46 protein-coding genes are annotated in these 57,671 nt (G+C 59.8%); 31 read left to right on the forward strand and 15 right to left on the reverse strand.

The genetic code is table 11. The annotated features are described in order from the left end of the window. Positions 1-183: 183 nt before the first annotated feature. Positions 184-1,044, reverse strand: a complete 861-nt coding sequence (locus EV561_RS16400; protein WP_132523346.1) for a MurR/RpiR family transcriptional regulator — start codon at positions 1,042-1,044, stop codon at positions 184-186. 199 nt (positions 1,045-1,243) lie between these two features. On the opposite strand from EV561_RS16400, the gene murA reads away from it, so the two are divergent. The 10 genes from murA (at position 1,244) to EV561_RS16450 (ending at position 13,630) form a co-directional block, all read left to right on the forward strand. Continuing rightward, positions 1,244-2,500: a UDP-N-acetylglucosamine 1-carboxyvinyltransferase gene (murA, locus tag EV561_RS16405; protein ID WP_132523348.1), complete on the forward strand. Its 1,257-nt coding sequence runs from the start codon at positions 1,244-1,246 to the stop codon at positions 2,498-2,500. After that, on the forward strand, positions 2,497-3,387 hold the full coding sequence (locus EV561_RS16410) for an N-acetylglucosamine kinase (RefSeq protein ID WP_132523350.1): 891 nt from the start codon (positions 2,497-2,499) through the stop codon (positions 3,385-3,387). Before murA ends, EV561_RS16410 begins: the two co-directional genes overlap by 4 nt. A gap of 278 nt (positions 3,388-3,665) precedes the next feature. Then, positions 3,666-4,589, forward strand: a complete 924-nt coding sequence (gene murQ, locus EV561_RS16415) for an N-acetylmuramic acid 6-phosphate etherase (protein ID WP_132523352.1) — start codon at positions 3,666-3,668, stop codon at positions 4,587-4,589. A gap of 78 nt (positions 4,590-4,667) precedes the next feature. Continuing rightward, on the forward strand, positions 4,668-6,191 hold the full coding sequence (locus EV561_RS16420) for an ABC transporter substrate-binding protein (RefSeq protein ID WP_132523354.1): 1,524 nt from the start codon (positions 4,668-4,670) through the stop codon (positions 6,189-6,191). A 45-nt stretch (positions 6,192-6,236) separates the two neighbouring features. Continuing rightward, positions 6,237-7,196 carry an ABC transporter permease gene (locus EV561_RS16425; RefSeq protein WP_132523356.1) on the forward strand — a complete coding sequence of 320 codons (960 nt, stop codon included), beginning with the start codon at positions 6,237-6,239 and terminating at the stop codon, positions 7,194-7,196. After that, a complete protein-coding gene (locus tag EV561_RS16430) occupies positions 7,196-8,035 on the forward strand; it encodes an ABC transporter permease (RefSeq protein WP_132523358.1) in 840 nt (279 codons plus the stop codon). The genes EV561_RS16425 and EV561_RS16430 overlap by 1 nt, the downstream gene beginning before the upstream one ends. Continuing rightward, positions 8,032-9,777: an ABC transporter ATP-binding protein gene (locus EV561_RS16435; protein WP_132523360.1), complete on the forward strand. Its 1,746-nt coding sequence runs from the start codon at positions 8,032-8,034 to the stop codon at positions 9,775-9,777. The genes EV561_RS16430 and EV561_RS16435 overlap by 4 nt, the downstream gene beginning before the upstream one ends. A 32-nt stretch (positions 9,778-9,809) precedes the next feature. Then, positions 9,810-10,847, forward strand: coding sequence for a serine hydrolase (locus EV561_RS16440; RefSeq protein WP_132523362.1), 1,038 nt, complete (start codon positions 9,810-9,812; stop codon positions 10,845-10,847). Between the two features lie 10 nt (positions 10,848-10,857). After that, positions 10,858-11,973 carry an anhydro-N-acetylmuramic acid kinase gene (locus EV561_RS16445; RefSeq protein ID WP_132523364.1) on the forward strand — a complete coding sequence of 372 codons (1,116 nt, stop codon included), beginning with the start codon at positions 10,858-10,860 and terminating at the stop codon, positions 11,971-11,973. 223 nt (positions 11,974-12,196) lie between these two features. Next, positions 12,197-13,630, forward strand: coding sequence for a family 16 glycosylhydrolase (locus EV561_RS16450; RefSeq protein ID WP_132523366.1), 1,434 nt, complete (start codon positions 12,197-12,199; stop codon positions 13,628-13,630). A 48-nt stretch (positions 13,631-13,678) separates the two neighbouring features. Here EV561_RS16450 and EV561_RS16455 read toward each other — a convergent pair whose 3' ends face one another. From EV561_RS16455 to EV561_RS16475, 5 genes are all read right to left on the reverse strand, one after another. Beyond that, a complete protein-coding gene (locus tag EV561_RS16455; RefSeq protein ID WP_132523368.1) occupies positions 13,679-14,989 on the reverse strand; it encodes an HlyD family type I secretion periplasmic adaptor subunit in 1,311 nt (436 codons plus the stop codon). Continuing rightward, a complete protein-coding gene (locus tag EV561_RS16460) occupies positions 14,986-16,734 on the reverse strand; it encodes a type I secretion system permease/ATPase (RefSeq protein WP_132523370.1) in 1,749 nt (582 codons plus the stop codon). Before EV561_RS16460 ends, EV561_RS16455 begins: the two co-directional genes overlap by 4 nt. A gap of 403 nt (positions 16,735-17,137) precedes the next feature. After that, entirely contained in the window at positions 17,138-17,947 is an 810-nt protein-coding gene (locus tag EV561_RS16465; RefSeq protein WP_132523372.1) for a PhnD/SsuA/transferrin family substrate-binding protein, read from the reverse strand. A 156-nt stretch (positions 17,948-18,103) separates the two neighbouring features. Next, positions 18,104-19,351, reverse strand: coding sequence for a DUF763 domain-containing protein (locus EV561_RS16470; protein ID WP_132523374.1), 1,248 nt, complete (start codon positions 19,349-19,351; stop codon positions 18,104-18,106). A gap of 89 nt (positions 19,352-19,440) precedes the next feature. Next, positions 19,441-20,784 (reverse strand): sorbosone dehydrogenase family protein, encoded by a 1,344-nt coding sequence (locus tag EV561_RS16475; protein WP_132523376.1) that lies wholly within the window; start codon positions 20,782-20,784, stop codon positions 19,441-19,443. Positions 20,785-20,955: 171 nt separating this feature from the next. Here EV561_RS16475 and EV561_RS16480 point away from each other — a divergent pair, with 171 nt between their 5' ends. From EV561_RS16480 to EV561_RS16490, 3 genes are all read left to right on the forward strand, one after another. Beyond that, on the forward strand, positions 20,956-21,912 hold the full coding sequence (locus tag EV561_RS16480) for an ABC transporter substrate-binding protein (protein WP_132523378.1): 957 nt from the start codon (positions 20,956-20,958) through the stop codon (positions 21,910-21,912). A gap of 116 nt (positions 21,913-22,028) precedes the next feature. Continuing rightward, on the forward strand, positions 22,029-22,910 hold the full coding sequence (locus EV561_RS16485) for an ABC transporter permease (RefSeq protein WP_132523380.1): 882 nt from the start codon (positions 22,029-22,031) through the stop codon (positions 22,908-22,910). Beyond that, complete coding sequence (locus EV561_RS16490) at positions 22,907-23,701, forward strand: ABC transporter ATP-binding protein (protein ID WP_132523382.1); 795 nt, start codon at positions 22,907-22,909, stop codon at positions 23,699-23,701. The genes EV561_RS16485 and EV561_RS16490 overlap by 4 nt, the downstream gene beginning before the upstream one ends. Before the next feature lie 43 nt (positions 23,702-23,744). Here EV561_RS16490 and EV561_RS16495 read toward each other — a convergent pair whose 3' ends face one another. Beyond that, positions 23,745-24,557 (reverse strand): aldolase/citrate lyase family protein, encoded by an 813-nt coding sequence (locus tag EV561_RS16495; RefSeq protein WP_165927843.1) that lies wholly within the window; start codon positions 24,555-24,557, stop codon positions 23,745-23,747. A gap of 258 nt (positions 24,558-24,815) precedes the next feature. On the opposite strand from EV561_RS16495, the gene EV561_RS16500 reads away from it, so the two are divergent. Genes EV561_RS16500 through EV561_RS16510 form a run of 3 tightly spaced genes read left to right on the forward strand, consistent with a single transcriptional unit; the run spans position 24,816 to position 29,561 of the window. Then, the gene (locus EV561_RS16500) at positions 24,816-28,082 is read left to right on the forward strand and encodes a cellobiose phosphorylase (protein ID WP_132523386.1); all 3,267 of its coding nucleotides are present in this window, start codon (positions 24,816-24,818) and stop codon (positions 28,080-28,082) included. A 34-nt stretch (positions 28,083-28,116) separates the two neighbouring features. Beyond that, positions 28,117-29,013 (forward strand): aminoglycoside phosphotransferase family protein, encoded by an 897-nt coding sequence (locus EV561_RS16505; protein ID WP_132523388.1) that lies wholly within the window; start codon positions 28,117-28,119, stop codon positions 29,011-29,013. A gap of 59 nt (positions 29,014-29,072) precedes the next feature. Next, positions 29,073-29,561: a cupin domain-containing protein gene (locus tag EV561_RS16510; protein ID WP_132523390.1), complete on the forward strand. Its 489-nt coding sequence runs from the start codon at positions 29,073-29,075 to the stop codon at positions 29,559-29,561. Positions 29,562-29,642: 81 nt separating this feature from the next. Here the strand turns inward: EV561_RS16510 and EV561_RS16515 are convergent, their stop codons facing one another. From EV561_RS16515 to EV561_RS16530, 4 genes are all read right to left on the reverse strand, one after another. After that, on the reverse strand, positions 29,643-30,836 hold the full coding sequence (locus EV561_RS16515) for a glycosyltransferase (RefSeq protein WP_132523392.1): 1,194 nt from the start codon (positions 30,834-30,836) through the stop codon (positions 29,643-29,645). 103 nt (positions 30,837-30,939) lie between these two features. Next, positions 30,940-32,310 (reverse strand): polysaccharide pyruvyl transferase family protein, encoded by a 1,371-nt coding sequence (locus tag EV561_RS16520; RefSeq protein ID WP_165927824.1) that lies wholly within the window; start codon positions 32,308-32,310, stop codon positions 30,940-30,942. Next, on the reverse strand, positions 32,307-33,692 hold the full coding sequence (locus EV561_RS16525) for a glycosyltransferase family 4 protein (RefSeq protein ID WP_132523396.1): 1,386 nt from the start codon (positions 33,690-33,692) through the stop codon (positions 32,307-32,309). Before EV561_RS16525 ends, EV561_RS16520 begins: the two co-directional genes overlap by 4 nt. Positions 33,693-33,861: 169 nt before the next feature. Continuing rightward, on the reverse strand, positions 33,862-34,587 hold the full coding sequence (locus EV561_RS16530) for a Crp/Fnr family transcriptional regulator (RefSeq protein ID WP_132523398.1): 726 nt from the start codon (positions 34,585-34,587) through the stop codon (positions 33,862-33,864). A gap of 292 nt (positions 34,588-34,879) precedes the next feature. Between EV561_RS16530 and EV561_RS16535 the strand changes: the two genes are divergently transcribed. The 7 genes from EV561_RS16535 (at position 34,880) to EV561_RS16565 (ending at position 42,418) form a co-directional block, all read left to right on the forward strand. Then, entirely contained in the window at positions 34,880-35,512 is a 633-nt protein-coding gene (locus tag EV561_RS16535; RefSeq protein ID WP_132523399.1) for a sugar transferase, read from the forward strand. Between the two features lie 66 nt (positions 35,513-35,578). Then, entirely contained in the window at positions 35,579-37,099 is a 1,521-nt protein-coding gene (locus EV561_RS16540; protein WP_132523400.1) for a hypothetical protein, read from the forward strand. Continuing rightward, complete coding sequence (locus tag EV561_RS16545) at positions 37,092-38,849, forward strand: Wzz/FepE/Etk N-terminal domain-containing protein (protein WP_132523401.1); 1,758 nt, start codon at positions 37,092-37,094, stop codon at positions 38,847-38,849. Before EV561_RS16540 ends, EV561_RS16545 begins: the two co-directional genes overlap by 8 nt. Position 38,850: 1 nt before the next feature. After that, positions 38,851-39,471, forward strand: a complete 621-nt coding sequence (locus EV561_RS16550) for a methyltransferase domain-containing protein (RefSeq protein ID WP_132523402.1) — start codon at positions 38,851-38,853, stop codon at positions 39,469-39,471. 21 nt (positions 39,472-39,492) lie between these two features. After that, complete coding sequence (locus tag EV561_RS16555; protein WP_132523403.1) at positions 39,493-40,416, forward strand: glycosyltransferase; 924 nt, start codon at positions 39,493-39,495, stop codon at positions 40,414-40,416. Positions 40,417-40,488: 72 nt separating this feature from the next. Further along, entirely contained in the window at positions 40,489-41,343 is an 855-nt protein-coding gene (locus EV561_RS16560; RefSeq protein WP_132523404.1) for a hypothetical protein, read from the forward strand. Positions 41,344-41,356: 13 nt separating this feature from the next. Beyond that, complete coding sequence (locus tag EV561_RS16565) at positions 41,357-42,418, forward strand: glycosyltransferase (RefSeq protein WP_165927825.1); 1,062 nt, start codon at positions 41,357-41,359, stop codon at positions 42,416-42,418. A gap of 56 nt (positions 42,419-42,474) precedes the next feature. Here the strand turns inward: EV561_RS16565 and EV561_RS16570 are convergent, their stop codons facing one another. Next, complete coding sequence (locus EV561_RS16570; RefSeq protein ID WP_245512694.1) at positions 42,475-43,263, reverse strand: glycoside hydrolase family 16 protein; 789 nt, start codon at positions 43,261-43,263, stop codon at positions 42,475-42,477. Positions 43,264-43,442: 179 nt separating this feature from the next. On the opposite strand from EV561_RS16570, the gene EV561_RS16575 reads away from it, so the two are divergent. Both EV561_RS16575 and EV561_RS16580 read left to right on the forward strand, forming a co-directional pair. Next, complete coding sequence (locus tag EV561_RS16575) at positions 43,443-44,984, forward strand: polysaccharide biosynthesis C-terminal domain-containing protein (RefSeq protein ID WP_165927826.1); 1,542 nt, start codon at positions 43,443-43,445, stop codon at positions 44,982-44,984. A gap of 8 nt (positions 44,985-44,992) precedes the next feature. Further along, positions 44,993-46,309, forward strand: coding sequence for a polysaccharide biosynthesis/export family protein (locus EV561_RS16580; protein WP_132523408.1), 1,317 nt, complete (start codon positions 44,993-44,995; stop codon positions 46,307-46,309). A 50-nt stretch (positions 46,310-46,359) separates the two neighbouring features. On the opposite strand, the gene EV561_RS16585 is transcribed toward EV561_RS16580, so the two are convergent. The 3 genes from EV561_RS16585 to EV561_RS16595 all read right to left on the reverse strand — a co-directional run bounded on the left by EV561_RS16585 (position 46,360) and on the right by EV561_RS16595 (position 49,221). Then, positions 46,360-47,052: a thermonuclease family protein gene (locus EV561_RS16585; protein ID WP_132523409.1), complete on the reverse strand. Its 693-nt coding sequence runs from the start codon at positions 47,050-47,052 to the stop codon at positions 46,360-46,362. Positions 47,053-47,163: 111 nt separating this feature from the next. Continuing rightward, positions 47,164-47,733, reverse strand: coding sequence for a hypothetical protein (locus EV561_RS16590; protein WP_132523410.1), 570 nt, complete (start codon positions 47,731-47,733; stop codon positions 47,164-47,166). A 153-nt stretch (positions 47,734-47,886) separates the two neighbouring features. Then, positions 47,887-49,221 (reverse strand): dicarboxylate/amino acid:cation symporter, encoded by a 1,335-nt coding sequence (locus tag EV561_RS16595; protein WP_132523411.1) that lies wholly within the window; start codon positions 49,219-49,221, stop codon positions 47,887-47,889. 215 nt (positions 49,222-49,436) lie between these two features. Between EV561_RS16595 and EV561_RS16600 the strand changes: the two genes are divergently transcribed. The 6 genes from EV561_RS16600 to kdpC all read left to right on the forward strand — a co-directional run bounded on the left by EV561_RS16600 (position 49,437) and on the right by kdpC (position 57,666). After that, positions 49,437-51,305, forward strand: coding sequence for a sensor histidine kinase (locus EV561_RS16600; protein WP_132523673.1), 1,869 nt, complete (start codon positions 49,437-49,439; stop codon positions 51,303-51,305). Next, complete coding sequence (locus EV561_RS16605) at positions 51,302-52,663, forward strand: sigma-54 dependent transcriptional regulator (RefSeq protein WP_132523412.1); 1,362 nt, start codon at positions 51,302-51,304, stop codon at positions 52,661-52,663. Before EV561_RS16600 ends, EV561_RS16605 begins: the two co-directional genes overlap by 4 nt. A 305-nt stretch (positions 52,664-52,968) precedes the next feature. Beyond that, positions 52,969-53,058: a K(+)-transporting ATPase subunit F gene (gene kdpF / locus EV561_RS16615; protein WP_132523413.1), complete on the forward strand. Its 90-nt coding sequence runs from the start codon at positions 52,969-52,971 to the stop codon at positions 53,056-53,058. 36 nt (positions 53,059-53,094) lie between these two features. Continuing rightward, the gene (gene kdpA / locus EV561_RS16620) at positions 53,095-54,798 is read left to right on the forward strand and encodes a potassium-transporting ATPase subunit KdpA (RefSeq protein ID WP_132523414.1); all 1,704 of its coding nucleotides are present in this window, start codon (positions 53,095-53,097) and stop codon (positions 54,796-54,798) included. A 222-nt stretch (positions 54,799-55,020) separates the two neighbouring features. Next, complete coding sequence (kdpB, locus tag EV561_RS16625) at positions 55,021-57,081, forward strand: potassium-transporting ATPase subunit KdpB (protein ID WP_132523415.1); 2,061 nt, start codon at positions 55,021-55,023, stop codon at positions 57,079-57,081. A 12-nt stretch (positions 57,082-57,093) separates the two neighbouring features. Then, entirely contained in the window at positions 57,094-57,666 is a 573-nt protein-coding gene (gene kdpC, locus EV561_RS16630) for a potassium-transporting ATPase subunit KdpC (RefSeq protein WP_132523416.1), read from the forward strand. Positions 57,667-57,671: the final 5 nt, after the last annotated feature.

Genomic DNA, 57,671 nt, shown 5'->3' on the forward strand with positions numbered 1-57,671 from the left:
AGCGCGCCCAGATCGTCCGCCCGCACAGCCGCAAGCGAGCCGCCGAAGCGGCCGATGGGGGTTCGGATGTAGTCGCAAATGAAGGCTTCAGTCATTGCGCGGCCTCCCTGTCATGTTGATCTGTCGTCCTGACGGCCCTTTTCGTACGCGCATCGATATCGCGCAAGGGCCGGTCATGAAATATCAGGACAGTTGCTTGGCCTTGAGGACGGAGACGGCCATTTCGCTATTGTGAACATATTCATTGGCATCCGACTGTCTCTGCACCAGCAGGATGAACAGCAAATCCGTCAGCATGAGCTGGGCGTCGCGCGCGGTAATCGCCGAAGAGCGGACACGCTCCTCGTCACCGACAGTATAAAGACGAATGTCGGCGGCCCGCGCCAGCGGATTGTCGGAAAGACCCGTTACCGAAATCACCGTGGCGTTCCTCTGGCTTGCCAGCTCGGCAATGCGCAAGGTCTCGATGCTCGCGCCCGAATAGGAAAGTGCAAACAGAACGTCGCCCGATCCAAGCGTCGAGGCATTGGCCATCTGCACATGGCTATCGCTGTCATGGAGGACATTTCGGCCGAGCTTCATCAGCTTGTAGGAGAAGTCGCGGGCCACCAGCGAGGAGGCGCCGACGCCCGCGAGATGAATGCGACGCGCCTCGTTGAGCGTCGTGAGTGCTGCGTCGATGTCCTGCTCGTTGTTGACGGCGATCGTCTGCTGCATCGATTGCAGCTTGCTGCCGATCAGCTTCTGCAGGATCGTGAGATATCCGTCGCCCGCTTCGATCGTTCCGTGGATCATGCCGGCCGGCGCCTGCCATTCCTGCGCCTTGGCCTCGCTGACGGCGAGTTTCAGTTCCTGATAGCCCGCGTAACCAAGCTTCTGGCTGAACTTCACCACGCTCGACTGACTGCGGCCTGTTTCGGCCGCCAGAGCAGCGGACGAAAGCCGCAGCATCTGATCGGGGTTCTCGACAATGAACTGGCCGATCTGGCGATCCGCCGGCGCCATCACGTCGAGATTAGCACTGATCTTCTTCAGGATAGACATTCGCCCCTTCGCGATGCCGCTGCCGGTTTTGGCTTGATGATCGCGCAGTCACCATAACATCGGAACCGAAGCCGGCAAACCATGATCTGGAATAAAAAATTCCTCTCCTATTGACAGAAAGGAATGACCCAATAATCATTCCCTTCCGAGGAATCCCATCGGTGTTCCCTCTACCTTCCTCCTGGTGGAACTCATATTCATGGAAAGATTGCGGATCATCGGCGGAAAAAGCCTACAGGGTGCAGTGACGATTTCCGGCGCAAAGAATGCTGCCTTGCCGCAGATTGCGGCCGCCCTTCTCAGCCCCTACCCGGTGGAGCTGACCAATCTTCCGGCTGTCACCGATGTCGAAAACATGCTGGGTGTGGTGCGGCTTCACGGCGCCGACGTGACCGGATCCGCGCACAGCACGACGATCGATGCAAGCGCGATCGTATCGAAGGAAACGTCCTACGACACGGTGCGCAAGATGCGGGCCACCGTTCTGGTCCTGGCGCCGCTGCTTGCGCGCTTCGGCGAGGCGCGCGTCTCCTTGCCCGGAGGCTGTGCGATCGGCGCGCGACCTGTCGATATTCACATCAAGGCGCTCGCGAGCCTCGGCGCCGATATTGCGATAGAAAACGGCCTGATTGTCGCGTCGGCACCCTCCGGTCTCACCGGAACAAGGATCGTCCTGAGCTCGCCCTCGGTCGGCGCAACCGAAACCGCCATGATGGCCGCCACAACGGCAAAAGGCGAGACGGAAATCCTGAACGCCGCCCGAGAGCCTGAAGTAGCCGACCTTGCCGCCTGTCTTGTCGCGATGGGCGCCCGGATCGAGGGAGCAGGCACGCATCGGATTCTTATAGAGGGCAACACGACATGGCGACCCGCCAAACACCACGGAATCCCTGACCGGATCGAAGCCGGGACCTATGCAGTCGCGGCCGCGATCACGGGCGGCAGGCTGGAACTGATCAACGCTCGCCTCGACCATCTTGCCTCGGTCGTGCAGGTGCTGGAGACCGTTGGCGTCAGCCTGTGGCCGAGCGATCGCGGGCTGGTCGTCTCGCGGGATGGACCGCTGAAAGCGACGGATCTCACCACGGAACCCTATCCGGGCTTCCCCACCGATCTGCAGGCGCAATTCATGGCCCTCGCCTGCTGTGCCGACGGCGCCTCCCTGATCCGCGAAACGGTGTTCGAAAACCGCTTCATGCATGTTCCGGAACTGATGCGTCTCGGCGCCAATATCAAACTGCAGGGAACGACCGCACTTGTACGGGGCGGCAATGCCCTTAGGGGCGCCCAGGTCATGGCAACCGATCTGCGCGCTTCCGTGTCGCTCGTTCTGGCGGGACTGGTGTCGGAGGGCGAAACGATCGTCAACCGCGTCTACCATCTCGACCGCGGCTATGAACAGCTGGACCGCAAGCTGCGTCTCTGCGGCGCCGACATCGAGCGGCTGAGCCCATGAGCGAGGCACCCGATCGTCCGATATATTTTCTCGGCGTCGACGGCGGCGGAACGGGCTGTCGGGCCCGGATCGAGGATCACTCGGGTACCGTGTTAGGACAGGGCCTTTCCGGTCCGGCCACGACCCGGCTCGGGATTGAGGAGGCATGGGCTTCGATCGCAAGAGCCTTTAGTGCTGCTATCGAGGAGTCAGGGTTCGCCGATGGCGAGATCGCTCGCACGCATGTCGGCATCGGCCTTGCCGGCATCGGCCGCAAAGGTGCGCTGGAAGCATTGAAGGCGATTCCTCATCGTTTCGCCGGCATCGAATTTGTCAGCGATGGAATGGGGGCCTGCCTCGGCGCCCATTCGGGCAAGGACGGCGCGATCGTCATTGCCGGAACAGGCTCGATCGGTCTCGGCTTCGTGGATGGACATGATCTGCGCGTCGGCGGCTATGGCTTTCCCATCTCCGATGACGGAAGCGGCGCCGAACTCGGACTGAAGGCGGTGCAGGCGGCGTTGCGCGCCCATGACGGTCGCCAGGAATGCACGGCCTTGCTGGCAGAGATCATGCAGCGGTTCCAGAACGATCCGATGGAGGCAGTCGCATGGATGGATCGGTCGTCGGCGACCGACTATGCCGCACTCGCGCCGATGGTGATGCGCCATGCCGACCAGGGCGACGCCGCGGCCCGCCGCATCGTCCAAGGTGCCGCCGAGCATATCGACACTCTGGTCCGCGCTCTTTTCGACAAGGGCGCGCCGCGCGTGTCGCTTCTCGGAGGACTGGCCAGTCCACTGGAGCCATGGCTTTCCCCTGATGTCCGCCGTCGCTTGAAGCCCGCAGACGGCGACGCCGTGTCGGGCGCAATCATACTTGCCAGGAAATCACAGCCAGCTTCCTAGTCGGTCGAGGTAAGGCTTTCATCGTCGCCGATTTGGAATATATTATTCCTTTTCGTGTTGACATAAGGAATAGACGATCCTAAGACTTTAACGAAAGGGAAATGGGAGAGGAGCAGAGGCGGACGGCCAGCGACGGTGACGTCGCAGGGCGGGATAAAGCATCAGCCGTGATCTCGTAAATCGCCGGATCGGCGCCAATTTATTGTGAGCGGACAAGTGCTTGCGTGCCTCGCTTTACAATCTTCATTTGTCCAAGATGACAATTCGAGAACAGGTCGATGACTGAGCAAAGGTTGATATCCGAGTTGGAAAAGCTGGTTTCGGAAGGCCGGAACCCCAATACGATGCATATCGACCTATTGCCGACATTCGACATCCTGCGCGAGATCAACTACGAGGATCGCGGCGTCCCTGTAGCCGTCGAAAAGGTCATTCCAGAAATTGCCGCCGTCGTCGACGAGATCGTGAACGCCTTCCAGAAAGGCGGCAGGCTTGTCTATATGGGTGCCGGCACCAGCGGTCGGCTTGGCGTCCTGGATGCCTCGGAATGCCCGCCGACCTTCAGCGTACCGGATACGATGGTCGTTGGCCTCATTGCAGGCGGCCCGGACGCGCTGCGGCGCTCGATCGAAGGGGCGGAAGACGATCCGGCGCTTGGCAAACAGGCGCTTGAAGAGATAAATCTGACCAACAAGGACGTGGTCGTCGGCATCGCCGTTAGCGGCCGCACGCCCTATGTGATCGGCGGATTGAACTATGCCAGGAGCGTCGGCGCAAAGACGGTGGCACTCTCTTGCAATCCCAACTCGGTCATAGCCGGCATTGCGGATCTTGCCATTTCTCCGGTCGTCGGCCCTGAAATTTTGACCGGCTCGACGCGGCTGAAGTCCGGCACGGCGCAGAAGCTCATTTTGAACATGCTGACGACGGCCAGCATGATCCGCATCGGCAAGAGCTACCAGAACCTGATGGTCGACGTGAATGCGAGCAACCAGAAGCTCGTCGCCCGCGCCTCAAGGATTGTCATGCAGGCGACCGGCTGCACGCCTGCGGAAGCGCGGCGTGTTCTCGACCTGACAGGCAATGACGTGAAACTTGCCATTTTCATCGAAATAACCGGCGCAGGCATTGAAGAAGCGCGCGACGCATTGCAAAACGCTGGAGGATTCCTGCGAAAGGCGATCAGCGCCAAGATCGTTTAAGCTGTTCGGGCATTCGTCAACATAGACATAAGCGGCAGCATAGCCGCAGGATCAACGAAGGTGCAGAGGGTGAGAAAAATGAGAAGGCATTTCGCAGGTAAGATGATGTCGTGCATCGCGCTGGCAGCGCTGATGGGTGTCGCAACCGTGTCTACCCCCGCAGCCGCCGCAACGCTGCGCCTGGCCTGGTCGCAGGATGCAACGGGCCTCGACCCGCACAAGCAGACTGCCTTTTCCTCGCTGAGATTGCTCGAACTCATCTATGAACCGCTCGTCAGGCTCGACAGCAATCTGCAGATCGCTCCGGCCATCGCGCAGTCCTGGGATTTCTCCGCCGAGGGAAAGGACCTGACCTTCAAGCTTGACCCGAAGGCCAAGTTTCAGAACGGCGCTGCGGTAACGTCTGCCGACGTGAAGGCTTCCTTCCAGCGCATTCTCGACCAGGCGACAGGGGCAGCGGCGCGCGCCAACTTCCTGTCGATATCAAGCATTGATACGCCCGATCCGACGACCGTCGTCTTCCATCTGTCTCAGCCCGACGTCCCGATCCTGACCGCCATGTCCAATATCAACGCGGCCATCGTTCCGGCGGCTGATATCACGGCCGGCACGATCGGTACCAAGGCGATCGGCTCCGGTCCCTTCAAGCTCGACAGCTGGGTTCCGAATTCCAAGGAAGTACTGTCCGCCAACAAGGATTGGGCCGGTGGCGCAGTCGGCGTCGATGGCATCAACGTCAGCGTTCTGCCGGATGAAACCGCGATCCTGGCTGCAATGCGCACCAAGCAGGTCGACTTCGCGCTTCTGAACGACCCGCTGGTTGCCACGCTCGTTCCCAAGGAACCGAGCCTGGTGCTGACGCGCACACCCGTTCTTTCCTACAATGTCCTGCAGCTCAATCCTGCCCATAAACCGATGGACACGCTCGCTGTACGCCAGGCGATCTCCTGCGCCATCGACCGCCAGGACGTACTCGACACGGCAGCACTCGGGGAAGGCAAGGTGACCGGGCCGCTCACCATGCCTGCCTATGCTGCCGATCCGAGCCAGCTTTTCTGCTACAAGCGCGACGTTGAAAAGGCCAAGAAGCTCATGTCGGATGCCGGCTTCGCCAACGGCTTTTCCGCAACCGTCATCGCCGCAACCGGCGAGCCGCCGACTGCCGCTTCCGAAGCACAGGTCATCCAGGCGCAACTCGCCGAAATCGGCATCAAGCTCGATATCAAGCTGATGGAATTGAATGTCTATGTCGACGCCTGGCTGAAGGGCAATTTCGACATGGCTGTTGCGCTCAACGGCGGCAGTGCTGATCCCTACACGATGTACAACCGCTACTGGACGAAGAACGGCAACCTGCAGAAGGTCGCGAACTATACCGACGATACGCTCGACAGCCTGCTGCAGAAGGGCCGCGCTGAAACCGACCCCGCCAAGCGCAAGGCGATCTTTGCCGACTTCGAAAAGCACATTGCCGAAGTGTCCCCCTGGGTCTGGCTCTACACGTCCTATGGCTACACCGCCGCCCAGAAGAACATCGAAGGCTTCGTGCCGTCTCCGACGGGTTCTCTCTTCGGCCTCAGCAAGGTCTCCATCAAGTCCTGATCCGATCAGGGCTCGAGTGCGAACGGTCGCGAGGTTTATGGTCCCATGAATTATCTGGCCCGCCGGTTGGCGACCTTTCCGCTGGTCATGATTGGGGTTTCGATCCTCGTATTCGTTGCGATCCGCCTTGTGCCGGGCGACGCCATCACGGCGATGCTCGGCACGGAGGCCGGTCTTCTGACGCCGGAGCAGCGGGCGTCGCTGGCCGCCTATTTCGGCATCGACCAATCCTGGTTCATCCAGTACTGGCGCTGGCTGCTCGGCGTGCTTCAGGGCAATCTCGGCATTTCCGTCACCTACGGAAAGCCGGTGCTGGGGGTCATCATCGAGCGTTTTCCGCTGACGCTTGAGCTGGCGCTGCTTTCGATGATCATCGCCCTGTTGGTCGGGCTTCCCGCCGGCGTGTTTGCGGCCACTCACAAGGAAAAATTCTCCGATCTCGGCGTCCGGGTCATCGCGATGATCGGTCAGTCGACCCCGAATTTCGTGTTGGGATTGCTGATCATCTATGCGCTTTCAGCCGGCTTCGGTGTACTGCCGACCATGGGGGCGTTCACGCCGCCCTGGGAAGACCCGATCGGCAATCTCGGGCAGATGATCTTGCCTGCCATCACCCTTGGCTTTGCTTTCGCCGCATCGGTAACGCGGATTTCGCGCTCCGCCATGCTCGATGTGCTGAGCGACGACTATGTCAGGACCGCACGCAGCCGTGGCGTTCCGGCGCGCGGCGTCATCTGGCGGCACGCGCTGCCGAATGCGCTGATCCCGGTCGTCACCTTGAGCGGCGTCGAGTTCGGATATCTCCTCGGCGGGGCGGTGCTGGTCGAGCAGATCTATGCGCTTCCGGGCCTCGGACGCCTCGTGCTCGATGCCATCCTGCAGCGCGACTATGCGCTGGTTCAGGGCTGTGTCCTCTTCATCGCCTTCAATTTCATGGTCATCAACCTCCTCGTCGACCTTGCCTATGTCGCGCTCGACCCGCGTGTCCGCTTGGGGGAAGGCTGATGCGTATCCTTCGTGCAATCCTTAGCCATATGAGCGGCAGGATCGGCGGTGTGATCGTCCTGATCTATCTCGTCGTCGCCATCCTCGGGATGCTCGGTGTGACGCCCCATAATCCACTGACGCAGAACCGGATCGACCGCCTGCATGCGCCGAGCGTGGTCTACTGGATGGGCACCGACCTCTTCGGCCGCGATGTGGCAAGCCGCCTGATGCAGGGGATCGGCCAGTCCTTCACGATTGCCTTCCTCTCCGTTGCCCTCGCAAGCCTGATCGGCACCATACTTGGGCTGACTGCCGCCTGGTTCGGCAAGCGCTGGGATGGCATCATCATGCGCCTCATGGACGTGCTGCTTGCCTTCCCGGCTATCCTTCTTGCCCTGCTCATCATTGCGATCGTCGGCCCGGGAACCTGGACCAGCGTTACCGCCATCGCCATCGTCTATACGCCGATCTTCACCCGCGTCGTCCGTGGCCCGGCCCTGTCACTTAAGGCCCGCGATTTCGTCGATGCCGCCCGCACCTTCGGCAGCAGGAAACGCTATATCCTGACGCGGCATCTCCTTCTCAATCTGGTCGCGCCGCTGACCGTGCAGGTCACGCTTGCGCTTGCATGGTCGCTGCTCACGGAGGCAGGCCTCAGTTTCCTCGGTCTCGGCACGCAACCGCCAGCCGCCTCGCTCGGGCTGATGCTCAGCGACAGCCGCAACCTGATGGAGACCGCACCCTGGCTGCTGATCTTCCCCGGCGTGGCGATCATGATCAGCATTTTGGGCTTCAACCTGCTGGGCGATGCGTTGCGCGATATTCTCGACCCCAAAATGCGGAGGACGGCATCGTGAACCCGCTCCTTTCCGTTTCCGACCTGCGCGTTGGCTTCGGCCGCAATCCTGAAGCGAACGAGATCGTGCGCGGCGTGAGCTTCGATCTCGCGGGAGGCGAGACGCTGGCCATCGTCGGTGAATCCGGCTCCGGCAAATCGGTCACTGCTCTTTCCATCAACCGCCTGGTCGACTTCAATGGCGGCCGCATCATCGGCGGATCGATCAAGCTGAAGCGCTCCGACAATAGCCTTCTCGATCTGACGACGGCGAGCGAACCACAGCTCGAGAAAATCCGCGGCGCCGAGATCGGCATGATCTTTCAGGAGCCGATGACATCGCTCAATCCCGTGCTGACCATCGGCCGGCAGATCGAGGAATCCTTCCGGCTGCATCGCGGACTGAGCGGCCGCCAGGCAACAGCGGCAGCCAAGGATGCGCTGGACCGCGTGCGGATTCCGGATGCGGCGCGCAGGCTGAAATATTGCCCCAACCAGCTCTCCGGCGGCATGCTGCAACGGGTGATGATCGCAACCGCGCTTGCCTGCAATCCGCGTCTTCTGATCGCCGATGAGCCGACGACGGCGCTCGACGTCACGGTCCAGGCGCAGATCATGGCACTGCTTGCCGAGCTGAAGCGCGAGACCGACATGTCGATGATCTTCATCACCCACGATATCGGCCTGGTTGCGGGGATCGCCGACAAGGTCATGGTCATGCAGGGCGGCACAGCGGTCGAGCAGGGCGAATTGAACCAGGTGCTGGATCACCCAAACCATCCCTATACCCAACATCTCCTGCATTCCGTTCCGCATTTCGCGGCCGGACGTGCGACACGGGAAGACTTCAAACGTGATGAGACAAAGATCGTCGCCCCGGCCCTTGCGGTCGACGGCCTGACCGTTCGTTTCCCGGTGTCCTCGGGTCTGTTCAGAAGACAGGCAGGGCAGGTTCATGCCGTCGAGAATGTGTGCTTCGACCTTGTGCCCGGCGAAACGCTTGCCATCGTCGGCGAGAGCGGTTCCGGCAAATCGACGACCGCGCGCGCTATCCTTGGGCTGGTCAAATCCACGCGGGGCAAATTTTCCGCCCATGCCGAAAGGGCATCCCGAACGGGTCAGCGTCCGGTACAGATGGTTTTCCAGAACCCCTATGCATCGCTCAATCCTAGGCTTCGCGTCGACGGCATTTTGGCCGAGCCCGTGATCGCCGCAGGTGAACGCCTTTCGACCAAGACGCGGGAGCGCATGGCCATGCTTCTGAAGCGCGTCGGCCTGCCGGAAAACAGCCTTGAGCGATATCCGCACGAATTTTCGGGCGGCCAGCGCCAGCGGCTTTGCATTGCCCGCGCGCTCATGCTCAATCCGTCCGTGCTTGTGCTGGATGAGGCAGTATCCGCGCTTGACGTGTCGGTGCAGGCCAAGGTTCTCGAACTGCTGATCGACCTGCAGCGCGAATATCGGCTTGCCTACCTCTTCATATCGCATGACATGGCTGTGGTGGAACGCATTGCCCATCGGATCGCCGTGATCTATTCAGGCGAGATCGTCGAAATCGGCGATGCGGCATCGGTGCTCTCGGAGCCAAAGCACTCCTACACGAAGAGGCTGATTTCCGCCGTGCCGACCATCGATCGCCGCAATGAGAACTTCACCTTGGATACGCGGCAGGTTCCCTCGCTGGTGCGCCCGATCGGCTTTGAACCCGCTCCAGCGGACTGGAAGCAATTCGGAGCGGACCACATGGCGCAGGCCGAAGGCTGAGGCCAGCCAATCGGGGGAGAGGAAGGAAGGCCATGGGCACAGTCGATCAAACCGAATACGAAGCCGATGCCGATCTCATCAAGCTCTTCGACCGGGCCTTTGAACCTTTGGAGGCAGCCATTGCCGCCTCGCGTATTCCCGGCGGCGTGCTTGGAATTGTCGATCTGAAGCGCGGACGCCTCATCCGCGCCGTCGGCTCCGCGCAAATCGTTCCCATCAGAAGGCCGATGCAGACCGACACCTGGTTCGACCTCGCATCCCTGACCAAGGTCATCTTCACGACGCCGCGTATTCTGGCGCTGGCTGAAGCCGGCATCATCGACCTGGATGCACCGCTTGTCTCGGTCCTACCGGATCTGCGCCAATATGATCCGAACGCCTGGGAACGGAGAGTGACATTCCGCCAGTGCCTCGGTCATCAGACGCCGTTTCCGGCAGTCGAGCCGATCTATACCTACGGCCAGGATCCGGATTTGCTGCGGGCCTTCATCCTGCAGCGGGAATGGCGGGCCGGGCCGCCGGTTTACTCCGACATCAATTTTATCCTGCTTGGTTTTGCGCTGGAGAGGCTGGAGCAAAAGACCTTTCGGGAGCTGGATCCCGGCGCGGGCTTCGCCTTCTCCGCGGCCCCGGAAATGTCCGCGGCAACAGAGGATTGTACCTGGCGTCACCGCGTTCTCTGCGGCGAAGTGCACGACGACAATTGCTCGGCGCTGCGCGGATCCGGCCATGCCGGATTGTTCGGCACGGCGGCATCCGTCCTTGATTTTGCGGAGGGACTGCTCAACTGCACCGGGGCCTCGAAGCAGTCCATCGCGCTGATGCGAACGCCTCTGTCGTCGACACGCACGCATGGCTGGGAGCGCCCTTACGAAAACTGGTCCGGCGGAGATCTCTGCTCGCTCGAAACCATCGGCCATACCGGCTTTACCGGCACCGGCCTCTGGGTGGATTTCGCCAAGGGCAGAGCCTGGACATTGCTGACCAACCGTATCCATCCGACCCGTCATTTCGACAGCGGCATCCTGCCGCTTCGTCAGGCGGTCGGCAATCGCATCAACGAATCCTAGGAGCTTGATCATGGAACCAATCTGGGCCGTCGGCCTGATGACCGGCACCGTTCTCGACGGCAATATCGATGTCGCCCTGATCAAGACGGATGGCGAGCGCATCGAAAGCTTTGGCCCCTATGCCCTGATGCCCTACGAGCAATCTGTTAGGACCCTGCTGGAGAAGACGCTGGCAGAAGCAAGGACTTGGAATTTCAATGGACCCGAGCCCTCAATCTTCCGCGAAGCCGAGGAAGCTTTAAGCCGAGCCCAATCCGCCGCCGTCAGGGAATTCGTCGAAGCAAACGGCATGACCATGGCGGATATCGGCATCGTCGGCTTTCACGGTCAGACCGTGCTGCACCGCGCACCCCAGAAGGATCGGCTCGGACAGACACGCCAGCTTGGTGACGGTGAATTGATGAGCTCACTTCTCGGCACCAAGGTCGCCTATGACTTCCGCTCGGCCGACATGCGGGCCGGCGGTCAGGGCGCACCGCTCTCCGCCGCCTATCATGCGGCACTCCTTCACCAGGCCGATGCCAGCGGCGACAGCGCAATCCTCAACCTCGGCGGCGTTGCCAACATCACCTGGTGGGACGGCGGCGAGAATTTCGTTGCCTTCGATACCGGCCCGGCAAACGCGCCACTGAACGACTTCGTCAAATCCCTCGGCCTCGGCGATATGGACTATGACGGCGCGCTCGGGCGGGCGGGCAAGGTCGACGAGGCGCGGTTGTCCAAGCTGCTTGAGCACCCCTATCTCAGCGCACCCTATCCGAAGTCGCTGGACCGTTTCGATTTTACCGCTTCGATGGCCGACGGCCTCGGCGCCGAGGATGGGGCAGCGCTGCTTTCCGCCTTCACGGCCTCGGCGGTCGGCAAGGCGCTCGATCTGCTGCCCCGCCGCCCGAAGAAGCTCGTCGTCAGCGGTGGCGGTCGCCATAACCCGACGATCATGGCGATGCTGGCCGAACGCGCCGGTGTGGAAACCACCTTGGCGGAAACGCTCGGCTGGCGCGGCGACGCCGTCGAGGCGGAATGCTTTGCCTATCTTGCGGTTCGCGTTCTGAGAGGCCTGCCGATCAGCTTCCCGGCAACCACGGGCGTGCCGGCGCCGATGCAAGGCGGCCGCCTCGCTGGCTAGCGGCGAGTGCCGATCTGGCTCATTCCGAACAATTCCGCGCGAAATTGGGACATGCCGGGCGGCATGCCGCCAAAAGATGCGCCGAAATTTTTACGCTAGCGGCAGTCGTGACCGGATCAAGCTGCAAATCGGCGAACCATAGCTGATGGATCATGTTGGTCGGATGCTACCGTACCTTTGGAGGAACGTACGGGAGGTATCTGATGCAACAGAGGAAGTGTAAATGACCCAAACGATTTTAAACGCCTTGGGCGAGCCACTTTATTATAGCGGAACCTCAACGGCCTGGTTTTCCGCAACCGGATCCGGTGCGCAGCTTTACGGAACCGCCGGTAACGACTCCATGTGGGGCGACAGTTCGGTCAACGTCACGATGATCGGCGGCACCGGAGATGACATCTATTATCTCTATTCCGATATCAACCATGCCTCTGAGGCAGCTAATGGCGGTGTCGACACGATCAACACTTGGATGGACTATACGTTGCCGGCCAATTTCGAAAACCTTGTTGTAACCGGCGATAACAGGCACGCATTCGGCAACGCCGAAGACAACATCATTACCGGCGGGACTGGCAGCCAGACTATCGACGGCGGCGCCGGCAATGACGTTCTGACCGGCGGCGGAGGCGCCGACACTTTCATCTTCACCAAGGGCAACGGAAGCGATCTGATCACGGATTTCGGCGCTGACGATACGGTCCGGTTGAACCAATACGGCTTCAGCTCATTCGACCAGCTGGCCAGCCATCTTACCCAGCAGGGCGCAAATCTGCACCTCGACCTTGGTGGCGGCGAAAGCCTTGTCTTCGCCAACAAGACCGCGGCAGACCTGCATGCCAATCAGTTCGATCTCAGCATCGATCTTTCCCATCTGACGCCAACCTTTTCTGATGATTTCAACACGCTGTCGCTGAGGAACGGCTCCACCGGCACGTGGGATCCGAAATTCTTCTGGGCGCCCGACAAGGGGAGCACGCTCAACGTCGGCGAACTGGAATGGTACGTCAATCCATCCTATGCCCCGACGGCCTCGGCAAATCCGTTCTCCGTCGAAAACGGCGTACTGACCATATCGGCGAAGCCGACGACGGACCCGATGAAATGGGCGCTGGACGGCCATGAATATACGTCCGGCTTGCTGACGACGCACTCCACCTTCTCCCAGACTTATGGCTACTTTGAAATGCGCGCCGACATGCCGGAAAACCAGGGCGCATGGCCGGCTTTCTGGCTGCTGCCGGAAGACGGTTCCTGGCCGCCGGAATTGGACGTGGTGGAAATGCGTGGGCAGGATCCAACGACGGTCAATGTGACGGCTCATACGAACGAGACCGGGCAGCACACGATGGAATCGACAGCGGTCAAGGTTCCGAGCACGGCCGGTTTTCACAATTACGGTGTGCTCTGGGATGCGGACCAGATCGTCTGGTATTTCGACGACGTTGCCGTTGCCCATGCAGCCACCCCCGCAGACATGCACAAGCCCATGTATATGCTTGTCAATCTCGCGGTCGGCGGTCCGGCGGGCGACCCGGGGGATGGCATGAAGGACGGGGCACAGATGAAGATCGACTACATCCATGCCTATTCGCTTGACGACCCGACTGTCAGCGCACTTGCGAATACGACGCATACGTCGGACTGGCACATCTAGCGCCAAAACAAGCGGTGTGGCGGCATAGGCCGCCACACCGTTCTTCGTTCATTCCTCGCGAAACGCCCTGTGCATCTGATCGGTCAAAGGCTTCGTGAGATATGCCATTACGGTTCGCCGACCCGTTTGCAAAAACGCCTCGATCGGCATGCCCGGAACCGGCGTCAGCTTTCCAAGGCGGCTCCATTCCGAGACGGGGATTTCGGCGCGAACGATATAGTAGCTCTGGCCCGAATGTTGGTCGGTCGTGAGATCGGCCGAAACCTCGCTGACGCGTGCGTTAAGCTCAGGTGTCGCACGCTGGTTGAACACGGAAAGCCTCAGGATGACAGGCTGGCCGACCGCGACCTGATCGATATCCCGCGGCGAGAGTTTCAGTTCTGCTACGAGCGCATCCTTGTCCGGAACGATCCGCAAGATCGTTTCCCCCGGCCCGACCACGGCGCCAGCGGAATGGACGGTCAAGTGATCGACGATACCGGCCTGCGGTGCACGTATGTCGATGCGCTTCAGGTCATCCTCTGCAGCCGTCAGCCGCTCAAGGAATTGCCCCTCGTCGCTTTGCGCCTGCCGGAGCTGATCTGAGACCTCGCTGCCGTGATCGTCGTCGACCTGGATGATCTGAAGCTCGGTCTCCGTTATTTTTCCGTGCGCCTGCGCGATTTCGGAGACGAGCGTGCCGAGTTCTCCCGTCACGCTCGCACTCTCCCTTTGCAGCGCATATACCTTCGTCGCCGCAACGCTGCCCTGATCGGACAGGCGCTGGAGGCTCGCCAACTCCTTGTTGACAAGATCGACTTCGATCTGCTTGCCCTTTTGCTGCGCGATTAGCCCATCGATTTCCTGGTTCAGCTGGCCGATCCTTTCGTGCAGTTGGGCCTTGCGCCCTTGTTGCGACGCCATCCGGTCGTTGAACAGGCGCTGCTCACCGGCCATCATGCTCGCAACCTCGGACTCTCCAGCCTTGGCAAGCAGCGCGGCGGGAAAGGTGATCGTCTCCTTGCCGTCGCGTTCTGCGACCAGCCGCGCCGTTCTGGCAGCCAGTTCGTTCAGTCGCTTGCGCACGATCGCAAGGCTCGTCCGGGTCTGGGTATCGTCGAGATGGATCAGGATCTGGCCGACATCCACATGATCGCCGTTGCCGACATTGATTGTGCTGACGATGCCCCCCTTGAGGTGTTGAACGGGTTTTACATAGCTGCTGACGACGAGCGTGCCTGACGCAATGACTGCGCCCGAAATCCGGACCGTCGCGGCAAGCCCGCCCATCACTCCGAAAAGAAGCAGCACTGTCGCAAGAGCAAGCATTGAGAGGCGGCGAATGGCTCGTTCCGAGGCCGAGATTGGTGCGAAAATCATGCGCTTGGCTCCTCTCCGGCAACAAGTAGACGGATAGGTCCGGGCATCAGCGATGGCCTCGTTGTATTTCTGAGAACGGCGTCCTTAGGTCCGAACGCCTGCATCTGCCCGTCAGTCATGACCAGCACCTTGTCGGCCGCGGCAAGGGCGCTGGGCCGATGGGCGACGACGATGGCGATGCCGCCGCGGGCGCGCACGCCAAGCAAGGCCGATGTCAAGGCCGCCTCGCCATCGGCATCCAGGTTAGAATTCGGCTCATCGAGCACGACAAGAAAGGGATCGCCGTAGAGTGCCCGGGCAAGCGCGATGCGCTGCCGCTGGCCGGCGGAAAGCCGGGCGCCGCCCTCTCCGATCAGCGTATCGAAGCCGTCGCTCAACTGCACGACCATTTCATATATGCCGGCGGACTTCGCGGCCGATATGATCGCCTCAGACGTCGCCTGCTCGTCGAAACGGGAGATGTTTTCCGCAATGGAGCCCTCGAACAGGCCGACGTCCTGCGGAAGATAGCCGACATGCCGACCGATATCCGACCGCTTCCATTGCGACAGAGCAGCCTGATCAAGGCGGACCGTTCCGATAACAGTGGGCCATAACCCGACAACAGCCCTGACAAGGGACGATTTGCCCGAGGCGCTTGGGCCGATGACGCCGAGCACTGTTCCGGCCGATACCTTGAAGGAAACGTTGCGAACGATCAATTCGCGGCTGCCCGGCGAAGCGATACTGACATGTTCAAGCGTCAGTTCCCTAGTCGGGTTCGGCAACGCAATGCCCCGATGCTCTGTCGGCATCTGCTCCAGCAGTTTGCGAAGGCGTGTCCAGCTCTGCCGGGCGGAGACGAAGGCGCGCCACTGGCCGATCGCGAGCTCGACCGGAGCAAGGGCCCGGCTCACCAGGATCGAGCTTGCGATCATGATGCCACCGGTTGCTTCCTGCCTGATGACCAGTATTGCCCCGACACCGAGTACGGTCGACTGAAGCATCATCCGCAGAATTTTCGATGCGATGGCGAGGCTGCCGACAACGTTTCCGGCGGAGAGTTGGCTTCTGCGATAATTCCCGCTCATGGCATTCCACTTGCCCACCAGCCGGCCACTGAAACCCATCGCGACAACCGCCTCCCAGTTGCGGCGCGCACTTTCGGCAAAGGCAAGGCGCTCTGTCGAAAGTCGGGCGGATTCGAGATTGGGGCGCTGCGACAGCACCTCGGCAAGAACCGTCAAAACAATGAGAACGACAGTTCCCGCGAGCGCCGCAAAGCCGATCCAGAAATGAAACAGGAAACACAGAACCAGATAGAGCGGAATCCAGGGCAGGTCGAATAGAGCCGTTGGGCCGACCCCGGAAAGGAACGACCGCACCTGATCAAGGTCGCGGACGGGCTGCAGCCCACTCCCCCCATTCTGCGTCCACGTCGCCGGAAAGATGAGGGAGTCGAAGACACTTCCGCTCAATCGCTCGTCCAGGGACATACCGATCCGCGAAAGCAGCATAGTGCGCAATAGTTCCAGCACGCCCTGAAATGCAAAAAGCGTGGCAGCGATGATTGCCAACCCGGCAAGCGTCGGAAGGCTGCGGCCGGGAATAACCCGGTCGTAGACCTGTAGCATGAAGAAGGAGCCTGTTAGCGCCAGCACATTTATGGCGGCGCTGGCGGCAGCGAGACTGAGGCAGGCTTGCCGAAGTGAAGAGAGAACGGCGGCAAAGAAAGTGGAAGGCAGTCTTCTTGAAGAAGCAATCACGCAGCTTCAATCCTTTTTTTGTCAGCCTCGTGCCGGCAAGCTATTGTAATCTCGGCACGAGTGCGGCGGTCTCTATCACGCCGGTCGCTTAGAAAACGAACACGAGACGTGACGCTAGGTCGAGGCGGCGATGCCGCCGGCGGAGTCGGTTCGTCAGGCTTCGCACTTTGGACGGCGCGGCCTCGCAAATAGTTTCCACGTCTTAGCAAGTTAAGAAAGTCACAAAAATTGCGATTGAACTCGGCCTTAACGCTTCGCCAAAAATCGCGATCGATGTCTCAAATTGATACAGGTTCCGCCTTAGCGGCCGTCCGGCTGGCTAAGGTCGACCAAGTTTGGAGCATGCTGCCCACTATCGGATCATGACGATCTGCCGTTGAGCGTCAGCCGACGACGTCAGAAATCACGCGACAGCCGGATAATTCAGGCGATCGGCTTCGCGTTCGAATTCCGCAAGAGGCTCATAGTCGGCATCGGAAAGAACGGCGAACTCTGTGAGCGAAAGCGTGGCGCGGGTTTCTGCAAGCGCCGGATCGGTGACCGCCTTTTCGAGCACGCGCCTCAGGCCGGCGACTTCCTCGTCGGAGGCGTTCGCCCGGGTAATCAAGGGCAGTCCCGGCCCCCTGGCGGTCTGCGAGAGCACGCGGATGCCGGAAAGCGCCTGCGGATCGAAACGCTGAACATTGCCATATGTGATGCAGTCGATGGCGGCCACGTCCGCCTCGCCTGTCCTCACGGCATCGATGCTGCTGCGATGGCCGCCGGTCGCGATGACTGAGGAGAGAAACGGTCGCCCCCCGGCAATCGGCGCGATTGCAGCACGAAATAGATTGGCACCGGAATTGCTGCCCGGATCATTGATCGCTGCCCTGGCGCCGCGCAAATCCTCCAGTGAACGCACCTCGGAGCCGCTGCGCACAATGATAAAACTGCACATGTTCGGCCCGTCGCAGCCGGCATGCGAATAGGCCGGCGTTGCCACGAGACGCACCTTACCGCGCAGATGCCTTACATAGGGATAGCCGCAGGTTTGGGCGAGCAGTAGGTCTGGATGGAGCCACGCTTCGTTATAGGGCAACTCCGCATCCAGTGCCTCTGGCACATCCGCAAAACCTTCCTGCCGCAGACCGTCACGGAGGAAATTCCATAGGGCATTGGTGGCAGCGGCAACAGGCGGAGAGGTTGTGTACATGGCAAGGCTTGCGAGACGCATTCAGGCTCTTTCACGTTCCGGCAGAGACGCTTGAAGTCGATATCTAACCCGCGCCGACTGTCAATCCTGCATGACGTGTCTCGCAACGATGACACACTCGCCAATGTCGAGATTGGGCAATGGAGCGTCGAGTTTTTCCAGGAGATCTTGAATAGCTTACGTCTCGTCGGCAGGCGGCTCCCAGCCGAAGACGCTGCGCCCGCCGAAGGCTGCCGATTGACGGAATTCGCCCGCAACGATTTCCTTGAGATCCGGGCCGGTCACATAGCGCTCGAGCTGACGCGACTGGTCATCCAGTCGCCTCAGAGCCTGCAACTCCTCCTCACGCCCCAGCTTGCCCTTCAAGACTGCCGACTTCATCACTTTGATCGTCTCGTCATAGACTTTCAGCGGCACCGGAAAAGGATGACGATCCTTGCCACCATGGGCGAGCGAAAAACGAGCCGGATCGGAGAAACGGCAGGGAGCGCCATGCACGACTTCAGCGACCATCGCCAACGCCTTCACAGTGCGGGCGCCCACTCCCGGCGTGAGCAGCAATTCCTCAAAGTCCCGCGGTCCGCGGTCGGCGGCAGCGGCAAGATTGCTATGCAAGCGCTTCATGTTGACGTCGCTTTCCCTGACATCGTGATGGGCCGGCATGATCAGGTGCGGCAGAAGCGGCTGCTCGGGAAGAGGCAATGCGCTCCTGGCGTCAATGGCGAGAGCGGCAGCTTCGCGCACAATTCGATCAGGACCGAGCGTGGCCAAAAGGTCCAGTTGTCCCCGGCGGGACCGTTCGGCTCGCACGTCGGCAAGATTGATGATCTCGCCCTGGGTCCGGCCTTCGATTGCGCTATGGGGCGAATCGACGAAGCTTTTCAAACCCTCTGACAGCCAATGGTATCGTCGCGCCTGCCGCTTGTCCTCGTTCATTCCTTGCTGGACAACGACCCAATGCCCATCGTCTGTCACGATGAAGCCATGGAGATAAAGATCGAAGCCATCCTGCAGAGCCGCGCTGTCGACCTTGGCCACTAGCCGGCTGACATTGGCGAGCCGGTTGCCATCCAGACCGACGCGGTCGCCGATCGAAAGGAGCTCGCCCGGCGTCTTGCGCGATTGCGCGCCACGTCCGCCGCAGACATGGATGCCGAGCTCTCCGGATAGCGGCGTCAGTCCCCGCTTCAGGGCACCGAGCACGCTGGTGGTAATCCCGGAAGAATGCCAGTCCATCCCCATGACGGCGCCGAAGGATTGAAACCAGAAGGGATGAGCAAGACGGCGCAGCAATTCGTCGCGACCATAGTGGATGACGATCGCCTCGGTCATGACGGCGCCGAGCTTGGTCATGCGGTCGCCGAGCCATTTCGGCACCCTGCCTCCATGGAGTGGAAGGTCCGCACTGCCTGATCTGTTTGCCATATTGCCTATCTGTGGTGACTATCCCGCGATTATAAGCGGGGTTCGCTGAAATAATACGGTAGATCGCAACAAATCCGGGCAACGGAATACTATTGCGCCGCTGCCGGCGTGACGCGCCAGATGGTATTGCCGACATCGTCGGCGACCAGCAGCGCGCCTTTGAGATCGATGGCGACGCCGACCGGCCGGCCCATCGCCTTTCCGTCGGCCCCGACGAAGCCGGTCAGGATATCGCGTGGCGGACCGGAGGGTTTCCCGTCCGTGAAGGGTACGTAGATGACCTTGTAGCCGCTCCGGGGCCTGCGGTTCCAGGAGCCATGCTGGCCGACGAAAGCACCGCCGACATAGGCCTTGCCGAAGAGATTGCTGGTGTTAAAGGTCAGTCCAAGCGAGGCCGTGTGGGGACCGAGCGCATAGTCCGGCATGGTGGCCTTCGCAACCATGTCCGGGTCCTGCGGCTTGACGCGGCCGTCGACGTGCTGACCGAAATAGCTGTATGGCCAGCCATAGAACGCGCCGTCCTTTAGCGAAGTCATGTAATCAGGAACGAGATCGCTGCCGAGTTCGTCGCGCTCGTTGACTGCTACCCACAGCTCACCGCTCTGAGGCTGCCATGACAATCCGTTCGGATTGCGCAGTCCGGTCGCAAACGGCCTGATCTGACGCGTCGCCAGATCGATCTCGATCACGCGGGCACGGTCGCCTTCGACCTCGAGGCCGTTCTCGCCGACATTGCTGTTCGATCCAACCGTGGCATAGAGCTTCTTGCCATCAGGGCTGGCGATCACATCCTTGGTCCAGTGATGATTGATCGGGCCGGCCGGGAGATCGACAATCTTTTCGCCTGGCGCAGTGATCTCGGTTTCTCCATCCTTGTAGGGATAGGCCATGATGGAATCGGTGTTGGCGACGTAGAAAATGCCGTTCGACAGCGTCATTCCGAAAGGCGAATTCAGTCCCTTCAGGAAAATCGTGCGCAACTCGGCGACGCCATTGCCGTCAGCATCTCTGAGCAGCGTTATCCGGTTGGCGCTCTCTACCTTCGCGCCCACCTGCTTCATGACCAGCCCCGCAATCCAATGCTTGAGACTGAAGCCGGTATCGTCATGTTCCGCCGGCTCGTTGCTCTCTGCGACAAGCACATCGCCGTTCGGCAGCACATGCAGCCACCGCGGATGATCGAGCCCCCTCGCGAAGGCTTCAACCTTGAGCCCGTCACCGACTTTCGGCGTCACGCCATCAGGCCATGCGGATGCCGGCGCCGCATTGACGGTGGGGATGAGAGTGCGATTGGGACCGGGCAGGGTCGGCGATGGCCCATAACCCTGCTCGATAGGAACGGTTGCGGATTCACGCTGGAAAAGGAAAAGGCCCGTAACCCCCGCAGCCGCGAGAAAGAGAAGGATGGCGATAGCGCCAACAAGCCTTTTCATGCAAAAATCTCCTGCCATGCCTCGAAAAAGCAACTCTCGGCTTAAGATTTCCCCATCACTTGCGGTCGTCAATCACAGATCAAAAACTTTCATCCTTGCAGTCGAGCGCAACGATTGATTTGAAGCAGAGCTTTGCCTATGAAGCCAAAAACAACATTGGGAGGACTATCAATGCGATCGATACTGCTTGCGCTTGCAGCCACCTTGGCCCTGTCGGTCTCGGCAAAGGCCGCCGACACCGTAACCGTCGCCATCACGGCGATCGTCGAACATCCGGCCCTCGATGCGGCCCGCAAGGGCGTTCTCGATGCGCTGACGGCAGCCGGCTACAAGGAGGGACAGAACCTGAAGTTCGTCTTCCAGTCGGCGCAGGGCAACCCCGCGACGGCGGCCCAGATTGCCCGTCAGTTCGCCGGCGACAATCCGAACGTCATCGTGCCGATCTCCACGCCGTCTGCCCAGGCGGTCGTCTCGGCGACCCACGACATTCCGGTCGTCTTCACCGCTGTTACCGATCCGGTCGGCGCGCAGCTCGTCAAGAGCCTGGACAAGCCCGGCGGCAACGTCACCGGCCTTTCCGACATGTCGCCGGTCGGCGAGCATCTCGCTCTGATCAAGGAGATCCTGCCGAACGTCAAAAAGATCGGCTATCTCTATAATGCCGGTGAAGCGAATTCGGTATCGCTGCTCGCCGTCCTCAAGGCCGAAGCAGCAAAGGCCGGCGTGACCGTCGTCGAATCCGCAGCCGCCAAGTCTGCAGACGTTCAGGGCGCCGCTCGTGCGCTCGTCGGCCGCGCGGATGCGATCTACATCCCGACCGACAACACGATCATCTCGGCGCTCGAAGGTGCTGTCGCCGTTGCCGAGGAAGCAAAGCTGCCGCTGTTCACCGCCGATACGGACTCCGTCTCGCGCGGCTCGATCGCCGCTCTCGGCTTCAATTACTACGACGTCGGCAAGCAGACGGGTGATATCGTCGTGCGTATCCTCAAGGGCGAAAATCCGGGCGACATCCCGGTCAAGATCGCCTCCGGCAGCGATCTCGTCGTCAACAAGGCGTCTGCCGCAAAGATGGGCGTGACCGTTCCTGACAGCGTGTTGAAGCGCGCTTCCAAGGTTATCGAATAACGCCTGGCGACTGCCGCTATCGATAAAATACAGCCGTTTCCGTTTTCCGACGGGAACGGCTGATGGTATTAAGAGCTTACTTCCCGAAGGCCGGGAAGGGATGAAGGGCGAACAACTTGAGTCAGATCGCATTCTGGGGAGCTGTTGAACTGGGGCTGGTCTATGCCTTTGTCGCACTCGGCGTCTACCTAGCCTTCCGTGTCCTGGATTTCCCGGACCTAACCGTCGACGGATCCTTTCCTTTGGGCGCCGCAGTCACGGCAGTGCTGATCACCGCCGGCGTCAATGCGTGGCTGGCCGCCCTCGTTGCCATGGCGGCAGGTTCTGCTGCCGGCCTTGTCACGGCGATGCTCAACGTCCGCTTCCGCATTCTCAATCTGCTGGCATCGATCCTGACCATGATCGCGCTTTTCTCGGTCAATCTGAGGGTGATGGGCAAACCCAATGTCGCGCTGATCAACGCCGACACGATGATCAGTCCGTTCTTCGGCCATGGCCTTAGGGATTTCTACGTGCGCCCGCTCTTCGTGGGCGTTCTGGTTGTTGTCGCCGTCATTGTGGTCTGGCGTTTTCTCGAAAGCGATGCCGGGCTTGCCATGCGCGCAACGGGCGCCAATGCACGCATGGCCCGCGCGCAAGGCGTGGATACCAGTCGCCAGATCTATCTCGGCATGGCGATCTCGAACGCGCTGGTTGCCCTCGGCGGTTCGCTTTTTGCCCAGACCAACGGCTTTGCCGATGTGACATCGGGTATCGGCACGATCGTCGTCGGTCTTGCCGCTGTCATCATCGGCGAAACGCTGCTTGGTCGCCGCGGTCTGCTGATTGCCCTGATCGGCTGCGTGCTCGGCTCTATCCTCTACCGTATCGCTATCCAGCTTGCCCTCTCGTCTGATGTCCTGGGTTTGCAGGCCTCGGATCTGAATTTCGTGACGGCTTTCCTGGTCACAGTCGCACTCGTTCTGCCCCGGCTTCGCCGCGGAGGTGCCGCAGCATGATCAATCTGAAGAATATCAAGGTCGTCTTCGGACGCGGCACACCTCTGCAGAAACAGGCGCTGAACGGCGTCAACCTGACGATCGAGGAAGGCTCCTTCGTCACCGTCATCGGCTCGAACGGCGCGGGCAAATCAACCTTGCTCGGTGTGCTGGCCGGCGACGTGCTGGCAACAGAAGGCCAGGTATTGATCGGCAATACCGATGTCACGCGCAAGACCACGTCTGCGCGCGCTGGCCTGGTGGCCCGCGTTTTTCAGGACCCACTGGCGGGCAGCTGCGGTGCTCTCTCCATCGAGGAGAACCTGGCGCTTGCGGCGAGACGTGGAGAACGGCGCGGCCTGGTGCCGGCGCTCGGCGCAAAGCGGCGCGACCATTTTCGCGCCCGAATTGCGGAGCTCAACCTCGGTCTCGAGAACCGCATGAAGGACCGCATGGACCTTCTCTCGGGCGGTCAGCGGCAGGCGGTATCGCTTGTCATGGCGACCTTGGCCGGATCGGAAGTGCTGCTGCTTGACGAGCATACGGCAGCCCTCGACCCTGGCATGGCTGAGTTCATCATGACCCTCACGCAGAAGATCGTCTCGGAGCGAAAGCTGACGACATTGATGGTGACACACTCGATGCGCCAGGCGCTCGATTACGGCCACAGGACGATCATGCTGCACGGCGGCGAGCTTGTTCTCGACGTCCATGGCGATAACCGCAAGACGCTCACGGTCGAAGACCTGATCGACATGTTCCGCAAGATGCGCGGCCAGACCTTGGACGACGACGCCCTTCTGATCGGCTAGCACGCATTTGCGATGTCGATCGGCCGGTCGGCGTCTGTGATACCTAGGCCTGCTTAGTTGAGCCGCCTGCAGCCGTCTCGCGAGCAGTCGTTATTGCCGCGCGGGCGCCTGCTCGAAGCTGGGCGCTGTCGCCGCCAGCGATGACGAAGTGAAAGCCGAGCTTCAGGAGCTGACCTGCCCTGACCCCGTCGCTGCCGAACGCACAGATGAACTTGCCATGATGCTGGCAGCGCTCCAGCGCCTGAGCCATGACACGATCGATTTCGGCCGAGTTCGGGGCAAGTGCTGCACCGTCCGATAGCGCGATCGAAAGATCAGAGGGGCCGATGAAGATACCGTCTATGCCGTCGACGGCAAGAATTTCATCGATGGCCTCAAGCGCTGCGCGCGTTTCGACCATGGCGATCGTGACTGTTAGCTGGTTGGCTGATTTGAGGTAGGCATCCGGCGAAAAACCGTTGTAGTTGAGCGCCAGCGCCGGTCCCCAGCTCCGTTCGCCGAGCGGCAGATACTTCGTCGCCTTGACGAACTGCTCCGCATCGCTGGCCGAATTGATCATCGGCGCGATGATGCCGGAAGCGCCGGCATCGAGAAGGCGCGAGGCGGAGGCGAAATCGCCGACCGGAATGCGTGCTACGGCCGGCTTGCCGGCAAGACGAACCTGACCGATAGCGGTGGCCGCGGAGGCGATGTCCCACATCCCGTGCTGCAGGTCGATCACGACAGCATCGAACGGCTCCTGGGCAAAGAAATTTGCAAGAAGCGGGTCGGGGATCCCGATCCAGGCGGAGATCATGCCGTCGGTCTTACGCTTCTTTAGCTTTTCGGCAAACGCCTCACTAGTCGATGTGCTGATCATGCCCTTCTCCTCCGTTCGGCCAGTCCTCTGCGTTGTGATATTGCCTGTGCTGGATAATTTGCGCGAGGACCAAGCGCCTCCATGCGATAATATGCTGCAGCCTCATCATATCGGGTCCGGCACAAGATCGATACCGGTCGCGGAGCTGCTCAAGCGGATGCGCTCCCTGTCTTAAAAAAACGTGCGTTTCCTTCTATTATGGCATGAGTGCCTATGGTTTAGTCTCCCCCATCCTGAATCAGCGAGACCTTGATCATGTCCTCCGAATCCAGTCGCAGCTTTCAAACGCCCCGCCGTGAAGAGCTTGGTCTCTTCACGCTGAACAACGAAGCCGGCCTGTCGGTATCAGCATTGCCGAATGGCACCCTGTTTTCGATCGATTATGGCGATCCCAAGGGATCCGTCATGATAAACCAGGTGCTCGGCTCGCCGATCTATGGTGGTATCGGACGGCTCTATCTGCGGATTGGCGGGGCTGAACCCCGCGTTGCGCAAATCGTCGGCCCAAAGGCGGCGGTCCAGTTCAGCAAGGATGCAGGTGGTTTTTCCTGGACCGGCGAGACCAGCGGCGTTCGCCACACCGTCCGGCTGGAGCTGCTTGCGAAGGAGGCGACCTGGTTCTGGCGCGTTTCACTTGAAAACCAGGGCAAGACGGCTGTACCGGCCGATCTCATCCTCGTACAGGATGTCGGCCTCGGCGACCGCGGCTTCCTGATGAACAGCGAGGCCTATGCCTCGCAGTATGTCGATCATCATATTGCCGTGCATCCGACCTTCGGCGCCGTCATCATGAACCGCCAGAACCTGAAGCAAGGCGGCGGACGCAGTCCCTGGTTGGCCCAGGGCTGCATCGACGGATCGGCAGCCTATGCGACCGATGCGATCCAGCTGGTTTTTCCGGCGGGCAGCAACGACGGTGAGATGGTTCCGGCTTTCGGCACCAGCCTGCCGAGCGAGCGCCGCCAGCATGAAGTCGCCTGCCCCACGATACAGTCGAAGACGCTGACGCTTGCGCCCGGCAAAGCCGTCTCCACTGCATTTTTCGCGCTGTTCCTTGCGGACCATCCAGAAGCATCCACCGATGCCGATCTTTCGCGTCTCGATGGGATCTCGCAAGCTGCGAAGACGCCCGTAACTGCAAGCACCGCCGAGACAGTTACTGTCCGCAGCCTCGTGCAGGACGCACCGCTGGCGCAGGCATCGTCGCTGGACGAGGCGGCGATTGGGCGGCTCTATCCGGCCCGGCAGCTGGAGGAGCGTGTCGATGGCCGGTTGCTTTCCTTCTTCGTCCCCGATGGCCTTCAGAACCGTCATATCGTCTTGCGCGACAAGGAACTGATCGTTGCGCGGCGGCACGGCTCGATCGTGCGCAGCGGCCACAACATGTTGCTCGACGACAAGACGCTGGCTGCGACCTGCTGGATGCAAGGCATCTTCGCGGCACAGCTGACGATCGGCAATACCTCATTCCACAAGCTGTTTTCCGTTTCGCGCGATCCCTACAATCTGACGCGCGCAAGCGGCCTGCGCATCCTCGTCGAGACAGCGCAGGGCTGGCAGCTGCTCGGCGTGCCGTCCGTCTTCGACATGGGCCTCAGCGATTGCCGCTGGATATACAAACTTGCAGACAGCACCATCACCGTGACGGCAATCGCTTCCGGAGACGATCCGGCGATGCAATGGACGGTCAATGTCGAGGGTAATCCTTGCCGCTTCCTGGTCTTCGGCCAACTGGTGCTTGGCGAGCGCGAATATGAGGCAAGCAGCCGCATCGAATTCGAGGCCGGACGGAAGAGCGTTACCTTCACGCCGGACCCGAACTGGCTCTGGGGCCAGCGTTACCCCGAGGCCTCCTACTCGCTGGTAACGTCGACGCCTGACGCGATCGAGGTCATCGGTGGCGACGAGCTTCTCTATACGGATGGCGTCGCTCGCAACGGTCCCTTCGTTGCACTCAGATCCCACGCGACGCGGACGCTGACCTTCGCAGTCACCGGCTCGATGACCGATGCCGGAGAAGCCAGAGATCTCGCCCAGCGCTATGCGGCCGGCGTGGACAGCAAAGCTATGCTGGAGCCAGCAATGCGCTTCTGGGACCATGTCACGCGCGGCTTCCAACTTACGGGCACAGGGGAGCATGCGGCTGCCCAGGCGACGATGGTCCCATGGCTTGCGCATGATGCCCTCGTGCATCTCACCGTGCCGCATGGTCTTGAGCAATATACGGGCGCTGCGTGGGGCACCCGCGATGTGTGCCAGGGACCGATCGAGTTCTTGCTGGCCTATGAACATGATGCCGAGGTCAAGGACATCCTGCGTACCACCTTTTCGGAGCAGTACCGCGACCGCGGAGATTGGCCGCAATGGTTCATGCTGGAGCCCTATGCCAACATCCGCGCAGGTGAAAGCCACGGCGATATCGTCGTCTGGCCGCTGAAGGCGCTTTGCGACTATCTCGAAGCGACGGACGATCTCGGCTTCCTCGACGAGGCCGTCTCATGGCGCGCCGACGACACCATGCAGAAAACGGATGAAACCGCCACCATCGCGGACCATATCGACAAACTGCTTGCGACGGTCCGCGACCGCTTCATTCCCGGCACATCGCTGATCCGATATGGCGAAGGCGACTGGAACGACTCCCTGCAGCCCGCCGACCCGCATCTGCGCGACTGGATGGTCAGCAGCTGGACAGTGTCGCTACTCTACGAGCAGGTTGTTCGCTACTCCGTCCTGATGGACCGGATCGGCAACGACCAACAGGCAAAGACGCTCGCCGAGACGGCGGCGGCGATGAAGCTGGATTTCAACCGCCACCTCATCCGCGACGGCATCGTTGCCGGCTATGGCCTGTTCGATCCGAGCCATGACGGCGTGGAGCTGCTGCTGCATCCGGAAGATCAGCGCACGGGCCTGAATTATTCCCTGATCTCGATGACACAGGCGATGATCGGCGGCCTGTTCACGCCGGAACAGCGACACAGCCATTTGAAGCTGATCGGGGAGCATCTGCTCTTCCCCGACGGCACCCGGCTCATGGAAAAGCCCGCCACCTATGCCGGCGGCCCGGAAACGCTATTCCGCCGCGCCGAATCCTCGTCCTTCTTCGGTCGCGAGATCGGCCTGATGTATGTCCACGCACATCTTCGCTATTGCGAGGCGCTTGTGATGGATGGCGACGCGGAAGAGGTCTGGAACGCGTTGGCGCTGGCCAATCCAATCGCCGTGACGGACCGTCTGCCGAATGCCTCGTTGCGCCAGCGCAATACCTATTTCAGCAGCAGCGACGCAGCCTTTCATGACCGCTACAAGGCATCAAGCGACTGGGATCGCGTCAAGAGCGGGACGATCGCCGTCGACGGCGGCTGGCGCACTTATTCGAGCGGGCCGGGACTGTTTACCAAGGGTCTCATTTCCAACGTCTTCGGCTTCAAGCGGCAATTCGGCGAGCGAATCCGTACCCCCTTGCTGCCCGCTTCGGCCGCCGTCTCCGAGATCAAGTTGGCGCTCGATCAATCCTGATCGAGTGCAGGCTAATTGAGGGGAAGGACATTCGATGGCAGGAAGCGGAAGGCTCTCTATAGACGTTCCGCTCGTGCGCAGTCTGGTGGCAAGGCAATTTCCGCAATGGGCCGACCTGCCCATACAGGCAGTCAAATGGAACGGATGGGATAACGCAACATTCCATCTCGGCGGCCGCATGAAGGTGCGGTTGCCAAGCGCTGAGCGTTATGTTCCCCAAGTCGAGAAGGAACATCTCTGGCTGCCGAAGCTGGCGCCATATCTGCCGCTTCCCATTCCTGTTCCTGTCGCCATCGGCATACCGGGCGAAGGCTATCCCTGGCCCTGGTCCATTTATGAATGGATAGACGGTGATACGGCTTGCCTCGAGCGCATCGGCAATCTCCCTGACTTCGCCGTCGACATCGCCCAATTCCTGACCGCTATTCAGAAGGTCGACGCGACAGACGGGCCGGCCGCGGGCCAGCAGAACTTCTTTCGCGGTGGACCGTTGAACGTCTACGATGCGGAAACCAGAGCGGCAATCGAAAGGTTGCGCGACGAAATCGATGTGAACGGAGCCGCAAGCGCTTGGGATGCCGCCCTGTCGGCGGAATGGCGAGGTAAGCCTGTATGGGTGCATGGAGACGTTAGCGTCGGCAATCTCCTTGTCAGGGATGGACGCCTGAGCGCCGTCATCGATTTTGGCAGCTCAGCGGTCGGCGATCCTGCCTGCGACCTGGCCATTACGTGGACATTTCTGAGAGGCCAGAGCCGTGAAGCCTTTCGTGCGGCCATGTCGGCGGATGATGCGACATGGGCGCGCGCTCGTGGCTGGGCCTTGTGGAAGGCTTTGATTACATATGCCAATGGTGGCAGGGCACATCCAGCGGAGATCAGCGCTCGCCGGATCATCGAAGAGATCGTGGCCGAGCATAGGCAGGCAGCCTGATGTTTCGCATCTCGCCTGCGCTATCTGCGATCGATATATCTACTGACTCGGAGGACAAAATGACGGACGATCACAACCATGACCACGATCACCACGCACCGATCGACTGGCGTGATAACGGCGTGAAAGTCATTCCCGGCAATTCGCTTGATCCGAATACCGCCCAGACGCCCGGCATGAACCGCGCAACCGCAATCAGCAACGCCCGGGCCGGTGCCGAGAAGATCTGGGCCGGCACGGTAACCATCCACGCCAATGCGAAGACCGGCGCACATCATCATGGCGATCTGGAAAGCATAATCTACGTCGTCAAGGGAAAGGCGCGGATGCGCTGGGGCGAAAGCCTGGAATATGTGGCTGAAGCCGGTCCCGGCGATTTCATCTATGTGCCGCCCTACGTCCCGCATCAGGAAATCAATGCCAGCCGCGACGAGACACTGGAATGCGTGCTGGTTCGCACCGGTCAGGAGCCCGTGGTCGTAAACCTCGATATAGATCCGGTCGAAAAACCGGAAGAGGTTTTATGGAAAGACCCTATCCATCGTTGAGACGGCCAGCGACATCCGCCCCGAGACGGCAGCAGGGCGGAAGGCACATGTCGCCAGTTCCAACCATACTGCCGAACGAATCTAGTGCGAAGAAGCAACCGTTGTCCTGACCGCCTGCACCGCGCCGACGGGCAGAGTGACGGTGTGGTGAGAGACCCCATCCGCTCTTTCGGGGCGACCGGCTCTTGCGGCATGAAGCTCCTCGTCGACGACAGCTCGCATTCCCTCCTTGAACCGCTCCTGGTTGAAGTGCGTAGCATGCAAGCGAATTCGCTGGGGCCGGAAGACGGCCTCCTTTTCCTCGAACTCCTGAACTGCCGTCATCAGCGCATCGACAGATTGCTCGTAGAATAGCACACCGCTCAGATCGGGAACGACGGTTTCCAATGCCCCGCCCTGTCCGAATGCGATGACCGGCTTGCCGCTTGCCATCGCCTCGACCGGCACCATTCCGAAATCCTCCTCACCCGGAAAGATGAGAGCGCGGCAACGCGCAAGCGCGTCCTGTAGGACAGGAAACGGCGCCCTTCCCCAGAACTGAATTGTCGGTCCGGCCATCTGCTTGAGGCGGTCGATATCCTTGCCCTCGCCGATGACGACGAGGTTGCGATTTAATTTGGTGAACGCGGCCACGGCAAGATCGATGCGCTTATAGGGAACGATCTGCCCGGCGCAGAGATAGAAATCATCCGATTCATTGGACAGCTTGAAATCGCCGACGGCAACGGGTGGATAGATGACCGTTGCAGAGCGACGGTAGTATTTCTGGATGCGCGCAGCGACATGATAGGAATTCGCAACGAACCGATCCACACGCATGCTGGTGCTGACGTCCCATGACCGAAGCATGGGCGCAACAATCGGCAGCATCATGCGCGGCAGATGCCCGGCATTGGCGCGATATGTCTGGTAGTGATCCCAGAGATAACGCATCGGCGAGTGGCAGTAGCATATATGCGGCGCGTGCGGCGGCGGAATGATCCCTTTCGCCGGGCCGGATTCGCTCGATATTATCAGGTCGTAACCGCTGAGATCGAAGCTTTCCAAAGCAAAGGGCATCAAGGGGAGCAGCGATTGATAATTGCGCACTGCACCCGGGATATGTTGAAGGAAGGAGGTCTTTACGTTGCGGCTTCTGATCTTTTCGGAGACGCGCTCCTTGTCATAGACGAGCGTGAAGATGTCGGCCTCGGGATAGAGGTCGCAGAGGGCTTCTATGACTTTTTCTCCGCCCCGCATCGAGACGAGCCAGTAGTGAACGATCGCCACGCGCATGCTCGATTCTCCATTGAAGTTATCGCTTAGAAACAAAATGCAGAAGCCGTTTGACCAAGACCCATTTGCTCATGCTTCCAAGATCGAGGCGCATGCCTCTCCCTCAGGAATGCATTGCAGAGGTCTCGACGTCTTCCCTTCCCCATTCAAACTGCTTCGCGTGGGAGGACGGTCCGGCGACTGCCTCCAAGAGCTGTGAAACGCCTTCCCATGTCTCCCAAAGCACCTGCTTGCGCCTCTTCTCGCAAATGCCTTCCGCGGCGGTGCGGCAAGCAAGCTCGACCGCTGATTGCGCCGTCGTTTTCTCCAGGTCGCAAAGCCAATTTTCTCGACTGACCGACATCAAGAAGAAACGCAATTTTCGGTCCCAGGAGAGACCAAGTGCCGGTACGCCGTAGGAATATGCTGCAATTATCGCGTGCAGCCTGTGGGCTATAAGAACATCAAGGCCGGAAATGACCGCGCAGAGCTCCTTCGGCGTACGCGGCTGCTGAAACGTGACAGCGGCCCCGCCAGCGGCAGCCAGGTAGGGCCGCAACTGCTCCAGGTAAGACACATCCTCCGGGCTGCCATTCGTAAAGACAACGGTCTGGAACCCCTTGGAGACGAATGACCGCACGAGCTCGATATACCAATCTCTCAGATAGGCCGGATCCGGCGCGGAGTTGGTGTGGTATCGGATAGCAAGATGGCTTGTCACGCCGATGCCCGCCACAGGCGACCGTCGCTCGCTGCTCTGGGACGAGCGTGGAAAGAAATCCGACGCCAGCAGGCCGGGATCGCGCACGATCCGAGCCTCGATACCAAGAGATTCGCCGAATCTCTGATCCCACAATACCTTGGACTGGTGATCCCGCATGAAGACCTTGCGCAGGAGGCTGCTTGAAAATGCCTCCCTCAACATGCTCGTGCCCTGCGATGTCCACCCCAGAGTAACGCCAGTGGCATATATGACGAATGGCAGTGACAACCGTTCCAGTTCCGCTACGGCGAAGGTGAGCTTTGTCGGGAAGTTGAGATCCAGATCCGATATGAGATTGCCGCCCCCGATCGCGGCGCCCGTTGCGCCCTTGAGGCCATCGGCATAGTGGGGACGCCACTTTCGCCGGGCCTGCGCTGCAAGCAGAGGGCGGATGATCCGATGGCGCAATGTTTTCGGCATGCGGTCGAGCGCCAGCAGGATCTGCGCGCGACCTGCGGATGCCTCGCCATAGCGCTTGCGTCCGGCGAGGTCGACCGACCAGGTATCATTGCCGGCACCCAGCGCAATAGCTGCTCTTTCCAGGCATTCCGCGATGAGGCCGTCGCCGAGATTGGGACTATACTTCACATTCAGGAGCCTGAGGCGTGGCTCGTCGGTACCCCGCGCATATCGCAACCCGGCAATATCAGTCTGAACAGCCCAGGTGTCTTCCTTGCGGCCGGTGACCGATGGCAGATTGGAAACAGACGCCAAACCGGGATTGTCAGTCATGCCGGATCCTTCTGCTCTAGCAAGTTCTGATAGTGCCCGATAAGTCCATCCCGCCATTCGGTTGGGGTCGTGGCGGGTCGCACGACTGCTTCAAAGGCCCTGATGCTCATTGCCCGGATCTCCTCGCGAGGCATGTAGGCAACGCGCCGTAGCGTTGCCTGGAATGCCTCCGAATTGGTCGTATCGCAGCCTATCGCGACACCGGCTGAGACCATTTCGTCCGCCAGATATGCCTTGTCGGATAAAATGACCGGAATTCCGCTGAGCGACGCCTCCAGCGCCACGAGACCGAAAGGCTCCGGATACCGTGTCGGCAAGATAACCGCCCTCGCCTTTCGGATACGGGCGGCGATTTCCTGGTGCGTGTGCCAACCGAGGAGACGGATGGACGGGCCGTATTTAGCAAGGTTTTTTGCCAACGGCCCATTTCCGATGACATTCAACCTGATGCCTGCTCCAACCGCGGCAGCAGCGACATCCTCGATTCCCTTTTCCGTGTCGAGCCGGCCGACGAAGAAGAATTCCGAATTCTCTTCGGCGCGAACCCGCTCCTTGGTGAAGGGAACGACCGGATTGCGCAGGGTATGAAGCGAAGCTTCGGGAAACCCCGAACGCTCGAAGAGCGGCGCCATTTTTTCGTGGATCAGAATGATATTGCTAAAAGGCGCTTTCCCATTCGACAGCAGAGCGTGCAATCTCGACGAACGGGCCGCCCTCCACAACTTTTGGGCGTAATTGCGCTTATCGCACTGGGTCGTGATGCACTTGAGGCTCAGTGGCTCCAGATCGCATAGCTTCTGGGAAGGATAATCGTAGAAAGCGCCATTTGGGCAGGCCAGGAAAAAATCATGCGCGTGGATAACGGTTCGAGCCGCCACCCGCGACAGCGCGACGAAAATTGCCGGCGACAATATCTTTGCCCAACCGTGAACGTGATAGATCGTGCGCGGCGTATCATGTGCCTCGATCCACCGGGCAACCATCGCCTTGGCAGCGGCATTGTGAATGCCTTTCACAATGCTCGAGCCCGGATCTGCCGTCAGAATGGATTCACCGCCGAGCGCCACCACCTCGACGGCCGGACCGGCCAATTGTGGATCGCCCTCGTCGCCGCAGATATACGTGATCGGAATGCCGAGTTGCCTAAACAGCCGCAGTGAAAGCAGCGCCAGGCCGCTGCAGCCGCCATTCGTTGCCGAAAAGTCGTTGATAATGACGACCCGGTCGATATCAGCCACGCGAACTGCCGCTTGAGCACCGTCCGCACCAACCTCATCGTCGATAACGCCGTGAAAATTGGTATGCATCATGGAAGGACGGGCGGCTTCGCCGGTGCGGCGATATTCACGCTGTACGACCATGGGCAACACTGGTTGTGACATCGGGCGATCCGTGGCTATCAGGAAGATGTTCGACTTGGAATACTCCGCCCGGCGAACCAGGCTGAGGAATCGTCCGATACTGAAAAGCCACCGGTGTCGTGCTTCGGCACGATGGCTTTCCTGTAGATGCTGACTACGTGCTGGCGCGGCTTTGCCATCTCCAGCCGGATCAACAGACCGCGTAAGCGTGCAATGCGCGTGGGTTTGTGATCGTGATTGCGCCGGGCGCCAGATCGACTATCCGACTACGCTCCCACTCTCTCAGACACCTGTTCACCTTTTCGCGCGACGCCGGCAACATGGACGCCAGTTCGTGCTGCGACAGGTTGATCGTCCTCGTCATGCATTCGGGACCGTATGATGCCTCACCGGTGCCGTACTGCGTCTCGCCGGCCGATAAGCGGAGCAGCGTATTGGCGAGGCGAGATGAAACACTCAGCTTCGCAAGATTGATGAGCCGGTCTTCCAGTTCAGTTACCCGGCGTACCACATAATATAAAAGACTTGCGCACAGGCTCGGGTCCGTCTCGACCGCATCGCGAATGAGCTTTCCATCTAGCGACCAGATTTCGCAGGAGGTCAAAGCGTGGACCTGGAAAAGCGGCTTCGTGCGCCGCAGGACATCGATCTCGCCAAATATGCTGCCGGGCATCAGCGTGTCGACCACGAATTCCCGCCCATCGAGGAGGTATGTTAGCACCTTCACGGCACCACTTTGCATAAACAGGATATGGTTCGAAGGTTCGTCCCGCTGGGAGATTAACGCGCCTTTTTCATAGCAGCGGACAGTTCGCGTCTTGAGCAGCCTCTCCGTCAAATCAGAGCCTATTACAGAAAAGAATCCACATTGACTTATACGGAGCCGATCCTGGGTGCTCTGAACATCATCCTGCATAACAATCTCCTCAACATATTGCGGAGTCACAAACGCCTAAGTTGCAGACTCTGAAGTTCAACGGGATAAATTTGGCATGACGGTTGGCACAACCCCGTAGAAGATAAAGGTGAATCTTGCCGTTGACTATGACCTTGGTCACAGACAGGGGAAGTGGAATGACGTTATGTATGGGGTGACCGATAGTAAGTGTGTAGAAAATAGGAGGTTTCGCGTGAGAAGAAATCTTCGAGAGCCTTCCGTATCCAAGCCCTCCGAGGGATATATTACGAGCAAAATAACAGGCAAAGGTATGATGAATACTTCCTTTGCGGTAGGTGGGCTATTCAAAAGGACTATGGATGTCTTTCTTGCATCTTTAGCATTATTTTTTATCCTGCCAATTCTCATCATGGTTGCACTCATCGTCAAGCTTCAGGACGGCGGCCCAATCTTATTCGTGCACCAGCGAATAGGCTTTCAAGGTCGCATGTTCGGATGCCTCAAATTCCGGACCATGTGCTGCAACGCCGAGGCCCGTCTTGATCAATATCTGCACGCAAATCCGCAAGCCGCTCTTGAATGGAAAACGACGCAGAAGCTGAAGACAGACCCGCGCGTGACGGTGGCGGGCAGCGTTCTGCGCCGCCTAAGCTTTGATGAGCTGCCGCAGCTGATCAATGTCATCAAAGGTGAAATGAGCCTCGTCGGCCCACGCCCCATAACAGCCGACGAATTGCGCAGGTATGGCCGCGACGCGGTCTATTATCTGGCTGTCAGGCCCGGTCTGACAGGAGCTTGGCAGGTGAGCGGCCGAAACGACGTCTCCTATGAGGAGCGCGTCCGGCTGGATACCGACTATTGCAAGACCTGGTCCGGAGCGAAGGACATGAACATCATGCTTCGCACCTTGCCGGTTCTCTTTTTCAGACGTGGTTCCTATTGAGATGGTTGGGCCCGTTAGGGCCCCGCCGACGCAGTCTTCATTTGAATTCTCACGACAGGTCAGGACATGAGTGTTGAGCCGATCGGAATAATTGTCGCCATACTTGGAATAGCTACGATTTTCCTCGGCCTGAACTTAGGCGCCTATGTACTTTGCCTCAGTGCGCTTCTCGGTTCCGCCGCCGCTCTGCTTATGCCGGGGCTAGGCGGCACCAGTATTCAGCCGTTTCACTTCGTTCTGCTGTTTCTCGCCTTCGCGGTCGCGTTGCGGCCAAGGACGCTGTCGGCGTCCTTTTCCTCTCTTTCCTATCCGGGGCCGGGCTTCTGGTACACGCTTTTCATCATCTACGGCGTTCTGACGGCCTTCTTTCTTCCGCGAATCTTCACCGGCGTGACCCTCGTCTATTCGTTGGCACGTGGCGAAGGCATGCACGGCATTGTCGTGAACCCGCTGACACCGAATGCGAGCAATCTGACCCAGGCCGTTTACATGCTGGGCGGGCTTGCCTGTTTTGCGATCGTCGCCGGCATCAGCCGGCTGGGCGGCCTTGTCATTTTCGCGCGGGCGCTGATCGTCGCGGGCGGCGTTTGCATATTTTTCGCAATCGCCGACATGGCCACTTACGTGACCGGCACCAGCTTTCTCCTCTCGCCGATCCGCAACGCCAATTATCGCATGCTGGACGACGGCGATGTCGAGGGCTTCAAGCGCATTGTCGGCTCGTACACCGAGGCGGGCGCCTTTGGCTATGCGGCGCTGGCGCTGTTTTCTTTCCTCCTCATTCTCAAGCTCGAGGGCTTTCAAGCCCGCTTTCTTGGGACGATCACCGCGGCACTAGCGGTATCTCTCGTCCTGTGCACCTCGACGACTGCCTATCTGGCGACCGGGCTGACAGGGCTGATCGTGCTTGCCTTTTGCATTAGCCGCGTCTTGCAACGCAAAGCCAGCTACCGACACCTGACCTATATTGCAGCATGCCTCCTTGCCTTACCTCTGCTCGTCATGGCCGTGATGCTGATCCCCTCCGTCTCCGAGAGCGTCAGCAACCTCATCCACGCCACGATGACCACGAAGCTGGAATCACAATCCGGCGAGGAGAGGATGCGGTGGAACCAGCAGGCGATCGCGTCCTTCTTCGATACCAGCGGAATGGGTGCGGGGCTTGGCAGCATCAGGACATCAAGCTTTCTCATTGCCCTGCTCGCCAATGTCGGCATTCCCGGGACAGTGATCTGCCTATTTTTCTTCCTCAGCCTCATCCGCTTCGTCCTCCAGCGTGACCAGAAGGAAGGACCGGACGGCATAATAGGCCTTGCCGCTCTCCTTTCCTGCATCTCCCAATTCGTCGCCGCGTCCATAGCCGCCGGCGCGATCGATCTTGGGCCGCTCTTCGGCATTACCGCCGGCCTTGCGGCCGGCTACGGCCTCGGCCCCGTTTCAAGCCTGGCACATGGCGGTCGTGATGACCGGCGTCGGCACGGCCTTCCCTGGCCTCCGCCCAATCCCGTGCTTCAATCCTCCATTGCGGCAACCATCGAAGCACCTTCTGGCCTTCCGCCCCGAACCCGGGAGGTGAGCCGTGTATAATCAGCCCATTACCCTTGCCTATCCGACATCGACGGAAACCGTTCGCGAGAAGCCGCTTCAGATCAGCCGGCTCATTCGCTTCCTGTTCGACAACTGGATGCTTATTGCGGGCTGCACCGTATTCTTCTCGCTGATAATGCTGCTCTACGTCATCATCACGCCCGCCACTTACGTCGCAAGCGTGCAGCTTCTTTTCAGCCCGCAAACCGTACAGGCTGAGGGCTCTCAACGACCCTCGCTCGATGAGGCACTCGTCGAAGGCGAGTTGGAAATCGTAAAATCCAGCGATGTCCTGCGAGGCGTCATCCGGGAAATGAACTTGGATGAAGACCCGGAATTCACGGCCCGCCGCGCTTCGGTTTCAAGTGGGTTGCGCTCCCTTGCCTCTGCCATATCCTCTGGCGGTACGCCGGAGGTGAAGGTTGAGAAGACAGGTTTCAACCTCGACGATCCCACCGAAAACTACATCATTTCCGCTCTTCGGGGCCAACTCTGGGTGCGCCAGGTAGGCCAGTCGAATGTGATGGAGATAACTGCAAGCTCCATCGACCCCAAGAAGTCGGCCCAGCTCGCAAATGCGATCGCTGAACAGTATATCGCCCATGACGTGCTGATGAAATCGCAGTCCGCCCAGCAGGCGAGCGAATGGCTGGAGCAACGCGTCGCGACCCTTAGAGAGGAAGTGTTCACCGCCGACCGTGCGGTGGTCCAGTTCCAATCCTCGGGTAATCCCGGTGACCAATTCAAGCTGTCCGAGCTCAAAAGCGTCGCGGACACCTACCGGCGCCTTTACGAGACCTATCTTCTGAATTGGACGGAAGCCAAGCAGAAGATTTCCTATCCTGTATCCGACGCGATGTTTGTCTCGCGCGCGATCGTGCCGGTGTCCAAGAGCCAGCCGAAGCGTGTTCTTCTGATGGCATTTGCTGTCGTCCTTGGCCTCAGCACCGGCCTGATCGTTGCCATCATCCGACACTTTGCGAGCCGCGTCGTCACATCGATGGATCGCATCACGGTTGAGACCGCAGTGCCCTGCATCGGCGCGGTAGCGCTGGCGGGAGGCAAACCCAACCAGAACGGCCCCATATTGAGCCTGCCGCGCGTTCAGGGACTAGGCCAGGAAAATGCCGCCTGGAACCGCGGCTTCAACCGCGACCTGCGCAATCTCAAAGCGACCGTCACGGGAATGCGTCGCAGCCGCAAAGCCAATCTGATCGGCGTCGTCGGCGTGGATTCCAAGGCCGGCGCAACGACGATCGCCTACAATCTCGCAATTCTTGCCTCCTCCTCGGGCTCGAAGACGCTGCTGATCGACGCGAGCGCAGCCAACCCGACGCTGAGCAGAACCTTCACGGCGGAGCAGTCGATCGGCCTGATGGAAATGCTGGACGACCGGCAGGCCTACATCGATTTCATGAGCCGGGTGGAAAGACGGCTTACGATACTTCCCGTCGGCGCGTTTCAGGATGTGACGCCGGGCGAACGGATCGGCTCCGAACGCATCGCCTTCAGCTTCGCCGACCTGAAGGATCGCTTCGATCTCATCCTCGTTGACCTTCCCTCCATGCCGGGCTCGTCCGATGCCAAGGCGGTCGCGCCGCATCTCGACGGCTCGATTATCGTGGTCCGCAGCGGCCAGACACCATTCGATGCGCTCGATCGCGCTGTTGACGCTCTTCGCGAAGTCAACGCCGAACTCCTGGGTATCGTCCTGAATGCAACTTCGTCCAGAAAGACAGGAAGGCGGTAATATGAATATCGAGCTCATTCGCAGACATCCCCAACTCAAGGATCGCCTTCGCAAGACATTGCATTCCATCGGTTATGAGACCGATGATTGGGTTCGCGTCATGCTCTATCGCGACGCCTTTGCCTTCATTCGCAAACTTGGTCCCGAAAATCTCGATGTCATGGAAGTATCGGGCGGCGTCCAATGGCAGCGCCAGTTCACATTCAAATCCTATCTGGCAACCGAATATCCCGGCTTCGACATCTGCAGCGAAACTCTTCCAGACCGTTTCGACCTCATCATCGCCGACCAGGTCTTCGAGCATCTGAAATGGCCGATGCGGGCTGCGCGCAATGTCTACGAGATGCTGCGGCCAGGCGGATATTTTATCATCGCGACACCCTTCCTGCTTCGGGTGCACGCATCGCCGATCGACTGCAACCGCTGGACCGAAACCGGTCTCTCCTGCCTCCTGCAGGAAGCCGGATTTCCCGAGGATGCGATCACGACGAAATCCTGGGGCAACCGCAGCTGCGTTCAAGCAAATTTCAAGCGCTGGCCGAAGGGCGGCTTCCTGGGATCCATGAAAAACGAGCCGGACTTTCCTGTGATGGTGTGGGCCTTCGCACGAAAACCTGCATGAACCGACGGAGTAACAACGAGTATGGGTGCTGAGTTCATATCTGACCAGGTTCTGCGATCGGCTGCAAAACAGATGCGGATCGGGATCGCAATAGCGACGGCAGGTCGCGCTGACGTCCTGCTGCAAACCATAGCTTTCATCGGACAACAGACGCGCGCACCGGACGCTATCTTCGTATGCGCGCCGAGCGAAGCCGATATAGCCGGGCTACGATCGGCATATCCGAAAATCAGCTGCCTTCTTGCGCCGAAGGGGCTGCCCCATCAGCGCAATCGCCTGATGGACGCCGCCAGCGCTATCGACGTCCTCCTTTTCCTCGATGATGACTTCATCATGGCGCCAGACTATCTCGCGGAAATGGAAGCTATTTTCCGCGAGCATTCCGAGGTCGTGATGACAACGGGACGCGTCGTGGCGGACGGCGTCACGGGAGCCGGCTTATCAGCTGACGAAGCCGAGGAACGACTTGCGGCGGCCGGCGCTCCGCGACCCGTTCCCCTGTCGGTTGTCTATAACGGCTACGGCTGCAACATGGCCGTCCGCATGGCGGTCGTCCGGACGCAGCGGCTGCGTTTCGATGAGGAACTGCCTCTCTATGCCTGGCTAGAAGATGTCGATTTCAGCCGCAGCATGGCGCCCTTTGGCTGGATCGTTCGCGTCGAGCGCGCACGCGGGGTGCACCTCGGCGTAAAATCCGGCCGGCAACCCGGCGCTCGCCTGGGATATTCGCAGATTGCCAATCCCTGCTACCTGATCGCAAAGGGAACATGCTCCTGGAAAATGGGCCTCCTGCAAATGGCAAGGAATCTCGCGGCCAACATCTACGGCACGTTGAGACAGGAGAAAGCGATAGATCGCAGAGGACGTCTGCGCGGCAACGCAATGGCCGTGATGGACCTCGTGCTGCAACGCATGACGCCGGCGCGCGCTTTGCAGCAGCAATGACCACATCGTCTATTCGAAGAATACGCTTGCACGGAAAATTTCATCCACCGCGGCTTTAACGGAGGAAATCAGATGCGTCATGCGACATGGAATGCGATCGAGGCAAATCCCTTTGCCATGCGGATCTATCAATCCTACCGACGGCTTCCGGAAGAAGTCCGGGCGCCCACCCGCTGGGTGGTGACGCCCCGCTGGCAAGCGGCCTGCGCAATCGTCAGGCGGACTGCAGGCAACGAGGTGCTTTCAGGACCGTTTCGCGGCATGAAACTCCACCTCAGCCCGCTTTCGAAGCGGCAGCTCCTAGGATATCTGCTCGGGACACAGGAACTGGAGCTGTTTCCCATCATCGAGGACATCGTCAGCCGGCCCTACAGCACCGTCATCAACATCGGCGTTGCCGACGGCTACTATGCGATCGGTCTGGCACGGCGCATGCCCTCTACGCCTGTCATCGGCTTCGAAGGCCTCCCGGAACATCATGAGCCATTCTGGCAAACCGCCCGTGCAAACGGCGTCGCCGATAGAATTACTCTCAGGGGGTTCTGCACGGCGCCGGACCTGCGCGATGCGTTGGATAGAGCTGGGCCCCGCCCCTTCATCCTTTGTGATATCGAAGGCGGCGAAAAGGAATTGCTCGACAATTCCGCCATTCCAGAACTCAACAGGGCCGATATCCTCGTCGAAACCCATGACGGCCTCGTTCGGGGATGCACCGAGCGCCTGGTCCAGCGTTTCAGTGCGACCCACGACATAAAGTCTGTCTACGCGCGCCCACGCACGATGGCTGACTTCCCCGCCAGGGAACTGCCTTTCCTGGCAAGATGGATGTCGGGCACGGCAGTCGAACTCATGAACGAGCGGCGCACAGGTGTTCAGGAATGGCTGTTCATGACACCCCGGCGGACCGGGGAGACGGACAAGCAATAGGAGGATGGCCCCCATGCGCATCCTTCTTGCCAGCGGAACCCCGCACTTGCCGCAACTTATCGGCGGCCTCGAGATCAACACGCATCACCTCGCGCTCGAACTTAACGAGCGCGGATGCAGCACGGGCGTACTCTCGAAACTCTCGCTCCGGGATTCTTTCGGCGCGATGCGTTTTGCCGCGAGTTGTGCGCAATTCAAGAATGTGGTCGTCGATCGGTCGCTGGGCTATGAGGTCTATCGTTGTCTGAGACCATGGAAGGATTTGCGCGGTCTCGTCTTGCCGCAAGTCGTGGTGATCCAGAACGGAAACATGGTGCAGATGGGCCGCGCCTTTCGAGAGAAAGGCATAGCCAGTATCGCCTATCTGCACGGACTGGAATTCGACGGAGAGTCGGGTAATTGGCCTGATAAGGCAGAGGATCTGCCATTCTCAGCCTATATCGGCAATTCACTTTTCACCGCGGCCAGGTTCAAGGCACGTTACGGCATCGATACCGCGGTCATTCCCCCCATATTTCGGCCGGATGTCTACCGGACCTATGGCGAGGGGCGGCACGTCACCTTCATCAATCCTATCCAGGCAAAGGGGCTGGACATTGCGCTCGCCGTTGCAACGCTCTGCCCTGATATCCCCTTCCTCTTTGTTCGCGCCTGGCCGCTCTCCAAGAAGGAGGAGGCAGAGCTTCAGCGGCGTCTGGCAATGCTTGCGAATGTCCGGCTGGTTGATCGCACAACGGACATGGCAAGCATCTACAAACAGACTAGAATTCTCTTCGTTCCTACCCAGTGGCAGGAGACATGGGGAAGGGTCGTCAGCGAAGCCCATTTCAGCGGCATTCCAGTGCTGTCCAGCGACCTCGGAGGTCTATCCGAATCCGTCGGCCCCGGCGGCATTCTCGTCAACGCCGACGCATCGCCGATCATCTGGGCGGAGCATCTACGCCTCCTATGGAACGACCCAACCGTCTATCAGGAAAAACGTGAAGCCGCTTTCGCCTATGCCGATCGACCGGAGATCATGGTCGATCGCCAGATGGAGCAATTTGTCGACATTACAGAGCGGGTCGCGGCATGAGACTTCAATACAGCCATCCCGCACCCGGTTTCAGTGCGCCAGTTGCCGGTTGCTCCTTAAGTGCCGGGGAAGGCCCAGGAGCGAACGTAGTCGACTTCCATGACCGATGGGCTCGGCGCCTTGTCGATTGGCCATCCGCCGCCCAATCCGAGATCGACGAGGACAGTGAAGGGAACATCGAGTTCACGCGGCGTCGCGATTGCCCAAATTTGCTTGCGATCGAGGTAGAACCGAATTCTATCCGGCTGGACGGCAACGCCGTAAGTATGAAAGTCGGTGGTCAGGCTTCCGCTCGGCACCGCGACGCGTTGATGAAAGCTCTGGCTGAGCGAGGGGGTCTTGTGATCCCAAATGTGCAACGACGCCACGTACTGTCCCGGAAACTGGCCGTAGTACTCGACGACATCAAGTTCGATCCCCTTCTTTTCTGTATTGCTGACCAGCCAGAAGGCGGGCCACATGCCGTCGCCCGCAGGAAAGCGGGCACGCATTTCGAAATAACCGTATTTCTGCTTGAACCCATTTCCCTTCTGATCGGTCGAGGACAGCAGCCCGGAGCGCCACTTTCCGTCGTCGCCCTTTCGTGCTTCGATCCGGAGCATCCCGTCGCGGGTGGTGAAGGGGAAATCCGGGCCAGGGTCGGTAAAGCGCGCATCGCCGAAGTCACCGTTCCAGGGGGTGTGCGCAATCCATCGCGTTCCCGGTCCCCATGCGGATACATCAAGCTTATCGAAGTTTTCGTCAAAAGTCGGGGTCAGGGAAGTCGGATCGATGGGCGCCGATTGCGCAGTCGCCGGACTGTCCGGTCCGGTTACGATCAAATTGACGCCAATGTATATAACCAAGGCTGCGATCGCACTCTTTACAAGAACCGACCTCATTTTCAATCCCCGCTCACTGCGTCCATGCATTCATCCGCATCGTATAACAGATCACATGATATATCCATCATATTATTCGAGAAATCTAAGAAAAAAAGAAAGTATTGAGGACGAATATGCTGGCTATATTTGCAAAAAGATCGATGTACTCGGCCATATCTGGCTTTGCAACTGTTTTTGCTACTTTCATTAGCGGAATCATTGCCGCCAACCTGCTCGGTGTCGAAGGAACCGGTCTCGTCGCATTCGCCGTTTGGCTGGCGCTCATAGCGTCACAGGTTGTCGATGGCGGGACGTCGCTGTGCGTCGGCCGCTTTACGGCAGATCTGCATGGTCAGGGAGATAAGGCCGCCGCCTATTCGCTTTCCGGCAGGCTCGCCCGTCGTCTCCTGCTCTACAATGCCATGGGTATCGCGGCATTCGCTGTGTTCTACTTTGCAGATCCAGGGACGGCGACAGATTCCCTTCGTCGGCTCTTTGGCGAAACGGATGGCGATGCCGCGACCAATCTCGTTTTCTTTGTCGCGCTGCTGACCTTCACACAGTCCTTTGCGACATTCGGAATGGCGCATTATCGAGGCTCGCAGGATTTTGTAACGCTCGCGGCTGTGTCGTTCGTCTCGATGGTCGCTCAAATCGTCTGCGTCTATCTCGGCGCTTTCTTGTTCCATGTTCCAGGCGCGATTGCGGGCTATATCGCTGGGCAGATCTTGCTCACGGTCGCTGGCGCTAAGCTGATGACGCGAAACGGCACGGTGACGGCCGAGCTCATCAGCGAAACCCGCACATACGGGCGTTATTCCTGGGCAGCCAATCTCTGCAATACCTTCGTCTGGTCGAGGATCGAGATCCTCTTCCTTCAGAGCTTCTGGGGCTATCGCGAGGTCGGCTTGTTCAGCGTCGCATTGGCACTGTCGGCGATAGCGTCGCAGGGCCCGCTCCTCCTGACGGGCGCTTTTCTTCCGATGCTCGCGGAGAAGCATGGGCAGAAGGACAGGCAAGGTCTTCAGATGGCTTTCGCCAGCGGTACGCGTTTCCTGGCCATAGCAGCTTTCCCTGCCTGCTTCGGAATGGCGGCCATTGTTCCAACCCTCGTCCAGCTCCTCTATGGACCATCTTTTGCACCGGCAATTCCCGCCGCCACGATCATCGCGACGGCAGCAGCCTTCTCGATAACAACAGTCATCGGCACACATCTGGTGAATGCGCTTGCCCGCAGCGACGTCATATTCGTTACCTCGCTCATCGGCGCTGCGCTGTCGATCGCCGGAGGCTTTCTTCTCATCCCGCATTATGGGTTGCTCGGTGCTGCCATATCTCGAACGGCAACACAGCTCGCGATGATCGGCATAGGGCTCTGGTTCATCACCACCCGACTGCGTTTCTCCTATCCCTTTGCGGCACTTCTGCGCATCCTTCTGGCGGCCTTGGTCGCCTCGCTGGCAGCCTTCGTGGTCGTCACGCTTGTTCCGGGATTTCATGGCCTGGTCTTGGCCATCCTGGGCGCTGCCTTCGTGTACGCACTGTGCCTGCGTTTCTTCGGCGCCGTCGACCCGCAGGACATTGCGGTGGCACATCGGCTGATCGCGGCATTGCCTCCGCGCTTTGCCGCAATGGCAAATATCCTCCTGTCCTTTATCGACCCGAGCTCCGCGCCGGGCCGAATTGTAACGCCACGACCATAGGTGAGACGATGAGTACGCATTTCTCCGCTACCAAGTTCGCAACGCCCGATATGGCGAGGACGCCGACGCCTTCCGCCCTCAGCAAACGGTCCCTCTGGAACGCGATGCTTGGCCTCATCGTCTTCGCCGGTCTAACGGCAGGCGCGGGACAAGCCCTGGCTGACAGCTACCAGCTGGTGACGCAGGACAAGATCAAGCTGCGGGTCGTTGAATGGCGCTCCGGTGAGGGGGATTACAAGAGCTGGGAGGCTCTGGACGGCGAGTACGTCGTCAACCAGTCCGGGTCGGTCTCAATTCCGCTCGTCGGCGAAGTGCCGGCGACCGGCCTGACGACGGAAAGTCTCGCGGCGAAAATCGCCTATGCCCTCCAGCAGCGCGCCGGTCTGGCAAACAAGCCGTTCATTTCAGTCGAAATCTCACAATATGGTCCCATCTACCTGCTTGGCGCAGTCCATTCGCCAGGCCAGTATCCCTACAATCCCGATCTGACCGTCATGAAGGCGATCAGCCTGGCGGGTGGCTTTGAAAAGGACGGCGAAGGCCGTAGCGCACAAATCAATCGCGACCGCATCCAGGCAACCGGCACGCTGGGCGATGCCGAACTGGACTACAATACCCTGCTGATGCGGGAAGCCCGGCTGCGCGCAGAGATGGCCGGAAAGGATAATTTCGATACCCCGACGGCTCTGACGAAGACCGATGGCGCCGAAAACCTTCATGCGGAAGAACTCAACCTCATGAAGTTTCGCCGGGTCGAGCTCGACAGCAAAATTGCCTCTGCCGAGGATCTCGGCAAGCTCTATTCCAACAGCATCGATACCCTGCAAAGCAAGATTCAGTCCCAGGAGCACCAGGTGTCGCTGTTCGAGAAGCAACTGGCGACTGTGGCTACGCTGGTGGACAAGGGTCTGACGGTGAGTTCGCGCCAATTCGAACTCGACCAGGCTCACTCCGATGCGGAAAGCAAGCTGCTCGATCTGGAATTTCAGCTGGTCCAGTCCCGCCAATCCCTCGCGGAAAACAAGCGGGACGCGGCCACTGTCGTCAATTCCATGAACTCACAGATTCAGGACGAACTCAGCACGACCCTCCGCGAGATCGCGAAGTCTGATTTGCAGATGCGCGTCTCCCAGGCTCTGCTCAACCAGACCAATCAGGAGAGCCAGCAACAATCGAGCGCGCTGGACAATGACGCCAACAGCCCGCCGAAAATCATGATCGCGCGACAGAACGACAAGGGCGAGACCGAACGGTTCGAAGCCACGCCCGACACACCCATCAAACCGCGGGACCTGATCGAGGTGAATGTCGAGGGATCGTTTTAGATATCAGGCGGCTAACGCCATCTGAATGCCTTGAGTGCGGTCGAGATGAATTAGGTACACCAAGGCTTATGCGAACCTGACGGCTGCGCCAAACCTTCGCTGACCATCTGCATGCCGATCGAGCGGCCTTGCCGGTAGATCGTTCTGAATTTGAGCCCGTCCTTGTCGACTTCGGAAGAGCCTGCCTGCAGAGTGAAGGCTCCGTCATTCAGCAACGCGAGCAATCTTAGCTTTGCAGCCGTTCCCCTGTTCTTAGCCTCTGGACATGCCGGCGGGTTTATCTCGGGCGTGTCGATATCGGCAATGCGGATCTTTACGCCGCGCACCCAGAACGTGTCGCCATCGACCACGCAGTTGAAATGCGGGCCATCGCCGCAAAAGCCGAAGCTTTCGGATGCCGTCGCAGGGGCCGGTGTCGGCGAGGGCCTGGGGACAGAAACCGGCACGACAGGGATGGAGGCTGACGGGATAGGCGCCGGCGGCACCGGCAAGGACGGCGCTCGCATGGCGGCAACGTGAACCGGCGCGAGTGCCGGCTTTTCCGCAGGGGCACGCGGAGCAATTGATGCGGTCGCGACGCGCTCCGTGGCGATAAGCTTCGGCTTCAGCGCCGGCCAGTGATCATAGGCGACGATACCGCCAATCGCGAGAGCGGCTCCGGCATACCAGGGCATCAGGCTACCGCTTGCGCTGCTCTTGCCTCTGCCAGACGATTTCCGTCGATTTCCGCGCTTCGCCGCCATGGTGACTGACTCCCGACTCGTTTTGAGCCGGATTATTGCGCCTAAGTGTTTCCGAAAGGTTGGCGTCCGCCTTGTCCACAGGCCATCTGTGAGGGAAGGCGGAAACGTCCCTTAAAACGGCTTCGTTGCGCCAGTCTCGGTTTTGTCGACGCTCGGGTCGGTGAGACGGCTAAGGCAGGACGTAAATGTCGCATGAAGCGGATAGATACGCGACGTCGGCAGCACCCAGTCCGGTTCGGTACCCGCAAAGTCAAGATCGAGATCCACCGTTCCAGCCACAGCCGATCGAATAATCGCCTTAAGGCTTCCTTTGGGGTTTTCTCCGTTCGGGTTCATCAGACGCAGGCTTGTTTTGCTGACCCCAACCGCGGGCATGGTCATCGAGCTCTTGCGGCCTTTGATGACCACTTGCGTCGACAGATTTTCGGGGAGATTCCAAGCGGCGTTTGAAACGACCCAGCTATCGTCGTTTTTCATACCCTCGCGAAACTCGGCTGTCTTTCCGGTCTCGCTGTCCCAGACGAGAGAACAATAATTCTGCGAGCCCTCGGTCACATATCCGACCGACCATTGGCTTGCCGAGCCCAGCCACTCCGTCGCGGCATTCGCGCCAAGTGGCGCTACAGCGCATAAAAAACTCACAAGAACAGCTTTTGCAAAACGATTGTTTAAAGTGCGCATTCGTCCAAACCTTCAGCCAATGACCGCAAACAAACGACAATGTCGACAACGTTGGCGCAAATGTTAGCAGTAGGAAGTTTCGGATTGATGAGCGCTGCATAGCTGCCCCGCGTTATTCGTCGCGGGGCAGCCCAAGGCAGTCAATGCCTGCGATTACTCCGCAGCTTGCAGAGCCGGCTGTATTGCCTCCGGATCGCCGGACAATTGGCCGGCCATCGCGGCTGCAAACTTTGTCTGATCCAGCTCGTTCTCCCAACGGGCGACAACGACTGTGGCGACGGCATTGCCGACAAGGTTGGTCAAGGCACGGCATTCCGACATGAAGCGATCGATACCGAGGATGAGCGCCATCCCTGCAATCGGAACAGACGGAATGACCGACAGCGTGGCGGCAAGCGTAATGAAGCCCGCGCCGGTTATGCCGGCCGCACCCTTGGAACTCAGCATCGCAACGAGCAGCAGCAACACCTGATCGCCAAGGGTCAACGGCGTATCCGTCGCCTGGGCGATGAAGAGGGCCGCCAGCGTCATATAGATGTTCGTGCCGTCAAGGTTGAAGGAATAGCCGGTCGGGATGACGAGACCGACAACGGAACGCTTGCAGCCGGCGCGTTCCATCTTGTTCATCAGGCCCGGCAGGGCAGCCTCGGAAGAAGACGTACCGAGCACGAGCAGCAGCTCTTCCTTGATGTAGCGGATCAGCGCCAGGATCGAGAAGCCGTTATAGCGGGCGACCGCCCCTAGCACGACGAGAACGAACAGCAGCGAGGTGAGGTAGAAAGTGCCAATCAGGAAAGCGAGATTGGCGATCGTGGCGATACCGTATTTCCCGATGGTGAAGGCCATGGCACCGAAGGCGCCGATGGGCGCGAACTTCATCAGGATCGAAACCAGTCGGAAAATCGGCGCGGTCAGCACCTGCAGGAAATCCAGCACCGGCTTGCCGCGTTCACCGACAGCACCGAGCGCGATGCCGAATACGACGGAGAAGAACAGCACCTGCAGAATATCGCCCTTGGCAAAGGCTCCGACGATGGTGTCGGGAATGATATTCATCAGGAAGCCGACGACCGTGGCGTCATGGGCCTGGGCAGCGTAGTTGTTTACCGCCTTGGTATCGAGCGTCGCCGGATTGATATGCATGCCGGCGCCCGGCTGCAATATGTTCGAAACGAGAAGGCCGACCACGAGCGCCAGCGTCGAGAAGACAAGAAAATAAATGAGCGACTTGCCGACGACGCGACCGAACTTCTTCAGGTCCGCCATGCCGGCAATGCCAGTCGATACCGTCAGGAAGATGACCGGCGCGATCACCATGCGGACGAGCTTGATGAAGGCATCGCCGAGCGGCTGCATCGAGGCGCCGATCGAAGGATAGAAATGGCCGAGCAGGATGCCGGCGGCGATGGCGACGAGCACCTGCACGTAAAGATGCCGGTAAAGGGGAGTTTTGCCGCGCTCGCCGGCGGCGTTGATTGCAATATCCATGATTTCCTCCACTGCGCCCGGGCGCTCTTGCTGCCGCGGACAGTTACGATATCGGCAGCCCCCCGACTGCTCCTGCTTGATTTGCAATGGGCGTGCCAACTCCTCGGAAGAGCAGTAGTGCTTTGAAAATAAACGATATAATGTCCGGACACCAGTCATCGCGGCGGCAAACGTGCGGTTTTCCGCACAGAGCGATTTACTAAATGTGCGAGTTTATGCACAATGCGCGAATGCTAGATCGAACAGGACAACTCTGGACACCTGAACAACTCGGCAGACGAACCCGGCTTATCTGGCTCGTTTTTGCCGCACTGTCGGCGGTTGCCATCGGGATCGCTCTTTACGGCGCGGGTGTCTACGGTCGGCTGCTGGCGATGGAAGCGCTCGAAAACCAGGGGCGCACGGACGCGAACCTCAAGGTCGCCTTGCTGCGCGCCGTTCTGGAGGGCCCTCGCGCGCTGCCCCTTCTTCTGGCGGATGACCAGCAGGTTCGCGATACGCTGCTCGCGCCGGGAAACGACGCCGTCGTCGCGCTCGACCGCAAGCTTGAAGGTCTCGTGGCCGATACCCGCGCCTCCGTCCTCTATGTCACCGGCACGAATGGCATTGCGATTGCTTCCAGCAACTGGCAGGAGCCTCTGAGCTTCGTCGGAAACGACTATTCCTTCCGTGATTATTTCAGGCACGCGATGGAGACGGGAACGGCCGAGCATTTCGCGCTCGGCAATGTCAGCAATCGCCCCGGCCTTTATATTTCGCGACGGGTCGGCGATGCGGCAAAGCCGCTTGGCGTCGTCGTCGTCAAGATGGAATTCGAGCAGCTGGAATCCGATTGGCGGGATGCGGCACGCCCGGTCTATGTCACCGACGAGCACGGTGTCGTGCTGATCACCAGCATTCCCTCCTGGCGTTTCATGGCCGCAGCGCCAATTCCGGCCGGAAGCCTCGCCACCATCCGAAAAAGCCTGCAATTCGGCGACGCTCCGCTCCTGCCCTTGCCGATCAAACAACAGGCCGGAAGCCCCGATGCATCGGTGGTCCACGTTATCATGCCCGGCGGAAAGGAGGGGGAGTTTCTGCGTCTTCGCGCGCCCGTTCCCTCAACCTCCTGGCAACTCGAATATCTCGTCCCGACCGAAGCGGTCACCGCCTCAGCCGTTCGTGAAGCGCGGTTCCTCACGCTGGCAGTCCTGGTGCCGCTACTGGCAATCGTTGGCTTCCTACTCTGGCGTCGGCGGTCTGCCGTCATGAGAATAGCAACCGATCGCGCAGCACGCGCGGAGCTTGAACGCCGTGTCCTCGAGCGAACCGAGGATTTAAGCCGCGCCCGCGACCACCTCCAGGCCGAGATCGCGGATCACCAGGCGACCGAAGCAAGGCTGCAGGTCGTTCAGCAGGAACTTGTTCAGGCAAATCGGCTGGCGATCCTCGGTCAGGTCGCGGCCGGCGTCGCCCACGAGATCAACCAGCCGGTCGCGACCATCCGCGCCTATGCGGACAATGCCCGGATCTTTCTGCAACGACAGCAACCGACCTCCGCCGACGAGAATCTTGGCGCAATCGCCTCGCTCACAGAGCGGATCGGAACAATAACCGAGGAATTGAAAGCTTTTGCGCGCAAGGGCCGGACCGCCGCCGAGCCGGTCGCCTTTCGCGGGGTCCTCGAAGGCGCTGTCGTGCTATTGCGAAGCCGCTTTGCCGGAAGGCTCGATGCCTTGAAAATCGAACTGCCGCCGCCTGAACTCGAAGTCATAGGAAACCGCGTCCGGCTGGAGCAGGTGCTGATCAATCTTTTCCAGAATGCGCTGGAAGCGCTTGAAGGTCACGAGAATGCGCGCGTCGGGGTCTTTTGCCGGGAGAGTAAGAGCGAGGTAGCGGTCACGATCGCCGACAACGGACCGGGCATTCCGCACGAAATCCTCGATTCTCTCTTCACGCCGTTCAATACCTCGAAGGAAAAGGGGCTGGGCCTCGGTCTGGTCATCTCGAAGGACATCGTGACCGATTACGGCGGCCGTATCGATGTCGAAAGCGACAACAGCGGAACCCGCTTTACGATCCATCTCCTGAAGGCACCTCAATGAGCGACGCAATTCCCGTTTTTCTGATTGATGACGACAAGGATCTTCTCAGGGCGACGACGCAGACGCTAGAGCTTGCCGGGTTTTCGGTGTCCCCATTCCATTCCGCGGTCGAGGCGCTGCGAGCGCTGCGGGCAGACTTTGCCGGCGTTATCGTCTCCGATATCCGCATGCCGCAGATCGACGGATTGCAGCTTTTCGATCGTGTGCGCCAACTCGACGAGGACCTGCCGGTCATCCTCGTCACGGGGCACGGCGATATTCCGATGGCGGTAAAGGCCATCCAGGATGGGGCCTATGATTTCATCGCCAAGCCATTCGCGGCAGATCGTCTGGTCCAGAGCGTTCGGCGGGCGGCGGAAAAGCGACGGCTGATTCTCGACAACCGATCGCTGCGCGAGGCTGCAGATCAGGCGCAGGGTGGACTGCCGCTGATCGGGCAAACGCCGGCCATGGAGCGCCTGCGGCGCACTTTGCAGCAAATCGCCGATACGGATGTCGATGTGCTTGTGACCGGCGAGACCGGCAGTGGCAAGGAAGTGGTTGCGAGCCTGCTGCATCGCTGGAGCCGTCGCGCCAAGGGCAATTTCGTGGCGCTGAACTGTGGCGCCCTGCCGGAAACGGTGATCGAAAGCGAACTCTTCGGCCATGAGGCCGGCGCCTTTACCGGCGCGCAGAAGAAACGTATCGGTCGCATCGAGCATTCGAGCGGCGGCACACTCTTCCTGGACGAAATCGAGAGCATGCCGGCGTCGACTCAGGTGCAGATGCTACGGGTGCTGGAAATGCGCGAAGTCACGCCGCTCGGCACCAACGAGGTTCGGCCGGTCGATCTGCGGATCGTTGCCGCAGCCAAGATAGACCTCGGCGATCCGCGCCAGCGGGGCGATTTTCGCGAAGATCTCTATTATCGCCTCAATGTCGTGACGATCACAATTCCGCCGCTACGCGACCGGCGCGACGACATTCCCCTGCTCTTCAGCTATTTCGCCGAACGCGCCGCATTGAAGTTCAAGCGGCCGATCCCCGCGATCTCTCACGATCTGCACCTCTATATGCAGAACCATACGTGGCCGGGCAACGTGCGGGAACTGTCGCATTTCGCGGAACGCTTCATATTGGGCATCGAGCCCACGACAGATACAGGCCCTGGCGAGAACCAGAGCGTCGAGGATACGCTGCCACTGCCTCTGCGCATAGAACGGTATGAAGCCGAGATCATCCGCAGGACTTTGGAGTCCAATGGTGGGGACGTTCGTCGAACGATCGAAATTCTCGGCATTCCACGCAAGACATTCTACGACAAGCTCCAGCGCCACGGGATCGTCCGCGGAGACTTCGCAAAGATGTCGGCCGACTAGCTAGGCTGGTCTCACCGACGGGCATTTATAAGATTTTTATATTGGCCGCCGTCCCTCCGTCTCGAACGTTTATGCGGTTCGGTCGCATATTAATGCTCGAGAGATCGGCAAGATCATCTCCATGCCAGAGAGAATAAAAGGCGCTTTCTTTGACGGCGCCCTTTGTCTTGTCTGACTCCAGAAAAGAACAACCCAGGAGTCAACATCGATGATGGATATTATTCTTATCGGGGCCAGCGTTTTGTTTTTCGTTCTTTGCTTTGTTTATACCAAAGCCTGCGACAGCCTATAGGCGGAGAGCAACCATGACCCTCGATTATGTCCTCAGCGGCGCGGTGACCTTATTTATCACCGTTTACCTCGTCTACGCCCTCATTCGCCCCGAGCGCTTCTGATTTTCGCAAAGCAACCGGGAACGGAAAGTTAACCCCATGACCCTCAACGGATGGCTACAGATCCTGCTTTACTGCGGGATCGTCCTTGTGCTCGTCAAACCGCTCGGCGGTTACATGACGCGTGTCTTCAATGGCGAGCGCACATTTCTATCGCCCGTTCTCGTTCCCTTGGAACGGGGACTTTATCGTATTGCCGGCACCAGCGAAAAAGAGGACCAGCATTGGACCTCCTATGCCTTCGCCATGCTGATGTTCAATCTGCTCGGCGTCCTCTTGCTCTACGCGCTGCTGCGTTTGCAGGGCATGCTGCCTTACAATCCGGCGGGTATGGCCGCCGTGCCGGAGGCGCTTTCGTTCAACACCGCCGTCAGCTTCGTCACCAACACCAACTGGCAGAACTACGGCGGCGAAAGCACCATGTCGTATCTGACGCAGATGGCGGGCTTCACGGTGCAGAACTTCCTCTCTGCGGCAACCGGCATCGCGATTGCAATCGCCTTCATCCGTGCGTTCTCCCGCGCATCCGGTAGGGCGATCGGCAACTTCTGGGTCGATATGATCCGCGCCACACTTTACGTTCTGCTGCCGCTCTGCATCGTGCTGACGCTGGTCTATGTCTGGCTGGGCGTGCCGCAAACGCTCGGACCCTATGTCGACGCCACGACGCTAGAGGGCGCCAAGCAGACGATCGCCGTTGGGCCTGTCGCCTCGCAGCTTGCGATCAAGATGCTCGGCACGAACGGTGGCGGCTTCTTCAATGCGAACTCCGCTCATCCGTTCGAAAACCCGGATGCCATCTCCAATCTCATCCAGATGGTCACGATCTTCGCGATCGGCGCTGCTTTGACCAACGTCTTCGGCCGTATGGTCGGAAACCAGCGCCAGGGCTGGGCGATCCTTGCCACGATGGGCGTTCTGTTCATCGCCGGTGTCATCGTCACCTACTGGGCGGAAGCTGCCGGCAACCCGCTCATGCATGCCTTTGGCCTGCAGGGTGGCAACATGGAGGGCAAGGAAGTCCGCTTTGGCGTTGCCATGTCTTCGCTGTTCGCGGTCATCACGACGGCTGCCTCGTGCGGCGCCGTCAATGCCATGCATGGTAGCTTCACGGCACTCGGCGGTCTCGTTCCGCTGATCAACATGCAGCTCGGCGAAGTCATTGTCGGCGGCGTCGGCGCCGGTTTCTACGGCATCTTGATGTTCATCGTTGTCGCCGTGTTCGTTGCCGGCCTGATGGTCGGCCGCACGCCGGAATATCTGGGCAAGAAGATCGAAGCCAAGGAAATGAAGATGGCAGTCCTTGCCATTCTCTGCCTGCCGCTTGCGATGCTGGTACTGACTGCCATCGCATCCGTTCTTCCCTCGGCCGTGGCATCCGTAGGCACCGGTGGGCCACATGGCTTCTCCGAAATCCTCTACGCCTATACATCAGGCGCAGCAAACAACGGCTCCGCCTTCGGTGGCCTGACCGGCAACACGCCCTGGTACAACATCTCGCTCGGCATCGACATGCTGATGGGCCGCTTCCTCGTTATCATTCCGGCCCTGGCGGTTGCCGGTTCGCTCGTCACCAAGAAGACGGTTCCCGCTTCGGCAGGTACGTTCCCGACCGATGGTCCGCTCTTTGTCGGCCTTCTCGTCGGCACGATCCTGATCGTCGGCGGCCTGACCTTCTTCCCGGCGCTTGCGCTTGGACCGATCGTCGAACACCTCGTCGCGCTCGCCGGTCAGACTTTCTAAGGATGATCCGCCATGTCGCGTCTGATGTTCACCAGACTTCGAAGGCCCCTCAATCCACGCCCCGGACTGCCGGGGCGTGAAACAGAACGGATGGCCCGTGCCTCCGACATCATACTCTTCATGATGGTCGCGCTCCTCGTCACCCTTGCTGCCTTTCGATTTTTACACGGCTGACCGGCCCCGCCGGTCACGCTGCCCTCTTATTCAAGCTGGAGTTCTCTTATGAGCCAGGCAAAATCAGCGAGTATCATGGATTCTCGCATCCTCATTCCGGCGGTGGGTGACGCCTTCAAGAAACTGAACCCACGCACGCTTGCCAAAAACCCGGTCATGTTCGTCGTGGCTGCGGTTTCAACCCTGACAACCGTCCTTTTCCTGCGCGACCTCGTGACAGGCGGCGGGAACCTCGCCTTCTCTTTCCAGATCAATCTCTGGCTCTGGTTTACGGTGCTGTTCGCCAACTTCGCCGAAGCCGTCGCAGAAGGTCGCGGCAAGGCGCAGGCCGACTCCCTGCGCAAGGCACGCACCGAAACGCAGGCAAAGCTGCTGACCGCCAACAATGGCACCGGCTACCGCATGGTGCCCGGCACCAGCCTCAAGGTCGGTGATCTCGTGCTCGTCGAAGCCGGCGACATCATTCCGTCAGACGGTGAAGTGATCGAAGGCGTTGCCTCGGTCAACGAAGCCGCGATCACGGGTGAATCGGCCCCGGTCATTCGTGAGTCCGGCGGCGACCGCTCGGCTGTAACAGGCGGCACGCAGGTACTTTCCGACTGGATCCGCGTTCGCATCACCGCGGCCGCCGGCTCCACCTTCCTCGATCGCATGATCGCGCTTGTCGAAGGCGCCGAACGTCAGAAGACGCCGAACGAAATCGCACTCAACATCCTGCTTGCAGGCATGACGCTGATCTTCGTTCTCGCTACGGCGACGATTCCGAGCTTTGCGGCCTACGCCGGCGGCTCGATCCCGATCATCATCCTCGTCGCACTCTTCGTGACGCTTATCCCGACCACGATCGGCGCCCTGCTTTCGGCCATCGGCATCGCCGGCATGGACCGTCTTGTCCGCTTCAACGTGCTTGCCATGTCCGGCCGTGCGGTGGAAGCTGCAGGCGACGTCGACACGCTGCTGCTCGACAAGACGGGCACGATCACGCTCGGCAACCGCCAGGCCACCACGTTCCGTCCGGTCCGCGGCGTCACCGAACAGGAACTCGCCGACTCGGCACAACTCGCCTCGCTTGCCGACGAAACGCCGGAAGGCCGTTCCATCGTCGTTCTCGCCAAGGAGAAATACTCCATTCGCGGTCGCGACATGGGAAGCCTGAAGGCTACTTTCGTGCCCTTCACAGCCCAGACCCGCATGAGCGGTGTCGACGTCGAAGGCTCTTCCATCCGCAAGGGCGCGGTCGACGCCATACTTGCCCATGTCAGTGGCGACACGTCTGCCCGCAACAGCAGCGAGACCGTGCGCGAGCTGCAGGCCATCTCCGACGAGATCGCCAAGTCGGGCGGCACACCGCTTGCCGTTTCCCGTGACGGACGTCTGCTCGGCATCATCCAGCTGAAGGACATCGTCAAGGGCGGCATCCGCGAGCGCTTCACCGAACTGCGCCGCATGGGTATCCGCACCGTCATGATCACTGGCGACAACCCTATGACGGCTGCGGCAATCGCCGCAGAAGCCGGCGTCGACGACTTTCTTGCCCAGGCGACGCCTGAAAACAAGCTGTCGCTGATCCGCGAGGAGCAGGCGAAAGGCAAGCTGGTCGCCATGTGCGGTGACGGCACGAACGATGCTCCGGCACTCGCTCAGGCCGATGTCGGCGTCGCCATGAACACCGGCACGGTCGCGGCACGCGAAGCCGGCAACATGGTCGATCTCGACAGCGACCCGACGAAGCTCATCGAAATCGTCGAGATCGGCAAGCAGTTGCTGATGACCCGCGGCGCGCTAACGACCTTCTCGATCGCCAACGACATCGCCAAGTACTTCGCCATCATCCCGGCAATGTTCCTGACCTTCTACCCGCAACTCGGCGTGCTCAATATCATGCACCTCGGCACGCCGCAGAGCGCCATCCTGTCGGCCATCATCTTCAATGCCTTGATCATCATCGCGCTGATCCCGCTGTCGCTGAAGGGTGTCCGCTATCGTCCGATCGGTGCCGGCGCGCTGCTTTCCCGCAACCTGCTGATCTACGGCGTCGGTGGCATCATCGTCCCCTTCATTGGCATCAAGGCGATCGACGTGATCATCACGGCAATCGGCCTCGCCTAAGGAGTTAAATCCATGTTGAAACAACTACGTCCGGCAATCGTCCTGCTCGTTGCAACGACAGCTATCACCGGTCTTGTCTATCCGCTCGCAATGACCGGCGTCGCCCAGGCAATCTTTCCGACCCAGGCAAATGGCAGCCTGGTCGAAAAGGACGGCAAGGTGATCGGCTCCACGCTGATCGGCCAAGCCTTTACCAGCGACAAATATTTCCACGGCCGTCCTTCCGCCGCCGGCACCAATGGTTATGACGCTACGAGCTCCAGCGGCTCGAACCTCGGCCCAACCAACCAGAAGCTGATCGACCGCGTCAAAGGTGACTACAACACGGCCAAGGCTTCGAACCCCAACGCCGAAGTCCCGGCAGACCTGGTGACGGCATCCGGTAGCGGTCTCGATCCGCACATTTCGCCTGAAGCCGCATACTTCCAGGTGCCGCGCGTCGCAAAGGCGCGGAACATGGATGAAGGCAAGGTGAAAACGCTCGTGGACAATGCCGTTCAGGGCCGTGAGCTCGGTATTCTTGGCGAACCTACGGTCAATGTTCTGGCATTGAATCAGTCACTTGATGCTTCTATGACTCAGTGAAAATT

This window comes from Rhizobium sp. BK376 (assembly GCF_004341625.1).
Lineage (GTDB): Bacteria > Pseudomonadota > Alphaproteobacteria > Rhizobiales > Rhizobiaceae > Rhizobium.

What these genes read in the sequence shown, in the direction of transcription:
- EV561_RS16490 (WP_132523382.1), top strand. Translation starts at nt 22,907, where the DNA reads ATGATCAATCTGAAGAATATCAAGGTCGTCTTCGGACGCGGCACACCT.
- EV561_RS16410 (WP_132523350.1), top strand. Translation starts at nt 2,497, where the DNA reads ATGAGCGAGGCACCCGATCGTCCGATATATTTTCTCGGCGTCGACGGC.
- EV561_RS16525 (WP_132523396.1), bottom strand. Translation starts at nt 33,692, where the DNA reads ATGTCACAACCAGTGTTGCCCATGGTCGTACAGCGTGAATATCGCCGC.
- EV561_RS16540 (WP_132523400.1), top strand. Translation starts at nt 35,579, where the DNA reads ATGAGTGTTGAGCCGATCGGAATAATTGTCGCCATACTTGGAATAGCT.
- kdpC (WP_132523416.1), top strand. Translation starts at nt 57,094, where the DNA reads ATGTTGAAACAACTACGTCCGGCAATCGTCCTGCTCGTTGCAACGACA.
- EV561_RS16480 (WP_132523378.1), top strand. Translation starts at nt 20,956, where the DNA reads ATGCGATCGATACTGCTTGCGCTTGCAGCCACCTTGGCCCTGTCGGTC.
- EV561_RS16510 (WP_132523390.1), top strand. Translation starts at nt 29,073, where the DNA reads ATGACGGACGATCACAACCATGACCACGATCACCACGCACCGATCGAC.
- EV561_RS16430 (WP_132523358.1), top strand. Translation starts at nt 7,196, where the DNA reads ATGCGTATCCTTCGTGCAATCCTTAGCCATATGAGCGGCAGGATCGGC.
- murQ (WP_132523352.1), top strand. Translation starts at nt 3,666, where the DNA reads ATGACTGAGCAAAGGTTGATATCCGAGTTGGAAAAGCTGGTTTCGGAA.
- EV561_RS16580 (WP_132523408.1), top strand. Translation starts at nt 44,993, where the DNA reads ATGAGTACGCATTTCTCCGCTACCAAGTTCGCAACGCCCGATATGGCG.
- EV561_RS16560 (WP_132523404.1), top strand. Translation starts at nt 40,489, where the DNA reads ATGCGTCATGCGACATGGAATGCGATCGAGGCAAATCCCTTTGCCATG.
- EV561_RS16420 (WP_132523354.1), top strand. Translation starts at nt 4,668, where the DNA reads ATGAGAAGGCATTTCGCAGGTAAGATGATGTCGTGCATCGCGCTGGCA.
- EV561_RS16425 (WP_132523356.1), top strand. Translation starts at nt 6,237, where the DNA reads ATGAATTATCTGGCCCGCCGGTTGGCGACCTTTCCGCTGGTCATGATT.
- EV561_RS16400 (WP_132523346.1), bottom strand. Translation starts at nt 1,044, where the DNA reads ATGTCTATCCTGAAGAAGATCAGTGCTAATCTCGACGTGATGGCGCCG.
- EV561_RS16470 (WP_132523374.1), bottom strand. Translation starts at nt 19,351, where the DNA reads ATGGCAAACAGATCAGGCAGTGCGGACCTTCCACTCCATGGAGGCAGG.
- EV561_RS16565 (WP_165927825.1), top strand. Translation starts at nt 41,357, where the DNA reads ATGCGCATCCTTCTTGCCAGCGGAACCCCGCACTTGCCGCAACTTATC.
- EV561_RS16505 (WP_132523388.1), top strand. Translation starts at nt 28,117, where the DNA reads ATGGCAGGAAGCGGAAGGCTCTCTATAGACGTTCCGCTCGTGCGCAGT.
- EV561_RS16585 (WP_132523409.1), bottom strand. Translation starts at nt 47,052, where the DNA reads ATGGCGGCGAAGCGCGGAAATCGACGGAAATCGTCTGGCAGAGGCAAG.
- EV561_RS16500 (WP_132523386.1), top strand. Translation starts at nt 24,816, where the DNA reads ATGTCCTCCGAATCCAGTCGCAGCTTTCAAACGCCCCGCCGTGAAGAG.
- kdpF (WP_132523413.1), top strand. Translation starts at nt 52,969, where the DNA reads ATGACCCTCGATTATGTCCTCAGCGGCGCGGTGACCTTATTTATCACC.
- EV561_RS16555 (WP_132523403.1), top strand. Translation starts at nt 39,493, where the DNA reads ATGGGTGCTGAGTTCATATCTGACCAGGTTCTGCGATCGGCTGCAAAA.
- EV561_RS16445 (WP_132523364.1), top strand. Translation starts at nt 10,858, where the DNA reads ATGGAACCAATCTGGGCCGTCGGCCTGATGACCGGCACCGTTCTCGAC.
- EV561_RS16575 (WP_165927826.1), top strand. Translation starts at nt 43,443, where the DNA reads ATGTACTCGGCCATATCTGGCTTTGCAACTGTTTTTGCTACTTTCATT.
- EV561_RS16455 (WP_132523368.1), bottom strand. Translation starts at nt 14,989, where the DNA reads ATGATTTTCGCACCAATCTCGGCCTCGGAACGAGCCATTCGCCGCCTC.
- EV561_RS16535 (WP_132523399.1), top strand. Translation starts at nt 34,880, where the DNA reads ATGATGAATACTTCCTTTGCGGTAGGTGGGCTATTCAAAAGGACTATG.
- EV561_RS16465 (WP_132523372.1), bottom strand. Translation starts at nt 17,947, where the DNA reads ATGCGTCTCGCAAGCCTTGCCATGTACACAACCTCTCCGCCTGTTGCC.
- EV561_RS16515 (WP_132523392.1), bottom strand. Translation starts at nt 30,836, where the DNA reads ATGCGCGTGGCGATCGTTCACTACTGGCTCGTCTCGATGCGGGGCGGA.
- EV561_RS16520 (WP_165927824.1), bottom strand. Translation starts at nt 32,310, where the DNA reads ATGACTGACAATCCCGGTTTGGCGTCTGTTTCCAATCTGCCATCGGTC.
- EV561_RS16475 (WP_132523376.1), bottom strand. Translation starts at nt 20,784, where the DNA reads ATGAAAAGGCTTGTTGGCGCTATCGCCATCCTTCTCTTTCTCGCGGCT.
- kdpA (WP_132523414.1), top strand. Translation starts at nt 53,095, where the DNA reads ATGACCCTCAACGGATGGCTACAGATCCTGCTTTACTGCGGGATCGTC.
- EV561_RS16450 (WP_132523366.1), top strand. Translation starts at nt 12,197, where the DNA reads ATGACCCAAACGATTTTAAACGCCTTGGGCGAGCCACTTTATTATAGC.
- EV561_RS16590 (WP_132523410.1), bottom strand. Translation starts at nt 47,733, where the DNA reads ATGCGCACTTTAAACAATCGTTTTGCAAAAGCTGTTCTTGTGAGTTTT.
- EV561_RS16550 (WP_132523402.1), top strand. Translation starts at nt 38,851, where the DNA reads ATGAATATCGAGCTCATTCGCAGACATCCCCAACTCAAGGATCGCCTT.
- EV561_RS16605 (WP_132523412.1), top strand. Translation starts at nt 51,302, where the DNA reads ATGAGCGACGCAATTCCCGTTTTTCTGATTGATGACGACAAGGATCTT.
- EV561_RS16440 (WP_132523362.1), top strand. Translation starts at nt 9,810, where the DNA reads ATGGGCACAGTCGATCAAACCGAATACGAAGCCGATGCCGATCTCATC.
- murA (WP_132523348.1), top strand. Translation starts at nt 1,244, where the DNA reads ATGGAAAGATTGCGGATCATCGGCGGAAAAAGCCTACAGGGTGCAGTG.
- EV561_RS16595 (WP_132523411.1), bottom strand. Translation starts at nt 49,221, where the DNA reads ATGGATATTGCAATCAACGCCGCCGGCGAGCGCGGCAAAACTCCCCTT.
- kdpB (WP_132523415.1), top strand. Translation starts at nt 55,021, where the DNA reads ATGAGCCAGGCAAAATCAGCGAGTATCATGGATTCTCGCATCCTCATT.
- EV561_RS16530 (WP_132523398.1), bottom strand. Translation starts at nt 34,587, where the DNA reads ATGCAGGATGATGTTCAGAGCACCCAGGATCGGCTCCGTATAAGTCAA.
- EV561_RS16600 (WP_132523673.1), top strand. Translation starts at nt 49,437, where the DNA reads ATGCACAATGCGCGAATGCTAGATCGAACAGGACAACTCTGGACACCT.